Consider the following 57,671-nt stretch of genomic DNA (forward strand, 5'->3'; position numbering starts at 1 on the left):
AGGGCTACACAGACTATCCTTCGCTGCAGGGATAACGAAAGAACCATGCGGGTCGCAGACCTCTGCGACCCGCACTCACGAGGCACTCTGCCCGACCGCACACCATCCCTTCAGGAACAGTTCGGCCCGATCGACATCTACCTCTTCGATCAACTCCTCCGCGCCCGCATCACACCCGGCATGACGATCTTCGACGCTGGCTGCGGCTCCGGTCGCAACATCGTCTATCTCCTCCGCGAAGGCTACCCAGTCTTCGGAGTGGACTCTGACCCATCCGCCATCGACCACGTCCGCTGGATCGCCGCCTCCCTCGCACCCACTCTTCCTGCAAACAACTTCCGCGTCGAGTCAATCGAGAACACATCGTTTCCCGATGCCTTCGCCGATGTGGTCCTCTGCAACACGGTCCTCCACTTCGCGCGAGACGACGAGCACTTCGAAGCCATCCTCCACGGAGCCTGGCGCGCCCTCCGCCCTGGCGGCCTGTTCTTCTGCCGCCTCGCCTCCACCATCGGCATGGAGCACCAGCACCTCGGCGGCCGCCGCTTCCTCTCTCCCGATGGAGCCGAACGCTACCTCGTCGACGAAGCCCTGCTCCTCAAGTGGACCCACGACCTCGACGCCGAGCTGCTCGACCCCATCAAGACCACCGTCGTGCAGGATCAGCGCTGCATGACCACATGGGTCATCCGCAAGAACGCCTGACCTACTGCATCGTCCCGGTCGAGAAGATCTGCTCCGCCTGCAGCCCTAAGATCCGATACACCCCAAACTGCCGACTCGTCTGCCCGCGCATCTCGAACAGGAGGCTAGCCCGGTTCGAGGCCTCGACATCCACCGCATCGACCAGCCGCAACCGCGCCGTCCGATCCAGATGCGCCGCATCCGTCACCGTGTGCAGCACCATCTTCGGCTCATGCTGCGCGTCCAGTTGCGCCACAACCGTCACATAGCGCAGATTCGCTCCCTCACCATCCGTATGGGCCTGATACACGAACGTAGGAACATCCCCATAGCTCAACAGATAGCCCTTCAACTGCTCATCCAGCACGGGGATCTTCGCCCGTTGCAGCGACTTCACCGGTCGTCGCAACTTGCTGTTAGCGGGCCTTGTCGTGCTGGAGGCAGCAGACTTAGACGGAGCCGCAGCAGGCGCAGCCGGAATCCCGTACGCCGCAAGCTGTGCCTGCGCGATCGCCTGCATCTTCGTCAGGATCGCCACCCGCTCCGCATCATCCTCCCACGGTCGCGCAAAGTCATGCACAGGGCGATTCGCTGCATCGGACACCGCAATCATCTGCCGCAAGTCCACCGGCAGCCCGGATAGCTTCGGCAACTCTTTCTCAGTCATCGCCGCCACAGGCTTTCCACGGTGCAGAGCTGGCCGATCAGGATCATCGTTCAGCGACCCCACCCCCGCAACACTCGATCCCGACTCCTTCGCCTTCTTCGCATCCTCTGGCGTATGCCGCTTCAGCGTGGGCCGATCCGGATCATCCGCAGGCGTGCTCCCTGAACTCGCAGGCGTCGTGTCCGCCGTATCGTTCCCGCTCCGGCGCTTCATCGTCGGTCGGTCCGGATCATCAGCCGGAGTCGTCGTTCCGGAAGCCGTCCCTGAGCTTGCCGTAGCCGTTGGGTCCGCGTCCGTATGCCGCTTCATCGTAGGCCGGTCAGGATCATCTGCTGGCGTACTTCCAGCATCGCCGCTCCCATCCTTCTTGGAGAACTTCGGACGGTCTGGATCAGCAGCCGCGTCGGTCGTCTTGCTATCAGTCTTAGCTGTATCCGTTCCAGCAGCCGACGTAGAAGCAGGCGTAACCGGCTGTCCCGCCTTGTTCGTAAAGTGAGGCTTATCGGGATCGACGCTCGCATTCGTCTCGATCCCTGCCGTCCGTGCCGGTTGCAACTTCCGCGTCGGCAGCTTCCTGGGAGCGACCAGCCCCTTGAAGCTTCCATAGCCAAACCAGCCATCGTCATACGCCTCGGCGATATTCACCGCCTGCAGATGCCGCGCGTAGACAAGCTCAAGATTCCCCTTGGCAACTCCCGCCTCATCCAACTCGTAGATATTGCCCGAGCCCAGCGCAAACGGCACCGGCCGTGCCAGGTAGAGGCCACCGTCCTCGAGCTTCTTATCGATATAGAGCGTCACCGGGATCAACCTGCTGGCCGTAGGCTTGGCCAGCTCACCCGTCCATTCGTACACGCCAACCGATCGCACCACCGTCTCCGGCTTCGCCACCTTGTGCATCTGCGCAGGTGCAACTCCAGCACTCACCAGCAGAATCCCGATACTCCACAGCTTCTTCATAGACTTGAGCCCACACCCATCCTGCGTACACTTTAGACGCTCCAACCCGCCTTCCGGTCGATTTCGCCCTGTCACCCTCCCAACTTCGCTACCATCAACCTCGTGGCCACCCCTCCGCTCCTCGAAGTGACGGACCTCTCCATCGCCTTTGGAGAGCATCAGGCCGTTCACAGCCTCTCGCTCAGCATCGCTCCCGGCGAAACGCTCGGCCTCGTCGGCGAGTCCGGCTCAGGCAAATCCGCTACCTCGCTGGCCCTCCTGCGGCTTCTTCCCCCGACCGCACGCCTCACCGGCAGCATCCGCTTCGACGGCATCGACCTCTTTAACCTCCCCGAATCAGCGATGCGCCGCCACCGTGGCCGCAACATCGCCATGATCTTTCAGGAGCCAATGACCGCACTCAACCCCGTCATGCGCGTCGGCGCACAGGTAGGCGAAGCCCTGCAGGCACATCATCCCGAACTCTCCCGCAAAGCCGTTCGCAGCCGCGTCATCGACGCCATGAACGAAGTTGCCCTGCCGAACGCCGAGCAGCGGCTCACCGACTATCCGCACCAGTTCTCCGGCGGCCAGCGGCAGCGGCTCCTCATCGCCATGGCAATCATCAACCGCCCACGCCTGCTCATCGCTGACGAACCGACCACCGCCCTCGACGTCACCGTGCAGGCACAGGTCCTCGCGCTCCTCAAAGACCTCCGCAAGACTCACAACCTCGCCATGCTCTTCATCTCGCACGACCTCGCCGTCGTTGCCCAGGCCTGCGACCAGCCGACCGACAAGGTCGCCGTCATGCAGCACGGGCGCATCGTCGAACAGGCGCTGACGCAGGACCTCTTTCTGCAGCCGCAGCATCCCTACACCCGCCGCCTGCTCGCCTCGGTTCCCACCATGCAGACCGACCGCACAGTACCATTGGCCACGCTTCGATAGCCCTCAGCTTCCCTCAAGGCCGCAATCAGACTAGACTTTAGTTTCGTGCCTCCGCGCCGAATACCGATTATGCGCGCCCTGATCCTCTCCGACATCCACGGCAATCTCGAAGCTCTCCAGGCAGTTGTGGCCGCCGCTGCGGGCACCTACGAGCAACTGTGGAACCTTGGCGACATGGTCGGCTACGGTGCCAGCCCGAACGAGGTTCTCGACCTTCTCCGGCCCATCTCCAGCCTGAACGTACGCGGCAATCACGACCGCGTCTGCTGCGGCCTCACCTCGTCGATTGGCTTCAACCCGGTCGCTCGCGCGGCTGCCCAGTGGACCCAGGCCGAACTCACACCGGAACACCTCGACTGGCTCCGCGCCTGTCCGCAGGGTCCGCTGCACCCGCTCCAACCGGGCATTACCTGCGCGCATGGCTCGCCCTTGAACGAAGACCACTACATCCTCAACATGCGCGACGCCTGGGCTCCCCTCCAGCAGATGACGACCCCGCTCACCTTCTTCGGGCACACCCACGTTCAGGGCGGCTTCGCTCAAAAGGAGCACGAGTGGCAGGAGTTCCATCCTCACTACACGACGCGGAACGACGCCAACGCCTGGGCCATCCAACTCCAGCCCGGTGTCCGGCACCTCATCAATCCCGGCTCAGTAGGCCAGCCCCGCGACTCCGACTGGCGCGCCGCCTTCGCCATCTACGACTCCGACACCCAGGAGATCATCTTCCACCGCGTCCCCTACGACCTCACCGCCGCCCAGGGCCGCATCCTCATGGCCGGCCTCCCCGAGCGCCTAGCAGCCCGCCTCCGCGAAGGCCGCTAACCCTCCTGCTCCAGGAAAACCACGGTCACTTATTTGACAAACGCTGGCCGCAGAACAGGGTCTATTTCCCTCAAAGACGCAAAAAAGGCTCTAGACCCCGCCGACAGGTCCAGACTTAACCCACCTGTTTTGAATATTTTGGACTCTAGAGGAAATGATAAAAGCGCCTGACGCCGGGCAGGCGCCACTTCGTGGGGTGTTGGACGCTTCGCGTTAGAGGGTACCTCTGATTAGGTTCTGTTTCGTTTAGGGCACGGGTTTAGGCGCTGAGGTACGTTTTTCGTTCAGAACTTCCTTACGGCTAGACGGCCGTCTCCTGCTCCTCAAGCGCCACCGCCAACTCCTCCCATTCGGTAAGCAGCTTCGCCCGCCCGCTCCGCAACTGATCTAACTCTCCGGCAATGCGCTGCGAATCTTCAGCAGACACGAAGACCCCAAAGGTCTCTTCGGCAGCAGCAATCGTCGACTCAACGCGAGGGATCTCGGCCTCGACAAACTGCAGCCGCTCCTCCAACTGCTTCAGCTTGATCGGGTTCAGCCGCTTCACCTGCGACTTCGGCACAACGACCGGCGCAGGCGCAGGCGTCGCCACCGGCACGGAAACCGAGTTTGTAAGCGCGGCGGTCACCTTCTCCGGACCACCCTGCTTGCGCCAGAGGTAGTCCTCATAGTTGCCGGGATAGATGTGGACGCGCTTGTCCTCGACCTCGAAGACGCGGGTCGCAAGCCCGTCAATGAAGTAGCGATCGTGCGAGACGAAGAGGACCGTGCCGGTAAAGTTGCGAATCGCATCCAGCAGCACGTCCTTCGCCCGAAGATCAAGGTGATTGGTAGGCTCGTCGAGCAGCAGCATGTTCGCCGGCGACACCAGCATCTTCGCCATCGCATACCGGTTGCGCTCCCCACCCGACAGCACGCCGAGCGGCTTGAAGACGTCGTCACCCGAAAACATGAAGCACCCAAGCAGGCTGCGCAGCTCCGTCTGCGGAACCTTCGGAGCGATGCCGCTGATGTCGTCTAGCATCTTCGCATTCCCGTCGAGCACCTTGTACTGGTCCTGCGCAAAATAGTCCGCAAGCACGTTGTGCCCGAGCTTGATGTTGCCCGAGGTAGGGTCTTCCAGCCCGGCAAGCATGCGAATGAGCGTCGACTTGCCCGCACCGTTCGCCCCAACCAACGCAATCCGATCCCCACGATCGATGGTGAAGCTCACATCCTCAAGGATGCGCTTGGGCTCATAGACCTTCGTAAGGTGCGAGACCTCAATGACCGTGCGCCCCGAGGCGGGCGGCTGAGGAATGCTGAAGTGGATGGTCGCCTCGTCCTCCGGCACCTCGATCCGCTCAATCTTGTCCAGCTCCTTGATGCGGCTCTGGACCTGCTTGGCCTTGGTCGCCTGCGCGCGAAAGCGGTTGATGAAGGACTCAAGGTGCTCGATCTGGTCGCGCTGGTTCTTGTACGCGGACATCAGTTGCAGGCGGCGCTCTTCCTTCTGCTTCAGGTACTTCTCATAGTTGCCGAAGTAGAAGTGCGCCCGCTTGTTCCACAGCTCAACGGTCTTGTTGACGGTCACGTCGAGGAAGTAGCGATCATGCGAGATCAGCACAAACGCATTGGGATAGTTGCGGAGATAGTCTTCAAGCCAGTTGCGGGTTTCAAGGTCAAGATGGTTCGTCGGCTCATCGAGCAGCAGCAGCGAGGGCTTCTGCAGCAGCAGCTTGGCGAGCGCAATCCGCATCTGCCAGCCGCCGGAGAACTCCTCCGTCTGGCGTGCCCAGTCATCCTTCGAGAAACCAAGTCCGCCGAGCACCGTGCCTACCTGGTAGTCCAGCGTGTAGATATCGTTCGCGTGGAGCAGGTCGGTAATGTGCGAGTAGCGGGCGGCGGCAGTCTCGTACTCCGGGCTGCCGGGGGCATGCTCGGATAGCTTTTCTGAAAGAACCTCCGCCTCCTTCTCCATATCGCGCAGCTCGTCGAAGGTTGAGAGGCACTCATCGAAGACCGACCGGCCCTTCAGCGCGAGGCCATCCTGCGGCAGATAGCCGAGCGTCATGCCCTTCTGGCGCGTCAGGGTGCCATAGTCCAGCGACTCGACGCCCGCGATGACCTTCAGAAGCGTCGACTTGCCCGTTCCATTGCCACCGACAAGGCCGGTGCGCTCATCCGGGTTGATGAGCCAGTTTGCATCTTCAAAGAGCAGTTTTTGGCCGAAGCGTTTCCCGGCGGCAGAGATCTGGAGCATAGAGTCTATTTTCGCATTACGAGGTCTGCCGACGGCCCGCTACGCGCGGAGCGGTCGTTTCGTGACTTCCATACTGGCTTCGCCGTGGGCCGCCCGTTGGTTGGCAAATAAATCTCATGGCAACCAACGGGCGCCCAACCCCAAGGAGGACATAAGTCACGAAGTGACCGCCACCCGCGCAGGGTGCCCGCGCGGCAGCGCCTATTTTCCAAAAAGCAGGTCATACCTGAGAAGATTGCAAGTACGGAGATCGAATGAACGCGTCGCACGAGAGTACGAGTTCAGCAGAGCCGATCACCAGGAGACGCTGGTGGCGATCCCCGTGGCTGGTTGGCGGCAGCGCGGCCATCCTCACGGTACTGCTCGCCGTTGGCCTGACGCTCGCCTGGTACGCGCATCGTGCGGAACCGATGCTGCGGGCGCGCGTCATCAAGACGTTATCCGAACGCTTCCACAGCCCGGTCGAACTGGATGAGCTTCACGTTACCTTCCTGAGCGGGCTCGGGGTTGAGGGCAGCGGCCTGCGCATTCTCTATATAGCCGGGCCGACCAAGCCGGACGCCCGCGCCGGTGCGCCGCCGATGCTGACGATCCGCTCCTTCCAGTTCCGGTCCGGCTTGCGCGAACTCTTCGAGCCGACGCTGCGCGTGCTGACCGTCGAGGTGCAGGGCGCGGAGCTGCACATTCCGCCAAAGGAGGACCGGGGCCCGATCTTGCGGGACGATCCAACCCGGCGCGGGCAGCCGCGCGAAGGCATTCTCGTCGACAAAATCGTCCTTTCGGACCTGAAGATCGTCATCGAGACTCGCAAGCCCGGCAAAGTCCCACTCGAGTTCGACATCGGCAACCTGACCCTGACAAACGTCGGCCTGAAGCAGCCCCTGACCTACGACGCGACGCTGCGGAACCCGAAGCCGGTCGGCGATGTCCGCGCCGTGGGACACTTCGGGCCGTGGCAGGACGACAATCCCCGCGACACGCCGCTCGATGGCAGCTACATCTTCTCGCATGCCGATCTGTCGACGATCAAAGGCATCGGCGGCATGCTCTCCTCAAACGGCAAGTTTGCAGGGACGCTGGGCGAGATCACGATCGATGGTGTCTCCGATACACCGGACTTTCGGCTGACGATCAGCAATCACGCAGTGCCGCTGCACACCAGCTTCCATGCAATCGTCGATGCGACAAGCGGCGACACCTACCTGCAGCCGGTAAACGCGCGACTCCTGCACTCGGACATCCTGGCGACCGGCTCAGTGACGCGGCAGAAGGGTGTACCCGGCCACGACGTAGAGCTCGATATTGTGATGAACCACGCACACGTCGAGGACCTGCTGACCCTCGCCGTGCGGACCTATCCTCCAGTGCTGCGCGGTTACGTGGCGGAACGCGCCCACCTCAGCATTCCGCCGGGCCCCGGGAGCGTGACGCGCCGGATGCACCTGCAGGGCTCCTACGACGTGGAGCAGGGGTCATTCAGCAATGCGAAGCTGCAGCAGCAGATTGACGAGTTGAGCCAACGGGCGCAGGGCTGGCCGGAGCGGGCGAACGCACAGCAGGCTGTCCCGGCCAGCTCGACCATGAAGGGCAGCTTTACGCTGGCCGACGAGCACGTCAGCGTCCCCGAAATGCACTACGAGATTCCCGGCGCGAAGGTGCAGGTGGAGGGCCAATATGGGCTGGACGGCGCGGCGATGGACTTCCACGGGACCGTCCGGACCCAGGCGACGGCCTCGCAGATGGTCGGTGGGTGGAAGAGCCTTCTGGTGATGCCGTTCGACGGTCTGCTGAAGCGGAATGGAGCGGGGGTCGAGGTGCCGTTCAAGCTGGGTGGGACCCAGAAGGACCCGAAGCTGGCGCTTGATTTTCCCCACAATGCGGGCGGCTTACACGTGGTGCGCTAACCGGCCTGGAAGACGAACCGGGGCCTCCCTGCTACTCTCAGAGCATGGAGGCTGATGTCCTTACAGCCACAACTCTTCCCTGAACCGCAACAGCCCGAGGTTCAATCCAGACAGGCTAACGCCGGAGCACCGCCTGTGCGGCTGGCTCCCCTGTGGCTGCAGCGCATCTCGCTGTTCGTGCTGGTGCTTTTCTGCGTCTACCTTGGCGTCCTGGTGACGATTCTGCCGTGGTGGGTGCGGGTCTGGGACCAGAATATGTTCATCCTTGCGCGACCTCATCTGGCCGCCTTCCTGCATCTCGGTGCGGTGCGCGGCTTCATCTCCGGCCTGGGCTTGCTGGATATCTGGATCGGCATCTCCGAGGCGGTCCACTATCGTGATCACCGTGCATAGCGTTCCGCTGGAAAGTAGACAGGCATGACGATCCCTGACCCTCTTGAACGGGCTCCGCTGGCCTATGAGAATGCCGAGTTTCTCGACTCGCCGGACGGCCGTCTGCTCCGCATCATGTCGGAGTACGCGGAGCCGATGGCGCGCTTTCAACGGCAGCGCATTCAGGATACGGTCGTCTTCTTCGGCTCGGCGCGCTTCCACTCGGAGGAAGCAACGAAGCAGGCATTGACCGGGCTTGAAGGTGACGCCCTGACGCGCGGGCAGACTGCCGTTGAGATGGCAAGGTTCTACGAGGACGCCCGCACGCTTTCGGGCATGCTGACCTCATGGGCGAAGACGCTGCCGGGCAAGCACCACCGCTTCGTCGTCACATCAGGCGGCGGGCCGGGCATTATGGAGGCGGCGAACCGTGGGGCATACGAGGCCGGCGGCAAGTCCATCGGCCTCAACATCAAGCTGCCGCGAGAGCAGTTTCCCAACCCGTACATCACGCCGGAGCTGAACTTCGAGTTCCACTACTTCTTCATGCGCAAGTTCTGGTTCGCCTACCTCGCCAAGGCGCTGGTGATCTTTCCCGGCGGCTTTGGGACGCTCGACGAGATGTTCGAGATCGTCACGCTGGCCCAGACCCACAAGCTGGCGAAGAACATTCCCATCCTCATCTATGGAACGGCTTACTGGAACAAGGTCCTCAACATCGAAGCCCTGATCGAGCATGGGGCCGTCTCGCCCGAGGACCGCGCGCTCTTCCACTACGCCGATACGCCCGAGGACGCCTTCGCAATCCTCAAGGCGACACTGGCTGGCGAAGTATCCTCGCGCGGCAAGATGCAGCGCGACGATCCCGCCGGAGACGGTGTACCCGCAGCTCCCGCACCGACTTCGCAGGAGCTGCTCGGGCCCGATATCGCCAAAACTCGCGGCTAAATCAGTGTCCCGCGAGGGGGAAGATAGATTGTTACCCCTCGCCTGATATTGAAGGCCCATTCTTGGTGCAGTCACAGCCCCGTCATCTTCCGCTGCCAAACTCTACCTAAGTAACCTTCGGTCCTGGGAGCGGCTATGAGTGAGTCGAGCGTATCGTACCTTTGGCGGGAACGGGATGCGGCAAAAGGCTTTGCCGCTGGCGTATCACTCCACAGTCACACCAACCAGTCCATGGAGACCCTGGACTTTATCGCAGAGATGTCGGCGGGCAAGAAGATCCTGCAGGCCATCATGCTGTGGGCTGAAGAGCGCAGCGCCCGCACGACCGGCATTCGCCCAAACTATGCCGCAAGCTACTGGACCCCGCCGCTCACGCCGCGTCTCGCCTTCGATCTGGAGCGTAACCAGATCGAGCAGCTCACGCAGCTTCCGGGCATGGTCTCCATCACCGACCACGACGACATCAAGGCCCCCATGCTGCTGCGCTCGATCGACTCAGCGCGGCACATCCCGGTCTCGGTCGAGTGGACGGTCCCCTTTGCGGAGACGGCGTTTCATCTCGGCATCCACAATCTCCCAAGCGCCACCGGCGCAGCGTGGATGGAGCGGCTACAGGCGTTCACGGCGATGCCCGTCGCGACACGCCCCGCGCAACTGATCACCGACATGCTCGCGGAGCTGCACGAGATGCCGGGCGTACTCCTGATCTTCAATCACCCCAACTGGGACCTCTACCAGGTCGGGCAGGATCTCCACAACGTTCGCGTGAATGACTTCCTTGCCATCAATGGGCAGTTCATCCATGCGCTGGAGTTGAACGGGCTTCGCAACTGGAAAGAGAATCAAGAGGTCTCGAAGCTGGCCGCCCAGTGGAACTACCTCGTCATCAGCGGTGGCGACCGGCACGGCGTGGAACCGAACGCGAACATCAACCTGACGCATGCCACTACTTTTACCGAGTTCGTCCACGAGGTGCGCTGCGAGCGCAAGAGCCATGTGCTCTTCATGCCGCAGTATGCGCAGCCGTGGAAGCACCGCATCCTCCAGTCGACGCTCGACGCGATCCGCAACTACCCGGACTTCCCCGAGGGTTCGCGGCGCTGGGACGAGCGCGTCTACCATCCGGATAGCGATGGCGTCGTTCGGCCGCTCTCGACCCTTTGGAAGGATGGCCACTGCCCACCGTACCTTGAGGTCCTGCTGAGCGCGGTCCGCATGATGGGCGCTGCGCCAGTCTCGGGCGGCCTGCGACTGGCTTGGAACGAAGGCAGCTCGATGCGGGCTGCGATGCGCGCGGCCCTGATCGACTAAATTCCGCTGGCCTCGGCCTTCAAGACAGACGACCGCAGCCTCGATGAGGGGTACTCTAGAGCGATGCCTGCCCCGCGAGTTGCCTACTTTCCCGACTCGTTCCACGAGGTCAACGGCGTCGCACACACGAGCCGTAACTTCGTCGCCTACGCGGAGCGGCGTGGCCTGCCGTTCCTCTGCATTCGTGCGGGCGGGCGCAGGCAGGCCGCCGAGACGCAAGGCGAGCTACGGACGCTGGAACTGGTGCGCAGCAAGGCCTCAATCCGCGTCGAGAAGGACCTCGAATTCGACGCGCTCTTCTGGCGCCACGCGGCCATCATCGAGCGCGAGTTGAACCTCTTCCAGCCGGACATCATCCACATCACCGGACCGAGCGAGCTGGGCATGTTCGGCGCATACTTCGCCTGGAAGATGGGCGTTCCGCTGGCCGCATCGTGGCACACCAACGTGCACGAATACCTCGCCCGGCGCATGATGCCGATGACGATGATGCGCGGGGTTCCAGATTCCTATGCAGCGAAGACAGAAGGCGTCATTGAAGCCTCGACCCTGAAGGCCGCAACTCTGTTCTATCGACTGGCTGGCGTGCTGTTCGCCCCGAATGTGGAGTTGTGCGCGATGCTCGAAGCCGCCACCCACAGGCCCTGCCACCTGATGCAGCGCGGTGTCGATACACGGCTCTTCTCTCCCGCGCACCGCACACGACCGGTGGACGATGACATTATTCGGCTCGGGTACGTCGGCAGGCTCTCGGTGGAGAAGAACATCGCGCTGCTGCCGCTGCTTCAAGCCAGGCTCGCAGCGATGGGGATCAGCGACGTGGAGTTCTTCATCATTGGCCAGGGTGGCGACGAGGAGATGCTCCGGCGCGACCTGCACGGTGCTCACTTCGCCGGTGTGCTCCGCGGTCAGGAACTCGCGACGGCCTGCGCTGACATGGACATCCTCGTCTTCCCGTCGCACACCGATACCTTCGGCAATGTCGTCCTCGAAGCGCTGGCAAGCGGCGTGCCCGCCGTGGTGACGCCCGACGGGGGCCCAAAGTTCATTGTCCGCAATGGCGAGACCGGCTTCGTGGTGCCAGACGAAGAGTTTGTTGCGGCCGTAGCCAGCCTTATCGCCGACCGGCAGCGCCTCAAAACGATGCGCACCGCCGCTCGTGCCTACGCGCTGACATGCAGTTGGGACGCGGTCTTCGACAAGGTGTATGCAGCCTACGACTTGGTGCTCACAGGCGAGTCGTCTCTGCCTCTGCCGTTTTAGTTGTGATTCCCGCAGAGAACTGGCGTCTGCCCTGCCGTTGCTTGCGCGGGGCTATTACGAAAGCGACTTCACGCCCGGCAGGCACCACGGTGCCTTCGTGGAGTATTGGACTTCGCGTTACTTATCAGACACGCCCTAGAAACGAATCTCGCCGATATACACGCCAAACGGCGGCAGCGTGATGGCGTTGAGACTCATGCCACCCATGCCATTATCCGAGCGAATCACCGTGCGCAGGAAGTTGCCGCGAAGATGTAGCTTCGCGATATCGCCCGTGAGCGAGAGCGTGACCGGCTTAGAAGAGAGATTGCACGCGACAACAATAGCCGGTGTGAGCGGCGTGATGGTTGCCTTGCGGCTTATCCAGACGATGCTGTTCTGGTCGTCATGGTTGAGCAGATCGCTTGCCCCCGAGCGCAGAATCGCATTGCCGTGGTGAAGATCGATCAGGCGGCGATACCAGTTCAGCAAGGAGTCGGGATCTGCCTCTTCAGCGATCACCTCAGGCCCTTGTGAAGCCGTCTTTGCGGAAGGTTTCGCGTTCGGATCGGCAGGCACACCCCACGGGATGAGCGCCGAATCGCCTGCTTTCGCAGCAAAGCCGATCTCCTGGCCAAAGTAGAGCTGCGCGTTAGCCCGCGTACTGAGCAGCAACGTAGCAAGCACCTTGGCGATAGCCTGATTGTTGGTGCCGTCGCCGATGCGCCCGGCGCTGCGATCGCTCTCCGGACCATCCGTTGCAGCGATGAGAGCCAAATTGGCAGAGGCCGCCTGCAAACTCTCCATCGCGGTGCGAAGCTTGCCGGCATCGGCCCCGCCAACCTGTGCCAGAGCAGGATCAAGCACCATGTCGATATCCGCATGCGGTATGGCCGCGCTACCCGTGGAGGAGCTTTCGGCGATCAGGATCCGCTGCCCTGCAAAGCTCCTCGTCACCTCGTGAAGCCGATGTAACTGCGCTGCACGCGATGGGTCACCCGGCGTACCCGAGCGCACGCTGATGCCCGCGGCTCCGCGACTCAACCAGAATTTAGCGATCGTCGCCAACGCTGCAGGATCGGTCCCTTGAGGCACGTCCAACTGCACGATGAGCCGAAGGCTGTCCCGGCTCGCCTCGCGAATAAGGTCATCGAAGTCGTCAAGCGATCCGACGGCAGGGTCAATCGACTGAAGACGCGCCGGAATTTCGCCCTGCGCGGGAGCGACGTGGGTAACGGTGATGGCATCGACGCCAAGCGAGTGGATGTAGTCCAACTGGCTCGTCAGGCCGCGCAGATCGCCGATCCCGTTGCCGTCGGCGTCGCGAAAGCCATGCGGATCGACCTCGTAAAAGATGGCATGGGTCCACCAGGCTTCAAGATTCATCCCAGACCCAGCCCAGCCCGGCCGCGCGAGCGTCTGGCCCACCCCCGGCCCAGCCAGCAGGCAGGCAAGCAAGAGAAACAGCAGAACAGAAAAGGCCCTTGATGAGGTCTTCAGGACGCGCAGCGCGGCTGTGTTCTCCGCCGTAGGGGTGCCGTTTTCAACAGAATTGATCACAGGTGTGATGGTAGCGGATTGCAGGGAAAGATCGATACGGATGGGATACAGCGAAAAATTTGGCACATCTGCCGAGAGAAAAGGTTACTTAATTCGCACTAAGGTAACCTTATTTCAGGTAACCATGCTAGATTTATTACATTAGTAACCAAATAACTTGTTACCTTCGAGTTCTGATTTATCCGCCCCCAGTACGACCCGGCAGCCGATAGATGCAATGAGGAACTCCGACGGCATAAGTTCCATGAGCTACATTCGGGGCCATTTATGACCAGCATGACTCGCCAGCCATCCTTCGATTTGAGCATCTCCTCCTCCCTCCCCGGGGCGAACCACCCCCGTTCCAACGCATCGGGACGAGCAATAGGCCGCCTTGCCGCCGGTCTTCGTCTCCAGACCGCCATGATACTCGGCTTCCTTCTGACACTCGTCCTCGCAACGGGTACGGGAGAGGTGCTGGCGCAGACGGTCTCTCAATTTCCCGGAATCGTTCCGGTCGCGGGCACTCCAGCGACCCAGACGGTGAAAGTAACCATGCTCAAGGCGGGCACGGTCGCCGCGGTCCGAACCCTCACCCAGGGTTCCGCCAGCCTCGATTTCACCCAGATCAGCGGTGGAACCTGCACGGCGAACAGCCCCTACGCCATTGCAGACCAGTGCACCGTAAACGTCAGCTTCTCGCCGAAGTTTCCGGGCTTGCGGCAGGGCGCGGTAGTGCTGACGCAGACGGATGGCACAGCTCTCGGCACATCGTTCCTCACCGGCTATGGATCGGGGCCACTCAGCGTCATCACGCCGGGCCACCTCGATACGGTTGCCGGTGACGCAGGTTGGCTCTACGACTTTGACAACGTTCCGGCGACGCAAAGCTCCCTTTTTCTGCCGCAGGGTGTCGTCACGGATGCGGCCGGGAACATGTACATCTCGGACACCAACAACAATCGCATCCGCCGTGTCGATGCCGCTACGCAGCTCATTACGACCCTTGCCGGGGGGGAGTTCCCCGGATATTCCGGAGACAACGGGCCTGGAACGGCGTCGACACTGAATGGCCCAACAGCACTGGCAATCGACGGAGCAGGCAATCTCTTTATCGCCGACAGCGGCAACTTTGTGGTCCGCATGTTGAACACGATCAGCGGGGTCATCACAACTGTCGCCGGAGGTGGCCAGGGCGCACTTGGAGATGGTGGTCCTGCACGAAGCGCAACGCTTGCGACAGTGAAGGGTCTCGCTATCGACGCGCAGCACAACCTTCTGATCGCGGATAGCGGCAACAACTGCATTCGCCGCGTAAATCTGGCTACAGGCATCATCTCCCGCTTCGCAGGTTCGGGCCAACAGGGGACCGACGGAGACCACGGCCCCGCGCTCGCTGCGCAGTTCGCCTATCCCTCCGGAATCAACTTCGGTCAGGATGGCAGCCTCTACATAGCTGATCTAGGCAACAACAGGATTCGCAAGGTCGCTCCGGACGGGACGGCCACAACAGTCGCCGGCGGCGGCGGCACCTACATTGGCGATGGCGGCCTTGCAACTGATGCGGGACTCAATCTGCCAGCGGGCGTGGTCGTGGATCAGGCCAACAACCTCTTCATCGCGGATGCGGGCTGGAACAGCATTCGCAAGGTCACGGCATCTACGGGAATCATCACCACCATTGCCGGAAACATGGCAGAGCAGCTCCAGGGCGATGGTGGTAACGCCGACAAGAGTGAGTGGTATGGTCCGTACGCGATCTACTACGACGGACAGGGCAACCTCTTTATCGCCGATATGTTCCACAACCGAATCCGCAAGATCGACGGCAATCTGGCCAGCTATATCTACGACCCGATCCGCGTCAATCGCACCTCGCCGCCGAACCCCGAGCTGGTTGAGAACGACGGCAACGCCGATCTAAGCCTGGTAACTCCGGCGCTGGTCAACGCGTCGCTCGATCCGGCGACAACCACCTGCACATGGCCGCAGACTCTCAACACCGGTAAGTCATGCGTGATGGGTATCGCCTTCTCGCCAACGACAGTCGCCACGAACGTTCTCGGGTCCGTCTCCCTTACCTCGGCCTCCGGCAACTCACCCGCGGTGATCAACCTGTCGGGTCAGGTCTTGTCGGTCGATCCAACCGCGATCACGGTCACCTCCAGCCTCAATCCTTCCGGGCTTGGGACCAGCGTCACATTCACCGCACACGTCACCACGCAGGGTTCGAGCTTCAGCGGAACGGTTCAGTTCCTCGATGGCACCACGCCGCTCGGAGCACCAGCCCTGAAGGCCACCGGCGCTTCAGGAACCGCAGCCGTCACCGTTTCGACGCTGACGCTCGGTCAGCACAACATCACCGCCGTCTACTCCGGTGATGCAACGAACAACACCAGCACCTCGCCCATCCTGGTCCAGAGTGTGAAGCAGGATACAACTACGGTCCTCGCCTCAAGCGCGAATCCCTCGCTTGAATCTGCTCCAGTCACGCTCACCGCGACCGTCGCAGCAAGCGGCTCGACCCCCACCGGAACCTTCACCTTCATCGATGGTGGCGTGACGCTTGGCACCGGCACGATCAACGCCAGCGGTTCGGCCTCACTCACCGTCTCGACGCTCACCATCGGAACGCATCTACTGACGGCGAGCTACTCGGGTGATACAAACAACGGCCCAAGCATCTCGAACACGGTCCCCCAGGTCGTACAGGGCCAGGGCAGCACGACCACTCTCGGCACGAGCAACGCGACCATCCCGGTCGGTAGCTCCGTCACCTTCTCGGTCCAGGTCCACGGCAGCAGCACAGCCGTAGCATCCGGCTCCGTGACCTTCAAGGATGGTGGAAACGCAATCGGTACGGCGCTGCTCAACAGTGCCTCAGCAGTCACCTTCTCAACCACAGGCCTGACGCCCGGGCTACACACCATCACCGCTGTCTACGCCGGAGACGCCAGCTACGCGGGCAGCACCTCCGCACCACTGGTCGAAACGGTGCAGCAGATCGCCACCGCCACGGCTGTCTCGGCAAGTGTCAACCCAGCCCCTGCAGGCGCACCAGTCGTCCTCACGGCGGCAATCACCGCAACCACCAGCAATCCGACGGGCGGAACGATCAGCGGTACGGTCACCTTCATGAACGGAGGCGTCGTCCTGGGAACGGGATCGGTCTCTGCGAGTGGGCTTGCCACACTCAGCATCGCGAGCATTCCGCTTGGCGGCAACAATATCAGCGCAGTCTACGCCGGTAATCCGAACTACTCAGGCAGCACCTCAGCACCCATCGTGGTGACGGTGAAGCAGGCCACGAGTGCGACGACACTGGCAAGTAACCAGAACCCCTCAACCGTCGAAGACAACATCTCCCTCACTGCAACCGTGACGACTAACGGCGGCAAGGCAACGGGCGTGGTCACCTTCAATGATGGAGGCACCTCGATCGGTCAGGCAACGCTGAACGCCAACGGCGTAGCCTCGATCACCGTGTCGAGTCTCCTCGTTGGTCAGCATGGCTTGATCGCAAGCTATGCAGGTGACACGCAAAACCTCGGCAGCAGCTCACCCGCCTTCAACCAGACGGTCATCCTGCGGCCCTCAACCGACGTGCTCACCAGCTCAGCGACCTCGTTGAACGGTGGACAGCAGATCACCATGATCTCGGTCGTAGGCTGGACCGGCTCAATCGTCCCGACGGGAACGGTCACCTTCCAATCCGCAGGAACCACCCTCGGCGCAGCAGCGATCGACGCCTCCGGTGTTGCCACGCTAACCATCAACCCGCAGACCGGCCTGACCAGCGTCAGTTCGACCTACAGCGGCGACTCCGTCTTCGCTACCTCCTCCTCGGCGGTCATCTCCCTCACCGTCGGTCAACCACCACAATTCACACTTGCTGCAAGCAGCACCGCCCTCACGATGCAGAGCCTGCAACACGGCACGGTTGTCCTCACGGCAGCCTCGGTCAAAGGCTTCTCGGATAAGCTGGCGCTCGGCTGCCTGGGCCTTCCCGTCGCGGCAACCTGCACCTTCACCTCGGACTGGATGATGCTGGCAGCCGATGGATCGAACAGTGTCAACGTGGTCGTCGATACCGGCTCCCCGCTCACTGCTGGCAGCGTGGCGAATACAGCAAAGAATGACACGCATAGCTCCACCATGATCGCCCTCTGCGGATTGCCTGCAGGAGCCTTCCTCTGCCTGCTCTTCTGGAAGGGACGTCGACTGCGGAACTTTGGCGGTCTCCTGCTGATGCTCTGCGCTCTCGGTGCTGCAGTCGGCCTCTCTGGCTGCGGTTCCATCACGACCAACGGAACTCCGGCTGGAACCTACCACTTCCAGATCACGGCCTCCGCAACCGGCTCCGGTGTCATCCAGGCGGTCAACATGACCCTGACGGTGAGCAAGTAGATGAACCGGGACTTTGGTGGCATTCTCAAATGGCTCCTCTCCGCGGTCTGCTTCTGGTTAGTGGTCGCGGCATGTCACGGGCAGGCACGGTACGCAGGTACCGGGCCTGGCTCCCTCATGACGGTAGGCGGAACCGTTAGCGGCTACAACATCGACTATGGCAAGCGAGACCTGGGCGGCGCCAGTGTCTACGCGGACTTCAACGTAACCTGGCGCTTCGGCATCGAAGGCGAAGCGCGACTTCTGCGCTACAACCAGGAGGCCGACACCCACCTGTCGACCTACCTGGTTGGACCGCGAGTCTCCTTCGGCAAACATCGCTTCAACCCCTACGGCAAGCTGCTCGTCGGCCTCGGCCACTTCAACTTCCCGTACGACTACGCAACCGGCAGCTACTTCGTCATCGCACCCGGAGCCGGGGTGGACTACCGGCTGAATCAACGCATCAAGATCCGCCTCATCGACGCCGAGTACCAGGAGTGGCCGCAATTCACCTACGGCGCAATCCATCCCTACGGCATCAGTGCAGGCATCAGCTTCAACATCCTGCGTTCCAGCACCAAGCGCGGCTACTAAGCACCTCAAGCTGCCGACCAATGCCGGGTGCCCCATGTCCAGTTTCTGGGACGTGGAAATGTAAAACCTCAACACAGAAGGGTACGGCTCAGCCGTGCCCTTCGTGTTGCTGAAGCCGCCACAAACCTACTTCACATTCTGCAACTTCGGGTCACTCTTCGCCTGAAGCCTCTGCGCCGTCTGTGTCTCACGCGAAGCATCCTCCGCACGCCCAAGCGAACGATACGCCTGCCCCAGAAGACTATGCGTCATATAGTTGCCGGGGTCCATCGCTACGGCGTGTTCCAGGTACATCACCGCATTCGCAGGAGCCTCCTGCTTCAATAAAACCTTCCCCAGCAGGATGAACGGCGCAGTCACATTCGGCTCCAGAATGACGGCGCGTTGAAGCGACTGCAGCGCCTGCTGATAATTCCCAGCCCGCGAGTACGCATCGCCCAGCCGATCGTAAATAGCCCCATCAAGCGGATTGCGCGTCCGCTCCCTCTCAAACTCAGCCACCGCAACATCAAGGTGATTCCCCGCCAGCGCGATCTCGCCAAGCAGCGCGTGAGCAAGCGGTAACTGTGGATCAATGGCGAGCGCCTTTTGCGCGAAATCCTGCGCGACCGGCAGATAGTCGCGGCGCAGAAGCATTCGGGCCGCAAGAAGATACGCAGCAGCCGAATCGGGAGGAAAGCCGTACTGCGCCCCAAAAGCGTGGCGGGCATCATCGTAGCGGTGCGCATCCAGATAGCAGAGCGCGAGCACATAGCTTGGATCGACGCGGGTCTCCGGCGTCCAGTCATGTGCAGCAAGCAGCAGCGGGATCGCCTCTCCCGGCTTGCCGAGCCGGAAGAGCGTAAGACCGCGCATCTGCGTCGACTCAAGATCCTTCGGGTTCTGGGCGAGTGCAGCGGTAAACGCCGTGTCAGCCTCGGCAAATCGATCGGCGGCATAAAACGCCTTTCCTTGAAGTCGATGAACGCCCTCCGGCACCGGCGTCGTGGCCGCAAGGGCATCAAGCCGCCTGAGAGCCTCAGCGGTTTGACCTCGGTCGATCTGCTGCTGGATCTGTTGTAGATTCTGTGGCGCAGGCGTGGAGACATAGCCCGCACCCGAAAGAGCCGCGCTCAGGATTGCAATGGCCCACAGACGCGCCACAGGACCTGCTAAGCAAAGAAATCTTGAAGAAACGGGGGCTACTGAAGGAGTCATGGGTTGGGCTCAGTCTACCGTCTCAATCCGATCATCATCGGATCATGACCGTCGACATCCCAGAAGCTACGCGTGCCCTCAAAGAGCTGTCAATCACCGGGCCATCCAGCCGACGCGAAGTTGATATGCCACCCTGCACACATTGCAATGTGCAGAAGCAGTGAACATCGATGCGAAAGAACCGCACTGAGCTTGAACGAAACTGCCGAACGGATCGGGGAGACAAAGAGGTAACACGCAGCCGTTCCTTTACGGAGGTTGACTTTGTCTATACATTGGTTCTCTGCACTCTTGCTTTGGAGATTGTATGAAGTCGAAACGACATACCCAGGCAAGCGTGACGGACAGGCAGCGCAAACCAAAGGCCGATCCCACCTCAGGTGGCTCCCCGCTCGAGATTCCGAAGTATCGCCAGGTCTACGACGACCTCCTGTCTTCCATCAAGGCCGGCACCTTCCGTCCCGGCGACCGGCTGCCCAGCGAGGCTGAACTGGGCAAGCGCTACGAGACCTCCCGCATCACCGTCGCCAAGGCAGTCAACGAGCTGCAGCTCCGCGGCCTCGTCTCGCGGCGAGCAGGCTCCGGCACCCACGTTCTCGCCCCAGCACGATCCAGTGGCCACCTCTTCGGGCTCCTCATCCCGGACCTCGGCAAGACCGAGATCTTCGAGCCGGTCTGCCACGGCATGATGCAGTCGCCACTCGCCAAGGCCCACTCGTTACTCTGGGGCCACGCCATGGGAGACGCCGCCCTGCAGGAGCGCGAGGCCGAACAGCTCGCCCATCGCTACGTCGAGCAGAAGGTCTCCGGCGTCTTCTTCGCTCCCCTCGAGTTCACGCCCGCCAGGGACGCCGTCAACCAGCGCATCGTCGCCGTACTCGATCGAGCGAACATCGCCATCGTCCTGCTCGACCGCTGCTACGCCCCCTACCCCACCCGCTCCAAATACGACCTCGTCGGCATCGACAATCGCCGCACCGGCTTCCTCATCACCCAGCATCTCCTGCGCCTCGGCCTGCGGCGGATCGCCTTCCTCGCCAAGCCGCTCTCAGCCACCACCGTTGCCGCCCGCATCTCCGGCTACCGCGAGGCGCTCCTCGCGTACGGCATCGACAACCGCGAGGACCTCGTTCGCCGCGGCGATCCCGACGATCCGAAGTTCATCGACGACATGCTGCAGTCCTGCAAGCCCGAGGGCATCGTCTGCGCCAACGACTGGACCGCCGCACACCTCATGACCCATCTCGCCGCCAAGGGCATCCGCGTCCCCGAAGACATGCGCGTCGTCGGCATCGACGACGTCAAGTATGCCGCCATGCTCCCCACCCCGCTCACCACCGAGCACCAGAACTGCGGCAACATCGGTGCCGCCGCCCTCAGCGCCATGCTCGACCGCGTCGAAAATCCCCTCCTCCCCACCCGCGACATCCTGCTCCAGACCCAGACCGTCGTGCGCCGATCCTGCGGAGCCCACCTGCTCTCAGGCCGAGGGACCGCTTCCAGCCTGTCGGCATAACTCCCTCTGGCTGATATGCTTCTGAGGATTGCCCGTTCCCCCGAACGAAGACCGGAGCCCCGCACCACATGAAGATGACCCCGTACCTTTTTAAGAGCACCATCGTCGGAGCCCTCGGCGGCCTCCTCTTCGGCTTCGACACCGCCGTCATCGCCGGCACCACGCAGCAGCTCACCACCGTCTTCTCGCTCACCCCCTCCACCCTCGGTCTCACCGTCGCCATCGGCCTCATCGGGACAGTCATCGGCGCCATGTTCGCCGGCGTCCTCGGCCAGAAGATCGGCGGCCGCGAGGCCCTGCGCATCATGGCCATCCTCTACACCGTCTCCGCCATCGGCACGGCCATCGCCTGGAACTGGCCATCCCTCATGGTCTTCCGCCTCATCGGCGGCCTCGGCATCGGCGGGTCATCCGTCCTCGGACCGGTGTACATCGCCGAACTCGCCCCGGCCCAGTGGCGCGGCCGCATGGTCGGCCTCTTCCAGTTCAACGTCGTCTTCGGCATCCTCGTCGCCTACCTGTCGAACTACCTCATCGCCCAGTACTTCGTCCACCACGTCAGCCAGCTCGCCATGCAGTGGCGCTGGCAGCTTGGCGTAGCCGCGATCCCGTCCGTCCTCTTCCTCATCATGCTCTACGGCATCCCGCGCAGCTCCCGCTGGCTCGTCACCCAGAACAAGACCGACGAAGCCCTCGAAGTCCTCAAGATGATGGGCTCCCCCAACTCCGAGGCCGAGCTGCAGGAGATCAAGGACTCCATCCACATGGAGCGCGGCATGGGCGACGAGCCGCTCTTCCAATCGAAATACCGCCTGCCCATCTTCCTCGCCGTCTCCATCGGCCTCTTCAACCAGCTCGCCGGCATCAACGCCATCCTCTACTACACGCCCTTCATCTTTGAGAAGGCCGGCTTCAGCCAGCTCTCCGGCTCCCTCCAGACCGTCATCATCGGCCTCATCAACCTCATCGCTACCATGCTCGGCATGTCCCTCATCGACAAGATCGGCCGCAAGACCCTCCTGCTCATCGGCAGCGTCGGCACCGCCCTCTCCCTCGCCGGAGTCGCCGGCATCTTCTTCACCAACTCCCACCAGGACCTGCTCGTCTGGCTCCTCTGCAGCTACATCACCTTCTTCGCCCTCTCGCAGGGAGCCGTTATCTGGGTCTATATCTCGGAGGTCTTCCCCACCCGCGTCCGCGCCAAGGGCCAAAGCCTCGGTTCATCCTCCCACTGGATCATGAACGCCATCATCTCCTTCAGCTTCCCCATCATGGCCAAGGCCTCCGGCGGAACCCCCTTCGCCTTCTTCGCCGCAATGATGGTCACCCAATTCTTCGTAGTCCTCTTCGTCTACCCCGAAACCAAAGGCATCACCCTCGAACGCCTACAAGCAAAGCTAGGCATCCAGTAAGGAACGCAGTCGCTGTCAGCAAAGGCACGGTTGCTTCTCTAGTCGTGAAATCCTGACAGCGCCTTTTCACCCGGTTTCAAACTACGAATAGGTATTCGCCAAGTTAACCACTCGCCTGCTGACTTTAGGCATTTTTTTCGGCTGCGAGGCTGCTGAGAATCCAGTCAACTTCGTTCCGCGCGTGCGAACAAACGGCCGCATATGACAGATACTGAATGTCCTTGCCCGAATTCAGCCGGAGTGGTGTTTCTACATCCTTCCCCATCATGATGATCCTGATTGGGCTAACTGTTGGTGTCAGGTCGTCACGATACTTCTGAGCTTGAGACTCTTCGTCACGACCTATGCTCTTCACGGGTCGTTTAAATTCGATCAAGGTGTAATCCCTTTTCAAGTCGCTGAGCAAAAGAAGGTCAGGTCGCTTCGACTCTCTCTCTCCGGAATACTTGTTCATCGTGTAATTCTGGATAATGGTCTTCAATGACTTATTCGAGAAGAGGAGTGCGTGCTCCACGCCAAGAATCCAAGTGTTTTGTTCAAAAACTTTATGAACTTGACTTTCGAGCGTTGATGCATCGTTGATCATCTTTTCGAAAGCGTCGAGAATGGAAATTCTACGTTTAGCCTGCTTCCCAATCATCACGATTTCGAGCAAACCAAAATTAGTCAGCGCATCCGCAAGAGCTTGAATATCGCCATGCTCCGCTTCATGAACCGCGCGTAAGACTTCCCAATACTCATCCCTCTCTAGCGAGTCAAGTACTACAGCGACGACAGATAGGATACGGTCTTCGCTCTCGCCATAAAATTTCTTGATTACTCGCGATATAGCGGCAGTCGCGTACTCTCTCTTGTACTCAGGCAACTCTCGCAAGCGAGCATCATTCTGCCGTCGTATCAGCGCTTCAAGAGCCTTGAACTCACGCTCAAAGAAACTTTCAAGAGCCTTCCGTATTTCTGTCCGTACATAAACCTGGACCGCTTGTAGACCAATGCTGTTTTCAATCACAGCACCCCAGTCTGCCGTCACGTCACCTTTCAAACCTGCAACCTCAATCTCCCCGCAAACCCGCTTAAGAAGTTCTTTGGGTAGATCCTCTTGATCTTCGAGGCCAAAGTAGGAAGGGTCACCGATGGACTTACCGTCGATCTTGATGACGATTCCGCTCTCACGAAGCTTCTGCTTCCCTTCACAGATGGCAAAGGATAGGGCAACTTCTCCAACCTCAGGCAACGAGTGGGAAAGGTCGAAATACTCCCCAGGAATATCTTTTAGGGTTGTCTCTTGACCATTGACCAAAATCTTGAAATCAGCAGTTCGGCCGTAATCCAGTAGTAATATGCTCCGTAACTTGTCGGCGCTGGGGTGAGTCAATTTACGATTCAGATCACTCAGAATGATTGTCGTACCGTGCGCATCCGGGGAGCACTTCAACTCGGTCAATGGTATCTGGACATGCTCGAAGTCGAACTTCGACTGCGCCATGCTTTCACGCTGAAATAGCAACTCTGCCTGAATACCGCGAGCTTTCGTGATCAACTGCATTCGTTCCGCAATCATCAGTCCCGCGAATTTTCCTATTCCCTTCCGGCCCCGGACCTTTCGGCCTTTTCCCTTAGTCCGGTCACCTTTGATCGTTGTGCGGTCGCGAGCGACTTTAAGGTAGTCACTGCGAAGCTCCGGTACCGTCATCCCATCACCATCATCGATAACCACTATCGGGTCTGAACTCATTTGATCTGGGAGGGTGATAAGAACTTCGTTAGCATCTGCGTCCCACGCATTGTCTACGAGTTCTTTGATTGCCTTCTCAGTAGAGTTATAGGAACTGCCAAGGAGTGTTGCCAACTTCGGGTCAACCCCGAAGTTCAAGGGTTCGGACATTCTTTTGAACCTCAACGGAGAATGTGGGAATTGTACGTTAGGGCGGCGGTCCGCATATCAACTGCACAAGGGTGCCCACTCATCGAGACTCTACCCTCTAAGGAGGTCCTCGCGCTCCTCGAATCGGTAAAGCGTCCGCACGAAAAGTGCGCAAAGCGACTTTATTCACGAGTGTGCCGCATTCTCGGCGAGCGACTTAGCAAAATACAAGCTCGCCTACCTAAAGGGCTTTGCCTTCAAACTGGTCTCACAAAACCTGCTTCAAGAACAACCGTCCATAAGCAACAAACACATAACGAGACCCAACACAGCGGTCATGATGATCGGGGTCGCCTCCGTGTAATTCATGTGCACCCAGACAAACACGCTGCTCTCGATCGTGAGCAGCACCGCCGCCACAACCGTAAGCATCGGGCGCCAGTGGAGAGCGCCGGGAACAATCAGCCCCACGCCGCAGACAAGTTCGAGGACGCCGAGACAGGTCCACACGTCACGCGGCAAACACCAAAGGACGGGACGTCCTGACTCGCACCGCCAAAGCGATCTTCCTACCCTCTTGCTGGTCACCGCCGAACACTGAGACATCTCACCATCCATTATTTTTAACTTGTAGAAAGCACAAACCTCGCCGACACTTCCCTTGCTCACCCTCCGAGGCGTACACCGATGACACCCACACCGCAGCTTTCGCTTCCCAGCCAGATGGCCTCGCAGGCAGAGTTCATCGTCAATAACCTGACCCAGACCGACTACCAGCACGTCTCCAGCATCGATGTCGATCGCGGCATCTACGACTGCGACTGCAACGGCTTCGTCAGCTTCGTCATGCAGCGCGCCGCGCCCGATCACTACGCCATGATCCCGCACGAGCCCGATCAACTTCGCCCGCGCGCCTTCGAGTACTACGTCTTCCTCAGTGCGCACACCCCGCAATCCACCGATGGCTGGCATCGAATCGACTTCCTCCGCGACGCACAGCGGGGAGACATCATCGCATGGCGCTTCCCCACCGTCGAAAAAGGCCACGACACCGGCCACGTGCTCTTCGTAGCGGAGCCGCCAACCGTCGACCACGCCGGCATCTTCACCGTCGTCCTCTATGACTCTGCTGCGCAGCCACACTTCAACGACACGCGCGGCAACGGTCCCGGGCAGTCACCCACGGGAGTCGGCTCAGGCGCAATCAAGTTCAAAGTCGATGCCGCCGGACGACCAACTGCGTTTCAGTTCGCTCCGTCCGACGGCTTCACCCAACTGCCCATCGCGATCGGTCGCCTTGAACCGTTGCCATGATGACCCACCCACGAACACCCATCAACTCGACCGAAGCAAACCTGAGCCCATACCCCAATCCGTGTCATCCGCACTGATCCGTGTTAATCCTCTCCTTGCATTTGCCGTTGTTTTCGCACATTGGCCTACGAGTTAGCCATTTGTGATACACTTAGGTTAGTAGGAAATATCACAAGCTCGGCTACCCAGCCGGGCTTGTTGCGTTTAACCAGCACCCCAACCTGAGCAACAAGGGAGATCACCATGTCCGAATCGACGTCTGAAGCCAAAAAGCCGTACCAGTGCCGCCACATCTTTACCGACGGCCACCAGTGCGGCAGCCCTGCCCTCCGTACCCAGAAGCTCTGCTTCTACCACCACACCAGCCGTCAGCCAGCAGCCCACAAGACCGTCCACGGCATCACCTTCATCGCCCTGCCCGCACCCGACGACTTCCACGCCATCCAGCGCGGCCTCTCCGAAGTCCTCCGCCTGCTCGCCTCGAACGGCATCGACGACCGCCACGCCACCGCCCTCATCAAGGGACTCTCGGTTTGCAGCACCAACCTCGCCCGCGCCGCCCGTCACGCCAAGTCCATGCCCGCCGCCACCGAACTCGTCCAGGACTTCGTCCAGGACCCCCTCCTCGGTGTCCTCGCCCCCGGGCCAGAACCTGAAGCCGACGCCGTACCCATCCCCGACTACACCCCCGTCGTCACCCCACGCCCCACCGTCGAATACCGCCGCGACCCCGAAGCCATCGCCCGCGCCAACGCCCAATGGGACGCAGCCCAAAAGCAGCTCGCCGACCATGCCGCAGCCCGGGCTGCAGGCAAGTCCGAACAAGTCCAGACCTATCCCACCCCGAATCAAGACTTTGGACTCGAAATGAAAAAAACTTGCTCAGTCCCGCCCTTCAAAACCACAAGAGAACTGGTAGTCGCGTAGATAGAAGAAGCCCTGATCAAAGAAGCGCGATACTCTAAGGCGAAAGACTGCGGCTAACGGCGTCGAAATATCGTCTTATGGTCAGACCGCTCTATTGATAAAGGGGAAACACATGCAGCAATGGGGAACGATGAAGCACTTGGCGATCGCGGGGCTGATGGTAGCCGCGGCTGCGAACAGCGCACTGGCGCAGGTCAATGCGGGCGAACAGAAGCCGGAGGCGAGCCTGCCCTTCGCCATTACCCAGGTGACGACGCTGAGCCTGCCGTGGAAGATCGCGTTCCTGCCGGACGGGCGGATGCTGATCACCGAAAAGACCGGCACGCTGCAACTGGTGACGCAGCAGGGAGCGAAGACGGAAGTGGCGAACGTTCCGGCGGTGCTGTGGAAGGGCCAGGGCGGGATGCTGGGCGTCTACCTGTCGCCGCACTATGCGAAGGACCACAACGTGTACCTGACCTACTCCGAGCCGGGCGATGGCGGGTCGAGCCTGGCGCTGGCGCGGGCCCAGTTGAAGATTGGCACGGGTACGGCGAGCCTGGAAGGGCTGCAGGTGATCTGGCATGACGGCGAGCGGGGCCAGGGCGGACAGTTTGGCGCGGAGGTCGCGTTTTCGCCGGACAGCAAGTACCTCTTCCTGACGGTGGGCGAGCGGCAACGGTTTACTCCGGCACAGGACCCGAACCAGCCGCTGGGCAAGGTGCTGCGGCTGACGCTGGACGGCAAGCCTGCTCCGGGCAACCCGATGGCGGGCAAGACGGGAACGCCCACGGTGGGGGTGATCGACCCACCTGCGGATACGGAGAAGGCGAAGACGGCTCCGATCGTGCGGACGTACACCTATCCGGGGCCGAACCTGACGCCTGCGGAGACGTGGGCATCCGGCATCCGCACACCGTACGGGCTGGCCTTTGCGCCCAACGGACAGCTGTGGGAGCTGGAGCATGGACCGCGCGGCGGCGATGAGCTGAACCTGATTCTGCCGGGCAAGAACTACGGCTGGCCGCTGGTCTCGTATGGCCACAACTACAACGGCGTGCCGATCGACAGCCCGGACACGCGGCCCGACCTGACGAAGCCGGTGATCTACTGGGTCCCGGTGATTGCACCGGGCAACCTGACGTTCTACAAGGGGGCGATGTTCTCGCAGTGGAACGGGTCGGGTATCGTCAGCGGACTGGCGTCGGAGGCACTCATCCGCATCGTGTTCGACGGGAACGGCGGAGCGAAGACGGCGGAGCGCTGGCCCATGGGGCACCGGGTTCGCGACGTGGAGGTTGCACCGGATGGAGCGCTGTGGATGATCGAGGACGCGAAGCCGGGTGGGCTGTTCCGCCTGACGCCGGGGAACACGCCGGTTGCTGCTCCGGTGGCCAAGGCTGATGCACCCGCTGCGGCACCTGCGACGGCCGCGGCGCCTGTTGCGGCGACCGGTACGGATGCCAAGACCATCATTGCGAACAACAACTGCCTGCTGTGCCATCGCGTTGGAGGGGACGGCGGCGACATTGGGCCGTCCCTGAACGGCGTGGGGACGCGACGTACGGAGGACCAGATACGGGCGGTGATCGTGAGCCCTCCGGCAAAGACGGCCGCCGGGACGCCGAACCCGATGCCTCCCTATGGAGCAAAGATTACGGGAGACGATCTGACGAGCCTGGTGCATTACCTGAGCACGCTTCCCGCTACACCGTAGGGTTTTGTGGGCAGTAAACGGAGCGCCGAGTCCGATGACCCGGCGCTCCGTTTTGCGTTCGGGAACTAATTTGTGGGTTGGATCCCTTTGCCTTCGAGGACGGTGTAGAAGCGGTCTACGGCGGGGAGGGTGATGTCTTCGCGGAGGCCGTCGGGCCAGCGGATCTCTACCTTATCGACCCTGGTGGCGGGGCCGATGCCGAAGTGGGGGCGGGGGTCGGAGGAGGAGGAGAAGCTGCCACCGGCGTAGACGTCCTCGCGCTGTTTGACGCCGTTGGCGGTGAGGGCCACGGAGGCGCCGATGGCGTCGCGGGGACTCTTCGGGCCGCCGATGAGATGGAAGCCTACCCAGTGATTCTTATCTGCGGCTACGTTGCGCATGAGAGCGGGAGGGCTGTCCATGTTGTTAATGACGGCGTCGATCTTGCCGTTGTTGAAGAGGTCGCCGAAGGCCATGCCGCGGGAGGTGAGGACGGCGGCGAGGCCGGTGCCTTCGACGGGAGGGACGACCTCGAACTTTGTGCCCTTGATGTTGTGGAAGAGCTGCGGGCGCTGGGCGTAGGTGGTTCCCCAGGGGAAGCGGTCGGCGCCGCGATAGACGTGGCCGTTGACGGTGAAGAGGTCTTTCCAGCCATCATTGTCGTAGTCGAAGAAGGCGGTGCCCCAGCCGAGGAAGGGGATGGAGACTTCGGCAAGGTTGGACTCGTAGGCGATGTCGGTGAAGTTGGCGTCGCCGTCGTTGCGGTAGAGAGGTTTGTAGTCGTCGGAGAAGGTGGTGTGGTAGATGTCGAGGAGACCGTTGTTGCGGTAGTCGCCGATGGCGATGCCCATGGAGGCGGTCTCACGGCCATCCTTGTTGAGGGCGTAGCCGGAGGCGTAGGAGATGTCCTCGAAGGTGCCGTCGCCCTTGTTGAGGTAGAGGTAGTTGGGGGTGGAGTCGTTGGCGACGAGGAGGTCGGGCTTGCCGTCGTTGTTGATGTCGATGAAGGCGGCGGCGAGGCCGTAGTAGCCGTTCTTATCGGAGACGCCAGCCTTGAGGCTGACGTCGGTAAAGGTGCCGTCGCCGTTGTTATGAAAGAGATGGTCACCTTCGCCCTTGAGGCCCCGTGGGCCGCACATGACCTTTTCGCCGCGGAACTGGCAGTAGCTGAAGGCCTTGCTGCCGGACTCGGGCTGGTCGGCGATGCTGTAGTGGACGTATCCGGCGACGAAGAGGTCGAGCTTGCCGTCGCCGTCGTAGTCGCCCCAGGTGACGCCGGTGGACCAGTTGCCGAGAGTGACACCGGCCTTCTCGGCGACGTCGGTGAAGGTGCCATCGTGATTGTTGTGGAAGAGGCGATTGCTGCCGAAGTTGGAGACGTAGAGGTCGGGCCAGCCGTCGTTGTCGTAGTCGCCTACGGCTACGCCGAAGCCCCAGCGGTCATTCTGGACGCCCGCTTTGGCGGCGACGTCGGTAAAGGTGCCGTCGTGATTGTTGTGGAAGAGGGCGGCGTGGGGCGCCGGGGCCTTGCCCATGTAGGCCTCGTCGGTGGAGCCGTTGACGAGGTAGATGTCGAGCCAGCCGTCGTTGTCGTAGTCGATGAGGCCGACGCCGGAGCCTACGGTCTCGATGATGAAGTTTTTGTCGGGGGCACCCATCTTGTGGGTCCAGGTGGCGAGGCCGGCCTTCGCGGCGACCTCCTGAAAGACGATGGGGCCTGTCTTGACGAAGCCACCAGCGGTGATGGGGCGCTTCTCGGCGTCCAGGACGGCGGCGTGTGCGGCACCGGTACTGGAACCACCCATGGCGCCGGGTTGCTGGCCGGTCTGGGCGTGTGCGGCGAGACAGGAGAGAGTAAGGATCGACCAGCAGGCTGCAGCGTGAAGAAGGTGGTGCGGGTCGGTGTTACGAAACATGCGGTTCCCTGCTGCTTTCATTTGGTGACGTGCTGATGGGCTCAATTCCGGGATTTGTTCAGCGAGAAACATGATATCCGGTTTGGACGGAAGTCCGGCTTTGACGTTGGGGCTTCATACTGCATCTATTTGCTATGACAATGTGGCCTGAAATGTCTTGAAAATGGTATTGTTGACGGCGAATGACGGGAAACCGGGGAGAATTCTTATGGGAAATTTGATGGACTTGAACGAGCGGGGCGTGGGCGGGACAGGCTTCGCTCGATGGACGATGATGACGCGGGCAGCGGTCGTGCTGGCGCTGGCGGCGATGTGCGGGTCGGCGGCACAGGGGCAGATGACGGCAGCGACTCATGCCGGGGCGGCTGACGGTCCGTGGTGGAAGCATGCGGTGATCTATGAGATCTATCCGCGCAGCTTTCAGGACTCGAACGGCGACGGTGTTGGGGACCTGAACGGGATTACGCAGCGGATGGGTTACCTGCAATCGCTGGGTGTGGATGCGATCTGGATCTCGCCAATGTATCCCTCGCCGCAGGTGGATTTCGGGTATGACATCTCGAACTATGTCGGTGTCGATCCGCAGTATGGAACGCTGGCAGACTTCGACAAGCTGGTGGCTGCGGGCAAGGAGCATCATGTTCGCGTGATCCTGGACATGGTGCTGAACCATACTTCGGACAAGCATGCGTGGTTTGTCGAGTCGGCCAGTTCGCGGACGAACCCGAGGGCGGACTGGTATGTATGGAAGGACCCGAAGGGGTTCGATGCGCAGGGAAAACCGATTCCGCCGAACAACTGGATCAGCGGCTTTGGCGGGTCGGCGTGGGAGTGGGTTCCGGCGCGAAAGCAGTTTTATTATCACGAGTTCTACAAGCAGCAGCCGGACCTGAATTGGCGCAACCCGGTGGTTGAGAAGGCAGCGTTCGATGCGATGCGGTTCTGGCTGGATCGCGGCGTGGCGGGCTTCCGGCTGGATGCGATTCCGACGCTGTTCGAAGATCCGCAGATGCGCGATAACCCAGTCGAGAAGCCGGGCTTGAATGCGCAGGGCGATCCGAACCTGAGTGATATGTATACGAGCAATCTGCCTGAGGTGCATGACGTGATTCGGCGGATGCGCGCGATGGCGGACAGCTATCCGGGGAACCGCGTGCTGATCGGCGAGACGTATCTGCCGAACATCGCTGAACTGAATAAGTGGTACGGCGGTGAGAAGCAGGACGAACTGCAATTACCGATGGATATGCAGGTCGGCTTTACAAACAAATTGGATGTACCGCTGCTGCGGCAGCGCATCAAGGATGTGGAGACCCAGATCGGGAAGAACCATCCACTGCTTGTGTTTGATAACCATGACAATGGGCGGAGCTGGGAGCGGTATGGCGACGGCGTCCATAACGAAGCGATTGCACGGTTGATTGCGACACTGCTGTTTACGTCGCGGTCTACGGCGCTGATGTACTACGGCGAAGAGCTGGGCATGGTGACGTCCACACCGACACGGAAGGAAGACGTGCAGGACCCGATCGGCATTACGGGATGGCCAAAGGAGAAGGGCCGTGATGGCGAGCGGACGCCGATGCAGTGGGACGCCTCGGTCGATGCGGGCTTCAGCACGGCGGCGAAGACGTGGCTTCCCGTGGCTGCCGACTACAAGACGGTGAACGTGAAGGTGGAGGAGGGTGAGCCGAACTCCCTGCTGAACTGGCACAAGAAGCTGATCGCTCTGCGGCGGGATAATAGTGCGCTGCGGGATGGATCGATGACCATGCTGGATGAGAGCAATAATTCTGTGCTTTCCTTTGTGCGGAAGGGTCCTGCTGGTTCGGTAGTGACGGTGTTGAATCTAACCGGGACTGAGCAGACTGTTTCGTTGGATGTTTCAGGTAGTGTAACTACTTTGGTTACAGATGTCCCGGGGCTGATGACGGGGGTCTCGTTGAAGAAGATGGTGGTGCCTGCGTTTGGAAGCTGGGTTGGTGCTGTGAAGTAGTTGGATTATGAACCACCCTTTGCGGGTAAGGCTGCGAAGGGTGGGATGCCCGGCAGCGTAGGCCTGGCGGGCAGACGCAGATTCCCTTCGGGAATGACAACCAGAGAAGCAAGGGCAACGGCGAGCGCAGGAGATCTACGGCGTGGGTTCTTTGGGTGAGCGGACTACAATCATCTCGTTTGTTATTTGCTCTTTAAGGATGTTCGGATGAATGCTTTGCGTAGCAAGTGTGTCCTGCTGGTCTTGCTGGCGGCGGGAATTTCGGCGGACGGTTCGGCGCAGGTTGCGGCGGCTGATGCTGCCGACAATGCGAAGATCCTGACGTACATCAAGGGTGGTTGGGATACGCTGTCGCGGTCGATGTCGGAGTGTAAGTCGGTTGTGGATTTGAAGGTGACGACTGCGCCGATCCTGTACCTGCCTGCGGGTATGGCTACGCCTGCGTCGGTGGTGGCGATGCAGCAGCAGTGCAAGGTGCAGGTGGAGCATCTGCCGCGCAAGATCGACCACATGGGCGACGTGAAGGTGAGCGAGATCCCCAAGGAAGGTCTGCTGTACCTGCCGAACAAGTACGTGGTGCCGGGTGGGCGCTTCAACGAGATGTATGGGTGGGATAGCTACTTCATCCTGCTGGGGCTGGTGCAGGACGGTCGGACTGCGCTGGCGCAGGGGATGGTTGAGAACTTCTTCTTTGAGATTGAGAACTACGGGGCGATTCTGAATGCGAATCGGACTTACTTCTTTACGCGATCGCAACCGCCGCTGCTGACGTCGATGATTCGCGATGTGTATGAGCATCCTTCGGCGGATACGCCTGTCTCGAAGGAGTGGCTGGCGAAGGCTTATGGCTATGCTGAGCGGGATTATGCGTTGTGGACTCATAATCCGCATCTGGCTGGCAGCACAGGGCTGGCGCGGTATGAGGATCTGGGTGCTGGGCCGGTGCCGGAGATGGCGGATGATAGTGGATATTATCCGGATGTGATTCGGTGGCTGGTGGTGCATCCTGAGGCTCATACGAACTACCTTGTCGATGCACCGGAGAATCCCAATGCGGCGCAGGCGGCGGAGTTGGCAACGACTAGCTGCGATATTTCTACTTCGAAGGTGTGCGCGCGGGCCCATGTGGACGGGCATCGGCTGAGTGCTGATTTCTATCGCGGAGATCGGGCGATGCGGGAGTCGGGATTCGATTCGAGCTTCCGGTTTGGACCGTTCAGCGGATCGACGGATCACTATGCGCCAGTCTGTCTGAATAGCCTGCTTTATAAGTACGAGACGGACATGGCACTCTTCGCTACGGAGCTTGGGCGAAAGGCGGATGCGACGATGTGGACGAGTCGCGCGGCGGCGCGTAAGAAGGCGGTAGACAAGTACCTATGGGTCGCGGCGAAGGGCTTGTATGAGGACTATGACTTCTCTGCCGGGCAGTCCTCTTCGTATAACTACATCAGCACGTTCTACCCGCTGTGGGCGGGGATGGCGAGCCCGGCGCAGGCCAAGGCTGTGGCGGAACATCTTTCCCTCTTCGAGCATGATGGCGGGATCGCGATGAGCGAGACGACCTCGGGCGTGCAGTGGGATCTGCCGTTCGGATGGGCTCCGACGAACTGGCTGGCGGTGAGTGGACTGGCACGATACGGGTATGGCGCGGATGCGGCGCGGGTGGCTACGAAGTTTATGAGTACGGTGCGGCAGAACTATCTTTTGGATGGGACGATCCGTGAGAAATACAACGTGGTGAGCGGGTCGGCGAATGTGAAGGTTGCTGCGGGGTACAAGAGCAATGTGGTTGGGTTCGGGTGGACGAATGGGGTTTATCTGATGATGGAGGCTTTGGTGGGGCGGGGACAGTAGGGCAGCGGTAGATGCTGCGGCTACCAGTGGAGCGTTACGGTCTTGGGTTGGTAGCTGGTGCCGGGTGGGAAGGTGATCTTGAGGGTGTCGGCTTGGATGGTGGCGCCCTCGGCGGTGAGGCGGAGGTTGGGTTGGTTGCGGCGGAGCTTCAGGGTTTGGGTGGACGCCGCTTGAGCTTCGAGTTCGAGGGTCAGGGTGTGGGGAGTCTGGATCTGGTTGAGGACCTTCATCTGGGCGGTGCGGGCTCCCGGCAGAGGTAGGGATTGGGAGACGGCTACCTCGACGGGCGGGAGAGGGATGGTCAGGGTGGTGCCGTCTGTGGAGGCGTGGGCAGCTTTGTTGTTCGTGATGAGCCTGAAGGGCTTGCCGGTAACGGCGGTGCTACGGATGGTGAGGTTGGGGCCGGTGCGCTGATAGCTGAGATCGAGGATGCTGGTACCGGCATGGAGGTGGTGGACGGTGGCGGTCTCCCAGTCGGCAGGGAGGCTGGGGTTGAGGGTGAGGGTGTTGGCGGGGGCGTCGATGTCGATCCCGAAGAGGCCGCGGAGTGCGGGGATGATGACCATGGCGGAGGACCAGAGCTGGTGCGAGGTGCTGCGGCCGAACGGGTCGAAGTAGGCACCGGAGAGAAGTTCGGTGACGGCTCCGAGGTCCTGGGCGGTGGTGAGGTTGGCGGTCTGCATGAGGTGGGTGTAGCCCGCGAGGGGATGGTCAGTGCGGTACTCCGCGAGTGAGGCCCAGCCGGTAAAGAGCGGCCAGACGGAGCCCTGATGGTAGGAGATGGGATCGTAGACAGGATCGCTCTCGGCTACGTCGCGGAGGCCCCAGTCGGTGGAGAGGTCGTGCGAGGCCCAGAGGCGAAGGCTGGCTTCGGGGTGGGCCAGGCCGGGGGTGTTGGCGTTCCAGTAGGCCACGGCGGGGTAGATGGTGCGGGTGGGATCGACGGTGTTATCGGGGTTGTGGCTGAAGGCGTACTCGTGGGTGGCGGAGTTGTAATACTCGGCTTCTATTTTTGTTGTGAGGGTGAGAGCGCGGGCTTTGGCGGTGGCTGCGGTTGCGGTGTCGCCTAGAAGCGTTGATAGATCGGCCATGGCAGCAGAGGCTTGCTGGTCGAAGAGTGCCAGGTAGATCTCCTGGTGGGGCATGCCGTGGGGCCATGATTCGACCCAGCCAGTGCCCTGGGCGTTGTCGTAGATGCCGTCGCCGTCCGTATCGTGCGTAGTCTCGAAGGCCCAGGCTTTCTGGATGGCCTCGCGGTTCTGGCGAAGGTAGTCGAGGTCGCCGGAGGAGCGAACGTAGTCGAGCATCTGGGTGAGGAAAAGGGGCGTGGCATCGGCTGCGGCGTACATGTAAGGGAGCGATTTCCAATCGACGGCGGCAGCGGTTTGGGAGTACTCATGCATCATCTTGCCGTCGGCGCGTTGGCGCTTGATGAGGAAGTCAAGTTCGGCGCGGGTGAGGGCGAAGTCGCCGAAGCTGTTGACGGCGTAGAGGGTGTAGAGGGAGTCGCGACCAAAGAACCAACCGAAGCCGGGGCGGGCGGAGTCGCCAGAGGAGTAGTAGCCGGCGACGAGGCCGATTTCGCCTGAGGGTGCGCGGGCTTTGAGCTGCTCGATGGAGAGCTCGGCCCAGCGGAGATCGTCATTGAGTGCGGGGTCGGGCGTGGTGATGGTGGTAAGGTCCTGCTCGAGTCGGACGTACTTTGCAGCGTGGGCTTCGTAGATCTGGGGGAGGGTGCTGGCGAGGCTATCCAACTTTGCCTGGAGGGCGGCGTTGGTGGCTGTCTCGGGGGTGCGGCCCATGGCGAGGAGGAGCGGGACGTAGCGGTCGGCATCCCGCTTGGGGTCGTAGTGGAGCTTGAGTTCGAGGGGGTGGACCTGCGGCTTCTCCTGGTAGGGAGCCATGATGCCGGATTGGGCCCCAGGCATGGATACTGCGCCGGTGAGGTTAGGAAGGTCGGTATGGAGGATGTAGTGGCCGGTGGTGCCTTGGGCGACCCACTCGGCGGAGGGCACACCCTGGTTGGGCTGGGGCCACATCTGGAGCATGTCAGGAGTGAAGCTGAAGGTGAGGTCCATGGGACGGGTGGAGTCGATCTGGAAGAGAACTACGGCGCCGGTACCGTCGGGTGCGGTGTCGGGGGCGAACATGATCTGACGGATGGTGAAGGCGATGTGGGAGTAGGTGATGGTGGTGTGATCGGGGAAGACTTCGATCTCGCTGGCGGCGGCGTTGAGATCGATAGGGACGGAGTAGCCTTCGACGTTGGCGGTAATGGCGAAGTGGCTGAGGAGCTTGACGGGGAGAACCCAGGCCTCGAAGGTTCCCTCCTGCTGCCCGAGGAGCACGCCTCGCTCACCAGCGACGGTGAAGGGCTTTCCTGCCTCGACGTGGCTGTTGATGGTGAGGCCCGACTCGGAGATGGGAAACGGGGACTGGGCGGCGAGCACGGTCGCTGTGACGAGCAGGGTCAGGATCGGGACGATGTGTCGCATGGGCGGCCTCCAACATCAAAGACCTCTCAGTCTAACGCGGCATGAGCGGGTATGATGTTGCCTTGAATGGAGAACTTTGAATGAGCGTACGTTTGTTGCCATTGCTGCTGCTTGCCTGCATGTTGACCCCAGTGCTGAGTGTTGCCCAGCAGCCTGCTGCTACGGCGTCTTCTGCGCAACCCGGGGTGATTTCGGCTGCTGATGCGGCTCAGATTTTACCGGCTACGGTGTTTTTCCGGGGCTTAAGTGCGCCGATCCAGGGACGGAATTCGGGCGGGGTTCGCTTCGCGGATAAGAAGCTGATGCTGACGGCGTTGGTAGATACGTCCGGCTATTCAACGCAGGTGAAGGAAAAGTACCAAGCCTACCTGATCACGGAATCGGCGATCGAGATTGGTGGCCAGAAGCTTGCTCCGGGGGCGTATGGCTGCGGGTTTGTCGGGGATGACAACTTTGTGGTGCAGGATATCGGGGCGCATGACCTGTTCACCGTGAAGTCGGTGCGGGATGCCGGTCTGCGTCGTCCTACACCGCTGCAGGTGGTCGTTGCGACGGATGGCGGCTATCGGCTGTATGCGGGCCGGAGCTATGTGTCGTTCAAGTTGGCTGGGCAGTAAGTGGTGGCTCGAGCGGCTACCGCGGATCTACGCGGATGATGCGGATTTGAGAAGAGGCAAAGGCGAGATATGGGGTCTTCGCTTTGCTCAGGATGCAGAGTGATTGTGCCATGAATTTTCTTGCTTATTGTGTGCTGTTTCTGCAGACCTCGCAGCAGGTGCAGTCGGCGGATGCTGCGTTTCATGCGGGGTACGCGGCTATGTCCAAGGGAGATCTTGCGGCTGCGGATGCGGCGTTTGCGCAGGCGGTGCGGCTGACGCCGAAGGTGGCCGCGGGGCACAGTGCGTATGGTGCGGTGCTGCTGGCCGAGGGGCGAGTTGCGGCAGCTGTTCCTGAGTTGGAGACAGCGCATCGACTTGACCCGAAGGATGATACGGCTGCGTTGAACCTTGCGATCGCCTACAGCGGGCAGCGGCGGTATGCGGACTCGGCGGGGCTGTTTCGTGGTTTGAGTTCAAAGACGAGCCTGACGGCTGAGGCTTCGCTGGCCTACGCGACGGCTTTGGTGGCGACGGGTGACGGGGCTGGTGCGGTCGAGCAGGTACGGCGTGCGTTGGTGGAGGCTCCGGAGAATGCGGGGCTGCATGATGCGCTGGGTGCGGTGTTGGCTCAGCAGGAGCACTATGTCGAGGCCGAGCCCGAGTTAAAGCGGGCGGTGACGCTCGATGGTGGGCTGGCTGCGGCACATCTTCATCTTGGATCGTTGTACCTAGTCCAGCATAAGACCGAGTTGGCGATTGCGGAGCTAACGAAGGCGGCGAGCCTTGCTCCGGACGATCTGGCTACGCTGCTGCAGCTTGGGCGGGCGCAGATGACGACTCGGCAGGATGGTGCGGCCTTGACTACGTTGCGTCATGCAGTGGCGGTTGCCCCGGCCTCGAGCGATGCTACATACGCGCTGGCGCTGGCGCTTCAGAACGCCGGGCAGAGCAAGGAGGCGCTGCCGCTGTTCCAGAGGGCTGCGGCTGCGAAGCCGGGAGTTGGAGCGGTGCTGACGAACTATGCGCTGGCGCTGGTGCAGACGGGGAACGCGAAGGAGGCGGTGCCGCTGTATGAGCGGGCGCTGAAGCTGGATGCGACAAGTCCGGTGCTGCGTGAGGATCTTGGCGTGGCGTTTCTACAGCAGAACGATCTGGACCATGCGATCGAGGAGTTCCAGGATGGGCTGGCGCTGCCGAATCAGGGTGCTCCGATTACGGCTGAGCTGCACTATGACCTTGGGCTGGCGATGAAGCTGAAGGACAAGCTGCCCGCGGCGATTGCCGAGTTTGAGCTGGCGGAGAAGTTCGATCCGGAGCTACCCGATCCGCCGTATACGCTGGGCGTGCTCTACATGCAGACGGGCAAGTTTGCGGAGGCCGCGGCAGCGATGGAGCGGGCGGCCAGCATGCAGCCGGAGAACGGCGAAGGGTGGGCGATCCTCGGGAATATCTACAAGGAGTTGGGCCAGCCGGACAAGGCGGTCGTGGCGCTGCGGCGCGGGATTGCGCTGGTGCCGGCACAGCCTAGTCCGCACATTACGCTGGCGGCGATTCTGGCTCAGCAGGGGGATCGCGAGGGCGCGGCGGCGGAGCGGAAGAAGGGTGCGGAGCTGAGCCGAATCGCCGTGAGTCGGCAACGAGCTAACTTTGCGCTGAACAGTGGGACGGCCCTGTTGAAGGAAGGCAAGGTTGTGGAGGCGATTGCCCAATTACAGGGTGCGGTGGAGGCCGATCCGGGGTATGCCGCGCCGCATCGTGCGCTTGCGGAGGCTCTGGAGCGCAAGGGGAATGTAGGAGATGCAGCGGTGGAGCGGCAGAAGGCTGAGTCGCTTGAAAAGCGGCTGGAGTAAGTGGCTGCTGAGGGAAAAGCTTTCCACCTATTTATTTTTCCGGGGCGGTGACTACACCTACGGCTGAATCGGCGCAGCCGTAGTAGAGGAACCACTTGTGGTGGAAGTGGACTAAGCCTTCGGCGAAGGTGGTTCCGGCTACGTACTGGCCCGTCTTCTCGTAAGGCATCTCTGGTTTGAGGGCGGTTTGCGCCTGATGCTCGATGAAGGCTGCGGGATTGTCTGCTTTAAAGAGGGCTTCGCCAGCGGCGTAGGCGTTGGCACCGAGAGTGGGATCGCCGGTGGCGGGATCGTTTTTGCCGTTGTAGAGGACGACGATGCCAACGCTCGTGAGGACGGGCGGTGGGCCTACCTCGGGGAAGCCGCTGTCGAAGTGGCCGGGGCGGCGGGTAAGAACCTCGAGCGGCGCACCTGCGGGAGTTTCGACGGGGGTCCAGTGAATGAGGTCGGGTGAGGTGGCGAGATGGAGTGCGCCTTCGCCCCAGTACATCCAGTATTGCCCGTTGATCTTTGCAGCGAGGAGGCGGTCTCCTGCGAGGTGGGTGACGATGCCGCCGGATTTGTATTGGAGATGGTCATACTTGCCGCCTGCGGCTCCGAGGAAGGCCGGGCCGTACTTGGTCCAGTGAAGGAGGTCTTTGGAGGTGGCGATGCCGATGGAGTAGGTGATGCGGTTCCACTGGGTGTAGGTGAGAACGTAGGTGCCGTCGTCGGACTCGACGATGCGAGGATCTTCGACGCCACCGGGCCACTCGCGGGACTTCTGAGCATCTTCGGCGGGGTAGAAGACAGGTTCGGGGAGACGGGTGAAGTGGAGGCCATCGTCGCTCTGGGCCAAGCCAAGGCGAGAGGTGTGGAGGCCGATCTGCATGCGGCCGGTGTCGTCTTCGGCGCGATAGAGGACGAAGACCTTGCCGTTGCGGACGACGGCTGCGGGGTTGAAGGTGTGGAGCGCCTCCCAGTGGACGGGGCCGTCGTGGATGGCCGGATCTTGGATGGGATCGCTGAAGAGCGTTGCCTTGTCGGGAATGATGACGGGAGCGTTCACCGGACGGGTGAAGAGGCCGATGGTCCACTGCTGGGCAAGACCGGACGCGGCACACAAGAGGAGGAAGGGCACGAGATGGAGGAGTCTGTTCATGAGGTGTGACTTAAAAAGATCGAGAGGAGCCGAAGCTCCCCTCGATCGAGTCTAGTCTGCCTAGAACTGCAGGCGGCCTGAGAATTGCAGTTGACGTGGGTTGGAGGTGTTGTTGGGGTAAGCGCCGCTTGAGATGGAGCCGCCCTGATCGATATTGCCGTTTGGAGTGCCCCAGTTGATGTGGTTGAAGGCGTTGTAGCCGTCAGCACGGAGTTGGAAGCTGATCTTCTCGCGAATCTCGAAGTCCTTCTGGACCGAGATATCGGTGTTGAAGAAGTTCGGTCCGAAGGCCGAGTTACGGCCAGCGCTGCCGATCGTATCAAGAGCAGGGAGTGAGAACGCTCCAGAACCATCAACCGGGGTGATGTCGTAGTACGAAAGACCGCTCGGTCCTCCAGGAAAGCCCGTGACATGCGTGTGAAGCTGTTTCGGATTTCCATTGATGTAGCGTGGTGCTGAGCCTGGAACCCAATTGCCAGCCTGTGCACTCAACGTATACGGAAGACCGCTTGAGTAGTTGACGACCGGACTGATCTGGTAGCCGCTGACGATCTGGTCGATGATGCGGTTGGTGTGCGCGAGGAAATGCTTATTATGGCCGAACGGGAGTTCGAGCATACCGTAGACGATGACCTGCTGCTGGCGGAGGCTCGAATCACGGCCCCTTGCTGCTGCATGGCTCCACGTAGCGAAGCCGGTTTGCTCGCTAAGCGACTTCTGCCAGGCGTAGTTTGCGTTGAGGGAGTAGCCATGCGCGATGATCTTGGTGAACGTCACCTGAAGAGCGTTGTAGGAGGTGTTCAGATCGTCGCCAAAGTAGGTGATGCTCTGATTCCAACCACAGCCGCCGTTGGGTGCGTTGTGGTTCGTGCCGTCCGCGTTGTAGGTTGCGTCGGAGCAGGCTGCAAGCTTGCCGCCGTAGTAGCGCTGCAGGAAGACCTGGTTGCTGACCGCTCCACTCGCGGGGATAAGGACTGAGTTTGCGATCGGCTGGCCATTTGTACCCAAGATGCCGCCGGCCGCGCAATTCGCTCCGGCAGGATAGCAATTACCTGCCGTTGCCGAAGGATCATAGTGAAGCGGCTGCCCGTTCACGCTGTATTGAGCGGGCAGAAAGATTGCTGCTTCATTGGGGTTGGTCGTGTTGCCGGAGTTGTCGCCGAAGGTGTGTGTTCCCTTGTTGCCGACGTACGCAATCGTCATCGATAGGGTCGGGGTGAAGGACTGCTGAAGAGCGAGGTTCCATGCGTCAAGGGTAGGAAGCCGGAGGGTGGTGGGGCGCGACCGCCCGCTGGAGTTGTAGCCCTGGTTGGGTAGGAGACCGCTGGCCGGTACTGCGGGGAATACAAAAGCCTGCGGTCCCGTCGCCAGCGAGAAGGCCGCCGTTGTGTCGGTTGCGTTGTCTCCGCCGGGAGCGGTAAGCGCCTGGTTAGCGAGGACCGGCAGATTCTGCGTGGCCGAGTGACCGAAGACGGAGCCAAAGACGCCGATATCGAAGCTGCGTCCATAGCCTGCGCGGATGACCGTGTTGGGCATCGCCTGGTAGGCAAGACCAAGGCGGGGAGCGTAGGTGCCGGTCGCGGGACTCTGATTCATGTTGGTTTGGATCGGACCTACACCTGCTACCTGGAGGTAGCCGGTATCAAGATTCAGCAAAGCACCTTGAGCAGCACCGTTGACGGCTTCGGGCATGTAGGCCTCGTAGCGGAGGCCGTAGTTGACGGTCAGCTTCTGTGTGGCGCGCCAGGTATCCTGCGCGTAACCGAAGGCACGCTTCTGGAACTCCTTCGCATTGGTCGAGGTGCTGACGTAGCGCTGGAGCTGGGTGACCTGACCAGTAAGGAAGGAGGCCATGCCAAGTCCGTTGTTGTTGGTACCGTCGCTGGTGGGACCGGTACCAAAGGTCAGGATGCCGGTGCGGTTGTTATCGCTGGGAACGCGGAGGTTGCGGGCGTAGCGGAGATCGACACCAAACTTGATGGAGTGATTTCCGATGGTCTTGGTCCAGTTGTTAGCGACCTGGTACTGATCCTCACGCTCGGTGAGCGGGCAGTTGCAACGGTTGATGTTGAGACCGGAGCCGTACTGTGGTCCGCGTGACTGATTGTTGTTTGCAGAACCGTAGCTGCCAGCCTCGGTGATGTTGAAGGCAGGTGCGCCGTTGGTGATGGCAGCACCGGTGTTCAAGCCGGGGATGCCAAGCTGCGTGGCAAAGGGCACGGTCTGGTCATACTTGGAGGTAGCGATGTCGTAGCGGAAGTAGCCGAGGCGGACGTCCGTGACGAGCCTGCTGTTGAGAGCGTAGTCAACACCGGCGGCGACGCTATCGTTCGCACCCTTGGAGGTGCCGCCGAAGTCGCCGATGCCGAAGCCTGCTCCGCCGGCCGCGCCGAAGATGGTGGTGCCGGTGAGCGTATCGGTGAAGCGGCTGAAACGACCGAAGACGTGGGTGCGGGCGTTCAGGGTGTAATCACCACGCACATCCCACTGGTCGGCGTTGAAGCCGCCGGTGCCGCTGGCGGAGTAGTTCTGGACAAGGCCGCTGGTGGTGCTGCCGTTGACGGTATTCGGAGCGAAGGGCTGGAGGAGCTTGAGGACGCCGAGCGCCTGCGGAGAGAGGTCCGACTGGGGAACGATGCTATTAGCGTATGCGACGCGCTGGCCACCTACGGTGTGGAAGATGGGGCCGGTAACCTTGGTGTATTCACTGAAGTTGCAACCTGCGCCAGAGAGGCAGGAGGTGGTGAGGAGGGACGTGGGAACCGTCTGCTGAATGGCGATGCCGCTCTTCTGGCGGGTGCCCTGATAATCGCCGAAAAAGAAGAGCTTGTCCTTGAGGATGGGACCGCCGATAGAGCCACCGAACTGGTTCTTGAGGCCTACCGGGAAGGGGTTGGATGCGCTGAGGGTGCCCTGCGGGCCGGTGCTCTGCGTGAAGGGGTCGCGAGCAAGCTGGGCGTTGCTCTGGCGATAGTCGAAGGCGGAGCCGTGGAAGCTGTTGGTTCCGGACTTGGTCTGGGCGGTGACAACAGACGAGACGGCCTTGCCGAACTCAGCGTCGTAGTTCTGCGTGGTGATCTTGCTCTCGGAGAGGGCGTCAGCGTTGGGGTTGACGACGATGATGCCGAGGATGGGGTCCTGGTTGTCGGTGCCGTCGAGTTGGAAGGCGGTACCGGCGAAGGACTGGCCGTCTACTTCAATCTGCAGGCTGCCTTGTGGGTTTTCACTGGCGGCGTGGGTAAAGCCCAGCTGCTGGGCGCCGGGGAGGAGAAGCTGGAGGCCCGTGAAGTTGCGGCCGGGGATTGGGAGGTCTACAAACTCTTTGCCGCTGAAGATCGTGGAGACGTCGGCGCGATCCGTCTTGAGCTGGGGTACGGAATCGGCATTGACGGTGATGGTCTCACCGGCGGCGTCACCAACCTCGAGGGCTGCGGTGATCTTGGTCGAGGTATCGGCGAAGATCTGGAGACCCTTCTGCTGATAGCCCTTGAAGCCGGCGATGGAGATCTTGACCTCGTAGGGGTCGGGGATAAGGTGGTCGACGGTGAACTCACCGCTGGCGTTCGACTGTACCGAGTCGCTGGAGCCTTTGGCGGTATCGGTGACCGTGATGGTGGCGTTCGGAACGACAGCACCGGAGTTGTCGGTAACTGTTCCGTAGATCGATCCATAGACTGCCTGGCCGAAGCCTGACGATGATAGAAGGAGGGCACACACTCCCAGACACATCATGCCGCGAATCATTTTGGTTTGCATCCTGTTCTCCCCTTGACGTCCCGAAGTGCGGACAAGTGTTGCCGTTTGAAGCTTTAATGTCTTGCGTGTCGCCTGCCACCCAAGGTGCAGCGGATCAGGGAGCACATCATTGTGGAACGTTCTGCATTGTGAACGGCTAGATAGTTGGTTCTAAAGCAATTCGGAAAATACGCGGGCGAATACGAGTGTGTCAATGCTCTTTCTGAGGGAGAGCAGGCGAAGTAACGAGTGAATCCGTGTTGACAGCTTGCGGCGTTCTTGAGAAGACGTTTACACGATTACAGAAAATTGACATAGAAGAATTAATTGTAGCGTCAAGTTATTGATTGCGTTTGACTTATCCACCTAAAACGCTTCACTTCGAGCTCGAGCGGAATTCAAAAAACCATAGTGACAGGTCCCCGATTTACATAGAATATTTTTTTGAGTCATGCTCATTGTGTATACAGATTAGAGGTGTTTTGAGAAGCAGCCTTTGCGTGCTCACCTTCTCTGATCGTGATCCGGATGGAGCATGAAGGCTTGTTTGTCGTCTCATCCCGTTGTTCTCTATACTCAGCATTCTGTCTGTTTATCTGGACACGCCGACCTCGACCGGCCGCGTGTGACTGACTCGACTGCCCAGAGGACCTCTGGAGATTGGCAACTTTGAGCCCGGACCGCCGTAGCTTTCTTCGTTCCCTTTCAGCCAGCGCTCTTGTCCTGTCGCTGGATGATGTTCTGGCCCTGGCCTCGCCTGTATCGGCGCAGATGGGCGAACAGACAGGCGGACAGATTGGCTCGCGACCGACCTATGAGACGAAGCCGCAGGCGGCTCCGAAGGGTGCACCTTCGCCCGTGACGGGGACACCGCTCGGGGTGAGTTTTATCGATGTGGCACGGGCTTCAGGGCTGAACGCAAAGACGATCTATGGGGGCGAGCACAAGAACAAGTACCTGCTCGAGACGACAGGGTGTGGTGTGGCCTTCTATGACTACGACCATGATGACTGGCTGGATATCTTTATGGTGAATGGATCGCGGCTGGAGGGCTTCGCGAAGGGGCAGGAGCCGATCTCGCGGCTATTCAAGAACAATCGCGATGGGACGTTTACGGACGTTACGCTGAAGGCGGGGCTTGGCCATAGCGGATGGGGGCAGGGCTGCTGCGTTGGGGACTATGACAACGATGGGTGGGATGACTTGTTCGTCAGCTACTACGGGCAGAACGTGCTGTATCGGAATAATGGGAACGGGACGTTTACGGATGTAACGGTCAAGGCCGGGTTGACGCAGGCGAATGCTGCAACGAAACCTCGTTGGAACTCCGGATGTGCGTTTCTTGACTACGATCGCGATGGTCATCTCGACCTGTTTGTGGCGAACTATATCGACTTCGATATCAAGACCGCTCCCCTGCCGGAGGCGGCGGGCTGCTCCTATAAAGGCATCCAGGTGGCGTGCGGACCGCCGGGGCTGCAGGGCGGGAAGAACATTCTGTATCACAACAACGGCGATGGAACCTTTAGCGATGTTTCGCAGAAGGCGGGCATGTGGGAGACGGTGGGGACGTATGCGCTGAGCGTGTCGGTATCGGATATCGACAACGATGGATGGCCGGACATCTATGTTGCGAATGATTCGACGGCTGCGACGCTTTACCAGAACCAGAAGAATGGGACGTTCAAGGATATTGCGATCGAGACGGGCGTCGCCTACTCGCCGGACGGTAAGCCACAGGCGGGGATGGGCGTGTCCATTGGGGATTTTAATCGGGACGGCCTGTTCGACATTGTGAAGACGAACTTTGCGGGAGATACGGATTCGCTGTATCTGAATCTTGGGGATGGGTCGTTTGAGGACCGTACGTACCTGTCGGGGCTTGGGGTCAATACGCGGTACCTGGGGTGGGGTGTTGGGTTCTTCGACATGGACAACGATGGATGGCTGGACATCCTGATCTCGAATGGCCATGTCTACCCGGAGGTGGATGGGACGAAGATCGACTCTTCGTACGCGCAGCATAAGTACCTTTACCGGAATCTGCGGAACGGGCAGTTTGAAGATGCCACGGCGCAGGGTGGTGCGGGCATCAACGATGCGGTTGCGGCGCGGGGGTGCGCGTTTGGCGACTTCGATAACGATGGCGACATCGATGTGGTGGTGAACTGCGTGAACAGCTTGCCACAGCTTTTGCGCTGCGACTCAACGACGGGGCGCAACTGGATCAAAATCCGGACGGTGGGGGTGAAGGCGAATCGGTCTGGGATTGGAGCGCGGATCAGTGTGACGACACAAACAAGTGGCAAGCCGTTTGTACAGGTGGAAGAGGTGCGGAGCGGCGGCAGCTATTACTCTCAGAATGACCTGCGGATTCACTTTGGTCTGGATCGTGCGATGAAGGCGGATGCGGTGGAGATTTGGTGGCCTTCGGGCACGGTGGATACGCTGAAGAATCTTGATGCGAACCATCTGTATGTAATCCAGGAAGGTGGCAAAGTCCTCAGGACAATGGCCATGGGAGCGGGAAAGTCTTAGTTATGTGCAAGCAAGCTCTACGTGGATTGGCGGCAGGATTGTTGATTGCCGTTACGGCATCCGTTGCGACTTTGGCGCAGCAGCCCTATGCGCCATCGGGGGAGCATCCGGCTCCGGCGTGGTTTGTCGATGAGGCGGGCAAGGCCGGGATTACGGTTCGTAATGTGAATGGAAGCGTGGATACGAAGCGCTACATCATCGAGACGACGGGGTCGGGTGTGGCAATTCTGGATTACGACCGGGACGGGTGGCCGGATATCTTTCTCGTGAACGGCACGACGATGCAGGGTGCGCAGAGCAGTGAGCAAGCCACGAGTCACCTCTTTCACAACAACCATGACGGAACGTTTACCGATGTGACCGTGAAGGCGGGGCTAGTCTCGACAGCGTGGGGACAGGGCGCGTGCGTTGGGGACTATGACAATGACGGTAACGAGGATGTGTTCGTTACGGGCTATGGAAAGAATCGGCTGTTCCACAACGAGGGGAATGGGACCTTCAAGCAGGTAGCGGAGCAGGCAGGCGTTGCGGGGACGGGCAAGGAGTGGGGGACAGGGTGCGCCTTCGTTGACTACGATCGCGATGGAAAGCTTGATGTGGCGGTGGCGAACTATGTCCATCTCGACCTGGCGCATACACCCGCACCGGGTGAGGGTGCGGGGTGCCAGTGGAAGGGTGTCCCGGTGATGTGCGGGCCGCGCGGGTTGCCAAGTGCGCCGAATGTGCTGTTCCACAATGTCGGTGGTGGCAAGTTTGAGGATGTGAGTAAGGCGAGTGGGATCGAGCAGACTACGGGGCACTACTGCTTCTCGATCACGACGCTCGACTATAACGATGATGGCTGGCCGGACCTGTATGTGGCCTGTGACTCGACCCCGGCGATTCTCTATAAGAACAATCACGACGGAACGTTTACGGATGTGGGGCCTGATGCTGGTGTGGCGTTCAATGAGGATGGGCGGGAGCAGGCTGGGATGGGTTCGACCGCTGCGGACTATGACGGCGACGGGCGGATCGACCTGTTCAAGACGAACTTCTCGGATGACACTTCGACCCTGTATCACAACAACGGCGACGGGACGTACAACGATGTGACCTTCCCTGCCGGGCTTGGGATCAACACCGATGCGCTGGGCTGGGGCGCGATGTTTGTCGATATCGATAATGATGGGTGGCCTGACCTGCTGATTGCGAACGGCCATGTCTATCCCGAGGTCGATTCGGCGAAGCTTGGAGCGATGTATCGGGAGCCGCGACTGCTCTATGGCAATCTTGGAAATGGGAAGTTTCGGGATCTCAGCAAAACGGCGGGGCCGGGTTTGACTGAGGCGAAGGCGAGTCGCGGGCTGGCGATCGCCGATCTCTTCAACGATGGGCGGCTTGAGGCGGTGGTCAATAACCTGAACGACAAGCCGATGCTGCTGGTGAATATGGTGAAGAACCAGAACCACTGGATCACGCTGCGGTTGATTGGCACGACGTCCAATCGCGACGCGATCGGGGCGCGGGTGACGCTGACTGGATTGAAGCGGAAGTGGGTGGATGAGGTGCGGAGCGGGTCGAGCTACAACTCTTCAAGCGATCTGCGGATGCACTTCGGGCTGGGCGCAGAGACGCATGTGGATAGCGTCAGTGTGCGATGGCCTGATGGCAGGAGAGAGATGTTTCCGGCGCTGGCGGCAGTGGATCGGATCGTTGAGATTACCGAGGGCAAGGGGCGTTATGAACAACCCCCTGCTGGAGGAAAGCGCTAGCTACTGGGCTTCCGCTGTCGCGGCGTTTTGAATGGAGTCGGAGACTCTGGCTTCAGCCACCTCTGCTGCTGCCTGCTTCCTGGTGAGGACTTCGAGCCGGACGGGAGCGGTGCCGAGCGAACGGATGCCTAGCTTCTCAGCAGCACCGCGGGAGAGGTCGATGACGCGGTCGGCGAAGAGGACGCCGCGATCATTGATGCGAACGATGACGGACTTGCCGCTGTGCGTATCGACGACGCGCACCATGGTGCCGAAGGGCAGGGTACGGTGGCAGGCGGTCATCTGATTCATGTCGAAGGTTTCGCCGCTGGCAGTCTTATGACCATTGAGGACGGCTCCGTACCAAGAGGCAATGCCGCTCATCGAAGGACGGCGGAGGAACGAGAATCGCTTTCTAGGAGTGGCAGCAGGGGCGAGAGTCGCTGCGGCGGGAATGAATGTGGGGGTCTCGGTCTGGGACGGAGGAGTCACGTCGAAGGGGTGATTGGTGATGCCCGGGATAGACATCATCAACAGGGCGACCATGGAACAACCGGCTACGCGAATTTCGTTTGTAAGAAGCAAATAGTCTCCTGCGCCGAAATTGCTTTCCGACTCCAACCAGTTTACGCCTCTCACGGAAGATCGCCAAGTTAAGCAGCGACTGTTATCTACTTTGCAATCATCGTTTTGCGAGTTCGCGCAAGTTGTTTAGAGGGGGTATCGACTCTCTCACTTGTGTTAGGGGGAGGACGGGATAGTCTGGAAACTCAGGATCTTAGCTGATCTTTGACAGGTCTCCATGCAGCTCAGTACGCCCTCCTTTTTTGTTTTCTTCCTTACCGTTTGGCTGCTCTACTGGGCGGCGGCGCAGTTCCGTGCGGCGCGACTGCTGGTGCTGCTGGCCGCGAACGGCTTCTTTCTTGCGAAGTTTGGACTGCTTTACCTGGCGCTGCCTGCGGCGGCTTCCATTGACTTTCTGATCGGGCTTGGGCTTTCGCGAAGTGCTTCGAATGCTGCGCGACGATTGCTGGTGGGACTTTCGCTGCTGATGAACCTTGGGCTGCTGGTGACGCCTAAAATTCTTGCGTTGCGCACGGGAGATCGATACTCGTGGCTGCTGACGCTGAGTTTGTCGTTCTATTGCTTCCAGGCTTTGACGTACACGATCGACCTGTACCGGCGGGATGACGACGCGCGGGCGACGCGAAACCTGTTTGCTTATCTTGGTGCGGCATTGTTCTTCCCGGTGCTGGTGGCGGGACCGATTTTGCGGCTGCATGGCTTTTTGAAGCAGCTTCTGGAGCCGCCGTCGCTGACCAATTCACAGGCTGGGCGCGCGCTGCTGCTGATCGGCATTGGGCTGGTAAAGAAGCTGCTGATTGCGGATTTTCTTGGGCAGAATCTGGTAGGACGGATCTTCGATACACCTACCTTATATAGCGGGGCGGAGGTGCTGGCGGGCGTGTACGGGTATGCGCTGCAGCTCTTCTTCGACTTCTCGGGCTATACGGATATCGCGATGGGTGTAGGGCTGCTACTGGGTTTGAAGCTGCCGGAGAACTTTCGCCAGCCGTATCTTTCGATCAACATGATGGAGTTCTGGCGGCGATGGCACATTACGTTTTCGGAATGGCTGCGGGACTACCTGATGGAGTCCCTGCCGCAGCGGAGGCGGCAGTTTCCGCTAAGCTCCTACTGCTATAGCGTGATACTGACGATGATGCTGGGTGGATTGTGGCATGGGCTGGGCTGGACGTTTCTGATCTGGGGCGCGCTGCATGGCGTGGCGCTGGCAACTGTGCGGCTTTGGAAGCAGGCACGTAAGGGGTCGAAGCCCACGGTGTGGGGTAAGTGGGTGTCGGTGCTGCTGACGTTCAATTTTGTGTGCTTTACGTGGATCTTTTTCAATGCGTCTTCGCTGGGAAATGCACTGGCGATTCTGCAGCGTATTGGATCGAACACGTGGTCAGTCGATAATCTGACGCTGCCGATTGTGCTGGTGATGGTGTTTGCGGCAGTGGCCCATTGCCTGCCATTAAAGTGGCTGGATGGTTCGGCTGAGCTTATAGGGCGCGCTCCATTCTGGGTGCAGGGTGCGGCTTTAGCGGCGCTTGTGCTGATCATTCAGACCATCTCCGGGCGTGGCGCTGCGCCATTTGTGTACGGGAACTTCTGACGCCATGCGATTCCCTCTCAAAACTGCGCTCACGTTTACGACTTTTATTCTTGCCCTGGTTGCGTGGCGACACTGGAAGGATCATGACAAGGGGATTGCTCCGGCGATCTTTGCGGAGGCGTGGCAGCTTCGGCTGCATCGCTCCCCTGCTGCGCCGGTAGTGCCGCTTCCCCAGCAGGAGCAGCCGCTTGAGGCTACCGAGACGACGCACACGAATCAAACTGTTCCTCGACCAGCTTTATCGACCTATCTGTTCGATGATTCGGGGGCGCTGGATTCTTTCTTCGGGGCGCTTGGACAGCTCAATGCGCCTGCAAGTGACAAGGCCCGGCATGTGGCGATATTGCATTATGGCGACTCGCCGACTACGGCTGATTTGATTACGGGCGATGTGCGGGCGCTGCTGCAGCAACGGTTCGGCGATGCTGGACATGGCTACTTGCTGATCGCAAAGCCCTGGGCCTGGTATGGGCACCGCGATACGGATATTACGGGGCATGGCTGGACGATCTCCACGGCTGTGGGCAAGATGCGGGCGGATACGTATGGGACCGGCGGAGCCAGTTTTCAGGGAGCAGCGGGCGGGGCGAGCAGCCACATCACGCTGAAGGATGCGGCGCAATCGAGCATGGAGCTTTCGTATCTTGCGCAGCCGGAGGGCGGCAGCGTGCTGGTGACGGCGGATGACGCTGCGGGTGCGGGGCAGCCGGTGGCTACGATCTCGACTGCTTCGGAGACTCGGGAGCCGGCGTGGAAGTCGGTTGAACTGCCTGAGGGAACGAAGGCGGTCGACATCAAGGCAGGAACCGGGCATGTGGAGCTGTTTGGAGAGACGTTCGAGAAGGCCCAGCGCGGCGTGCTGTACGACAGCCTGGGACTGAATGGAGCCTCGACGACGGTGCTTTCGCGGGGGTTCAATCCTGAGATATGGGCGGCGGAGTTGCGGCATGATGCTCCGGCTCTGGTGATCATCAACTACGGCACAAATGAGAGCAGCTTTGGGTCGTTTGTGGACAAGCAGTATGAGGGCGAGCTGCGGACGGCGATCGGGCGCATACGGAATGCGCTGCCGAACGTCTCAATCCTTGTGATGAGCCCTATGGACCGCGGAGAGCGAAGCGGGATCGACGAGATCGTCACGATGGGGACGATTCCGCGGATTGTGGCGATCCAGAAGCGGGTGGCGGCCGATACACGCTGCGCATTTTTCGATACCTTTAATGCAATGGGTGGCGATGGAACGATGTCGCGCTGGTATACGGGCAAGCCGCGACTGGTGGCGGCAGACCTGATCCATCCAACCCCGCAGGGAGCGTCTATCATCGCACAGATCTTCGTGAAGAACCTTATGGTGGGTTTTGACGCCTACAAACCGCACCCGGCTACAGCGCCCGTTACGGATGACGGGACGAGGCAGGCTGTCCAGCCATGACCGTTCGATTGGGCCCCTTGCAGAAAACTTTCGCTGCGTTGCTGCTGACGATGCTTCCGGTGTCCGGTGTCGCTGCGACGAGTAAGAAGGCGCATGCTCCGGTGGTTGCGGCGCATAGCCACAAAGCTACGATCACGCACAAAGCCGTTGCAGCCCGTGCGGGTACGCATGTTGTGGCGGCGAAAGGCAGGAAGGGACGCATTCCGCGAACGCTGCGGACCATTCCGGTGAGTCCAGCGGTTCGTGAGAGGGCGGTCGACCGGGTTGAGGCGGAGCTGACCTCGACGGCCAGCTCGCCCTTCCTGTATCCAAGTGCGCTGAATCGCTTCTTCAAGGCGCTGGGGGCTGAGCAGGCGGAGCACGCGGCTGGTGGAACGGAGCCGGCTTCGCAGACGGTCCGGATTCTTCAGTTTGGCGATTCCCATACGGCTGCCGATATCTTTACAGGAGCGATGCGGGCGCACATGCAGCAGCAGTTTGGCGATGGCGGTCTTGGTTTCCAGTTTCCAGGCCATCCGTTTGCCGGATACCACCTTGCGGGTTCGCTGCGGTCGCAGTCGGCGGGATGGTTTACCGAGGGCAACCGGTTTACGGCGCTTGGTGATGGCGATCTTGGGATGGGCGGGATCAGCATCGAGACGTCCCAGCCGGAGCAATCGATTACGCTTGAGACGACGTGCACGACGCTGCAGCTTCATTTTCTGCAACAGCCGGGTGGCGGCAGACTGCAGTTCTCAGACAACGGCGCGGTGATCTCGACTGTAGCGACGGGAACGGATGCCGATGCAGTGAGTGGTGCGAGCGCGGGGACCTTCAGCTACTCGTGCACGGCGGGGACACACGACTTCGAGTTCACAACGCTGGATCATGCGCCGGTCAAGCTTATGGGGCTGGTCTCGGAGCAGCCGGGCGTGACCTACGAGTGCCTTGGGATCAACGGAGCGGTTGCGCCGCTGATGCTGCGCTGGAACCAGGCGCTGTTTGCGAACTATCTGCGCCAGCGTGATCCGCAGTTGATTGTTCTTGCATACGGGACGAACGAGGCAGGCGGCTCGGCGGAGCACCTTGAGGGATATCCGGCGGATTTTGACCGGCTGCTCGACAACTTGCATCGCATTGCGCCGGATGCATCGGTGCTGGTGCTTGGCCCGGCAGACCGGTCGATGTCGGGGTCGGCGGGTAGAGGACGGCGGGCATGGCATCCGTTTGCGGGGACGGAGCGTATTATCGCCATGCAGAAGGAGGCATGCCGGACGCATGGCTGCACCTTCTGGGACACGCGTCGACGGATGGGCGGCTTCGGGTCGATGCAGCAATGGGTCGCTGCAGGATGGGGTCAGCCAGACCGGACGCATCTTACGGGGACGGGATATCGCGCACTTGCGGATGCGCTTTATGCGGACCTGATTCACGCGTATAACCTCTATCAGCAGCACCCGGAGATCCCGGTACAGGAGAGCAGCAATGGACAAACGCGCCGGAATCCTTAAAGTTTTACACGCTGTAGCAGAGAACGACTTTGAGCCGAAGGACGATGAATCGCTTTTCACCTCGGGCATGCTTGACTCCTTTGCGCTCACTGATTTTGTGGTGGGACTGGAGAAGGAGTTCTCCGTCAAGATTCCAGATGGGGATATGACGGCGCGGAAGTTCGACACCGTACTGAAGGTGGAAGAGTACCTGGCGGCGAAGGGAGTTTAATGGCTTTCCTCCGCGGATTCGGCGCGTATCTGCCGGCGAGGGTTGTTACGAACGCAGAGCTTGCGCCGCAGTTGGGCACGGAGCCTGAGTGGATCCTCAGTGTGTCGGGCATCGCCGAACGACGCTATGCCGAAGAGGGCGAGACCGTCGCCAGCCTTGGAACGCGCGCGGCTGTCGATTGTTTGGAGCGATCGGGTCTGCAGGCCTTGGACCTTGGGATGATCCTGGTATCGAGCGGTTCGAGTGAGCGATTCTGCCCGGGTCCGGCGAGTCTGATTGCTGCGAATCTTGGACTGACAATGACGCCTTCGATTGATCTGCCGATGGCGAGTGCGGGGTCGCTGGTGGCCCTGGCAATGGCGGCGCGGCTTGCTCCATCTATGGGCCATATTCTTGTGATCGGCTCGGAGATTATGTCGCGGCGTGTGGCACATACGCCTGAGGGAAAAGACACGGCCATACTTTTCGGCGACGGTGCGGGAGCATGTATTGTCAGTCCGGATGAAGGCTTTGCGATGATTGCGGACTCCTGCATCTTTACCGATGGGAACATCGCTGAAGCGCTTGCGATTGAGGACAATTTGATCCACATGGACGGCGCGGCGATCATCCGGCATGTATCGCGGAAGTTGCCGCAGGCGATTGCTACCGTGCTTGAGCGGAACAACATTACGGCGCAGAGTGTGGGAACCTTTTTGCTGCACCAGGCGAATCTCAATTTGATTGTGAGGATTGCGAAGTCACTAGGTGCTCCTGCGGAGCGATTCTTTGCGAACATTCAGCGCTATGGCAATACGTCGTCTGCGTCGATGTTGATTGCGGCGGCCGAGTGGTGGCAGGAGGCGAGTGGCGCTGTTCGAGAGCCGTTGGTGCTGGCCGCCTTTGGAGTTGGGCTGAACTGGGGGGCGGTGCTTGCGCTTCCGCCGGAGACGCTGGGTTCACAGTAGTTCTGTGCTATCAACACCGCAACTGTACGGTTCCGTTCTGCTGCGTTACCCTCTTCGATGTGACAGTATCTGACGGCTCTTCTGCTCGACCCCTCTTCCAAAGCTTCTTTATGGGTGGCTTCGAATGTGCGACGCATCAACGGCGCGATCGTACACGGCTCGACGTGCTTGCGACGACGGGGCACGACCAGCGCTGCGCCGAAGATTATGCGCTGCTCGCCGAAGCCGGTGTAACGACAGTGCGCGATGGTCTGCGCTGGCACCTGATTGAGAGGGTGCCATATGTGTACGACTGGGCAAGCTTTCTGCCGATGCTGCACGCGGCGCAGCAGACGGGCACACAGGTGATCTGGGATTTGTGCCACTGGGGCGTGCCGGAGGGGCTTGATCCATTTTCGGATGAGTTTCCGGAGCGCTTTGCGCTCTATGCGGCGGCAGCGGCCACGCTGGTGCGTGAAGAGAACATGCGTGCGGAGATTACCTCTCCGCCGATCTATTGCGCGATCAATGAGATCTCATTCTGGTCGTGGGTGGGGGGCGACGTGGAACACTTTCATCCTTATGGTGAGGGACGCGGGCCTGAGTTGAAGCGACAGCTTGTGCGTGCGTCCGTTGCGGCGATACAGGCGGTGCGGGCGGTCGATTCGCGCGCTCGCTTTGTGCAGGCGGAACCAATCATCCAGGTCTCCGAGGATGTAGAGGAGCCGGAGGCCATCGCGAATGCGGAGAAGCATACGGCGTCCCAGTTTGAAGGCTGGGACATGCTCGCCGGACTTCGCGATCCTGAGCTTGGGGGCGGCGACGATACGCTCGATATGATCGGGGTGAATTATTACTGGAATAACCAGTGGGTTCACGAAGGAGATCGAACGCCTCCCGGACACCCGCTGCATCGTCCACTGCACAGGATGCTTGCGGAGCTTTGGGAGCGATACCGGCGGCCTATTCTGATCACTGAGACCGGCGCGGAGACTGGGCCTGACGTGGGCTGGCTAGGCTATGTGAGCGCAGAGGTTCGACAGGCGCAACGGATGGGCGTTCCGATCCTTGGCATCTGCCTGTATCCGGTAATGGATTACCCGGGATGGGATGACGAGCGACACTGCGAGTGTGGCTTGATTGAAGTGGACGAAGACTGGTCGACACGCAGTTTGCGGACGGAACTTTGCGAAGAGTTGCGCGCTCAGCAGCAGATTACTCCGGCGACGATGCACGGAAAAGCTGGATAGACCTCAGGCGTGTAAGTCTCATCCAAGCGTTTTTCTGCATCCAAGCAGAAAAGCACCTTCTGGAACGACGTGCCGCGTCAGCGATGGCCTGATCCCGTTGCCCTGTATGTCAGGAGTTCGCATGTCCGATTTGCAGCAGAATGGATCATCGACGGTGGCGACCACGTTTCCACTGCGGGAGGCGCAGACAATCCAGGTGCGGCCGCGGGTCAATGACGCGAATGGACATGCCTCCAAGAGCACCGGAAAGCTACAACAGAAGGCGACGGATCTGCTTGCGGCGGCACAGCAGTTTGCCGATGAAGTAGCGGCTCGCCCGAACGGCGGCGAGGTTGCCGCTCCGCTTGCCGACCTGCAGAGCATGGCAGAGTTGGGTCTGCTTGTAGCTCCGCTACCATTGGCTTATGGCGGACTTGGACTGGGCACAGAGGCGGGCGGGCACCTGATCCTGTTGAGGATACTGGCGGCGATCGGCGGGGCCGACCTTGTGCTCGGACGATTGTACGAGGGTCATGCCAACGGTCTGATTCTTGTCGCGACGTTTGGAACTCCGCAACAGATCGCTACGGCTGCGCAGGACGCGCGCAATGGTTTGCTGTTTGGGGTATGGAATACAGGCGCGAAGGAGTTGCTTCGGCTTGAGGGTGGACCAAGCGATTACATCTTTCGCGGCGTGAAAAACTTTGCGTCCGGGGCAATGTTCGTCAAGAGGCCAATTGTTACGGCAGAGCGCGAAGGTCTTGGCTGGCAGATGACGATTCCACGGATGGAGTCAACGAAGGTTGCAGGCAGTGTTCAGTTTGATCCGGGCTTCTGGCATCCGCTTGGCATGGAGGGGTCGGAGAGCTACGGCGTCACCTTTACGGGAGCTACAGTTACAACAAACGATCTGATCGGTAAGCCTGGGGACTTCTACCGCGAGCCTTTGTTTCGGGGTGGCGCGATACGGTTTGCCGCCGTTCATGCGGGTGCCGTGCTGCGGCTGCACCGCATGTTTGCGGAATGGCTGGAGGCAGGTGGGCGCGGGGGCGATCCGTACCAGGTAGCGCGGCTGGGCGAGGTTGCACTCGGCGCGCAAGAGGCTGTGTTGTGGATTGAGCGGGCTGCGGCCATCGCGGAAGATGGATTGTCGCTCGATGCCGATAAGCTTAACTGTGAGCGGATGCTTGAATGCGCCAACATGACCCGGCTGGCCATCGAACGCGTTGCTACAGCCATGATGCAGCGGGTTGTTGCCGGAGTTGGAGCGCATGGACTTTTGCGGCCCAGCCGCTTTGAGCGGATTGTGCGCGACCTGACGATGTATCTGCGGCAGCCTGCCCCTGACCAGGCACTGGCCGATGTTGGTCGTGCGTCGCTACGTAAGACGAACCTTCGCTCGGACGGTGCTGGTAACGGGATGTGGCGCGGGCATCGCACGGAAGGCTCGCTGCCACCAGCGTATTTTCGCCAGATTTATGAACGTTCGCGTGATCCGTGGGGCTTTGAAACGAGTGAATATGAAGCGGGTAAATATGCGGTGACGCTGGAGAGTCTACCGCGCGAACGGTATGAAACAGCCCTTGAGATCGGGTGTTCTATTGGCGTTTTGACGAAGCGGCTTGCACCTCGCTGTAATTCTCTGCTGAGCCTCGACGTGTCGGAACGAGCGCTGGCTGCAGCTCGTGAGCGATGCAAGGGGTTGTCGCAGGTGCGCTTCGCACGTATGCAGGTGCCGCATGAGATGCCGGAGGGTTTATTCGATCTGATTGTGGTTTCAGAGGTCGCATACTACTGGCAGCGCGAGGACTTAGAGAGAGCGGCGAGCCTGC

At 60.6% G+C, this 57,671-nt stretch carries 40 protein-coding genes (2 of these 40 running past the window's edge); 29 read left to right on the top strand and 11 right to left on the bottom strand.

Annotated elements, in window-relative coordinates:
• Positions 1 to 35: the 3' portion of an alkene reductase gene (locus OHL20_RS07275; RefSeq protein WP_263382536.1), read on the top strand. Its footprint begins 1,021 nt before the window's first position; the window shows 35 of its 1,056 coding nt (coding positions 1,022-1,056); its start codon lies beyond the left edge, outside the window; it ends in the stop codon at positions 33 to 35.
• A 10-nt stretch (positions 36 to 45) separates the two neighbouring features.
• On the top strand, positions 46 to 705 hold the full coding sequence (locus OHL20_RS07280) for a class I SAM-dependent methyltransferase (RefSeq protein ID WP_263382537.1): 660 nt from the start codon (positions 46 to 48) through the stop codon (positions 703 to 705).
• Between the two features lies 1 nt (position 706).
• Here OHL20_RS07280 and OHL20_RS07285 read toward each other — a convergent pair whose 3' ends face one another.
• Positions 707 to 2,311: a hypothetical protein gene (locus OHL20_RS07285; RefSeq protein WP_263382538.1), complete on the bottom strand. Its 1,605-nt coding sequence runs from the start codon at positions 2,309 to 2,311 to the stop codon at positions 707 to 709.
• A 102-nt stretch (positions 2,312 to 2,413) separates the two neighbouring features.
• Between OHL20_RS07285 and OHL20_RS07290 the strand changes: the two genes are divergently transcribed.
• Entirely contained in the window at positions 2,414 to 3,241 is an 828-nt protein-coding gene (locus OHL20_RS07290) for an ATP-binding cassette domain-containing protein (protein ID WP_263382539.1), read from the top strand.
• A 69-nt stretch (positions 3,242 to 3,310) separates the two neighbouring features.
• Positions 3,311 to 4,066, top strand: coding sequence for a metallophosphoesterase family protein (locus OHL20_RS07295; protein ID WP_263382540.1), 756 nt, complete (start codon positions 3,311 to 3,313; stop codon positions 4,064 to 4,066).
• 301 nt (positions 4,067 to 4,367) lie between these two features.
• On the opposite strand, the gene OHL20_RS07300 is transcribed toward OHL20_RS07295, so the two are convergent.
• Complete coding sequence (locus tag OHL20_RS07300; RefSeq protein ID WP_263382541.1) at positions 4,368 to 6,308, bottom strand: ABC-F family ATP-binding cassette domain-containing protein; 1,941 nt, start codon at positions 6,306 to 6,308, stop codon at positions 4,368 to 4,370.
• Positions 6,309 to 6,562: 254 nt separating this feature from the next.
• On the opposite strand from OHL20_RS07300, the gene OHL20_RS07305 reads away from it, so the two are divergent.
• From OHL20_RS07305 to OHL20_RS07325, 5 genes are all read left to right on the top strand, one after another.
• Positions 6,563 to 8,212 carry an AsmA-like C-terminal region-containing protein gene (locus tag OHL20_RS07305; RefSeq protein ID WP_263382542.1) on the top strand — a complete coding sequence of 550 codons (1,650 nt, stop codon included), beginning with the start codon at positions 6,563 to 6,565 and terminating at the stop codon, positions 8,210 to 8,212.
• A 54-nt stretch (positions 8,213 to 8,266) separates the two neighbouring features.
• Positions 8,267 to 8,605 carry a hypothetical protein gene (locus OHL20_RS07310; RefSeq protein ID WP_263382543.1) on the top strand — a complete coding sequence of 113 codons (339 nt, stop codon included), beginning with the start codon at positions 8,267 to 8,269 and terminating at the stop codon, positions 8,603 to 8,605.
• Between the two features lie 24 nt (positions 8,606 to 8,629).
• Positions 8,630 to 9,532, top strand: a complete 903-nt coding sequence (locus OHL20_RS07315) for an LOG family protein (protein WP_263382544.1) — start codon at positions 8,630 to 8,632, stop codon at positions 9,530 to 9,532.
• Between the two features lie 135 nt (positions 9,533 to 9,667).
• Positions 9,668 to 10,843 (top strand): hypothetical protein, encoded by a 1,176-nt coding sequence (locus OHL20_RS07320; protein WP_263382545.1) that lies wholly within the window; start codon positions 9,668 to 9,670, stop codon positions 10,841 to 10,843.
• Positions 10,844 to 10,906: 63 nt separating this feature from the next.
• Positions 10,907 to 12,106 carry a glycosyltransferase gene (locus tag OHL20_RS07325; protein ID WP_263382546.1) on the top strand — a complete coding sequence of 400 codons (1,200 nt, stop codon included), beginning with the start codon at positions 10,907 to 10,909 and terminating at the stop codon, positions 12,104 to 12,106.
• 135 nt (positions 12,107 to 12,241) lie between these two features.
• On the opposite strand, the gene OHL20_RS07330 is transcribed toward OHL20_RS07325, so the two are convergent.
• On the bottom strand, positions 12,242 to 13,711 hold the full coding sequence (locus OHL20_RS07330) for an alpha-amylase family glycosyl hydrolase (RefSeq protein WP_263382547.1): 1,470 nt from the start codon (positions 13,709 to 13,711) through the stop codon (positions 12,242 to 12,244).
• A 201-nt stretch (positions 13,712 to 13,912) separates the two neighbouring features.
• On the opposite strand from OHL20_RS07330, the gene OHL20_RS07335 reads away from it, so the two are divergent.
• Positions 13,913 to 18,031 carry an Ig-like domain repeat protein gene (locus OHL20_RS07335; RefSeq protein WP_263382548.1) on the top strand — a complete coding sequence of 1,373 codons (4,119 nt, stop codon included), beginning with the start codon at positions 13,913 to 13,915 and terminating at the stop codon, positions 18,029 to 18,031.
• Positions 18,032 to 18,607: an outer membrane beta-barrel protein gene (locus OHL20_RS07340; protein WP_263382549.1), complete on the top strand. Its 576-nt coding sequence runs from the start codon at positions 18,032 to 18,034 to the stop codon at positions 18,605 to 18,607.
• 126 nt (positions 18,608 to 18,733) lie between these two features.
• On the opposite strand, the gene OHL20_RS07345 is transcribed toward OHL20_RS07340, so the two are convergent.
• Positions 18,734 to 19,750, bottom strand: coding sequence for a tetratricopeptide repeat protein (locus tag OHL20_RS07345; protein ID WP_263382550.1), 1,017 nt, complete (start codon positions 19,748 to 19,750; stop codon positions 18,734 to 18,736).
• A gap of 361 nt (positions 19,751 to 20,111) precedes the next feature.
• Between OHL20_RS07345 and OHL20_RS07350 the strand changes: the two genes are divergently transcribed.
• Both OHL20_RS07350 and OHL20_RS07355 read left to right on the top strand, forming a co-directional pair.
• Positions 20,112 to 21,320: a GntR family transcriptional regulator gene (locus tag OHL20_RS07350; RefSeq protein WP_263382551.1), complete on the top strand. Its 1,209-nt coding sequence runs from the start codon at positions 20,112 to 20,114 to the stop codon at positions 21,318 to 21,320.
• Positions 21,321 to 21,388: 68 nt separating this feature from the next.
• Positions 21,389 to 22,732 carry a sugar porter family MFS transporter gene (locus tag OHL20_RS07355; protein ID WP_263382552.1) on the top strand — a complete coding sequence of 448 codons (1,344 nt, stop codon included), beginning with the start codon at positions 21,389 to 21,391 and terminating at the stop codon, positions 22,730 to 22,732.
• Positions 22,733 to 22,856: 124 nt separating this feature from the next.
• Here the strand turns inward: OHL20_RS07355 and OHL20_RS07360 are convergent, their stop codons facing one another.
• Complete coding sequence (locus OHL20_RS07360) at positions 22,857 to 24,617, bottom strand: ATP-binding protein (RefSeq protein WP_263382553.1); 1,761 nt, start codon at positions 24,615 to 24,617, stop codon at positions 22,857 to 22,859.
• Between the two features lie 261 nt (positions 24,618 to 24,878).
• Positions 24,879 to 25,202 (bottom strand): DoxX family protein, encoded by a 324-nt coding sequence (locus OHL20_RS07365; RefSeq protein WP_263382554.1) that lies wholly within the window; start codon positions 25,200 to 25,202, stop codon positions 24,879 to 24,881.
• Positions 25,203 to 25,283: 81 nt separating this feature from the next.
• Between OHL20_RS07365 and OHL20_RS07370 the strand changes: the two genes are divergently transcribed.
• The 3 genes from OHL20_RS07370 (at position 25,284) to OHL20_RS07380 (ending at position 28,533) form a co-directional block, all read left to right on the top strand.
• Positions 25,284 to 25,910 (top strand): hypothetical protein, encoded by a 627-nt coding sequence (locus OHL20_RS07370; RefSeq protein ID WP_263382555.1) that lies wholly within the window; start codon positions 25,284 to 25,286, stop codon positions 25,908 to 25,910.
• Between the two features lie 243 nt (positions 25,911 to 26,153).
• Positions 26,154 to 26,837, top strand: coding sequence for a hypothetical protein (locus tag OHL20_RS07375; RefSeq protein WP_263382556.1), 684 nt, complete (start codon positions 26,154 to 26,156; stop codon positions 26,835 to 26,837).
• Between the two features lie 112 nt (positions 26,838 to 26,949).
• Complete coding sequence (locus OHL20_RS07380) at positions 26,950 to 28,533, top strand: PQQ-dependent sugar dehydrogenase (protein ID WP_263382557.1); 1,584 nt, start codon at positions 26,950 to 26,952, stop codon at positions 28,531 to 28,533.
• 65 nt (positions 28,534 to 28,598) lie between these two features.
• On the opposite strand, the gene OHL20_RS07385 is transcribed toward OHL20_RS07380, so the two are convergent.
• The gene (locus OHL20_RS07385; RefSeq protein ID WP_396271768.1) at positions 28,599 to 30,428 is read right to left on the bottom strand and encodes a CRTAC1 family protein; all 1,830 of its coding nucleotides are present in this window, start codon (positions 30,426 to 30,428) and stop codon (positions 28,599 to 28,601) included.
• Positions 30,429 to 30,636: 208 nt separating this feature from the next.
• Between OHL20_RS07385 and OHL20_RS07390 the strand changes: the two genes are divergently transcribed.
• Together OHL20_RS07390 and OHL20_RS07395 are read left to right on the top strand one after the other, a co-directional pair.
• A complete protein-coding gene (locus tag OHL20_RS07390; protein WP_317890938.1) occupies positions 30,637 to 32,424 on the top strand; it encodes a glycoside hydrolase family 13 protein in 1,788 nt (595 codons plus the stop codon).
• A gap of 207 nt (positions 32,425 to 32,631) precedes the next feature.
• Positions 32,632 to 34,281, top strand: a complete 1,650-nt coding sequence (locus OHL20_RS07395; protein WP_263382558.1) for an alpha,alpha-trehalase — start codon at positions 32,632 to 32,634, stop codon at positions 34,279 to 34,281.
• Positions 34,282 to 34,301: 20 nt separating this feature from the next.
• On the opposite strand, the gene OHL20_RS07400 is transcribed toward OHL20_RS07395, so the two are convergent.
• Positions 34,302 to 36,776, bottom strand: coding sequence for an amylo-alpha-1,6-glucosidase (locus tag OHL20_RS07400; RefSeq protein ID WP_263382559.1), 2,475 nt, complete (start codon positions 36,774 to 36,776; stop codon positions 34,302 to 34,304).
• A gap of 80 nt (positions 36,777 to 36,856) precedes the next feature.
• Between OHL20_RS07400 and OHL20_RS07405 the strand changes: the two genes are divergently transcribed.
• Together OHL20_RS07405 and OHL20_RS07410 are read left to right on the top strand one after the other, a co-directional pair.
• Positions 36,857 to 37,393, top strand: a complete 537-nt coding sequence (locus tag OHL20_RS07405) for a hypothetical protein (RefSeq protein ID WP_263382560.1) — start codon at positions 36,857 to 36,859, stop codon at positions 37,391 to 37,393.
• A 110-nt stretch (positions 37,394 to 37,503) separates the two neighbouring features.
• Positions 37,504 to 39,225: a tetratricopeptide repeat protein gene (locus OHL20_RS07410; protein ID WP_263382561.1), complete on the top strand. Its 1,722-nt coding sequence runs from the start codon at positions 37,504 to 37,506 to the stop codon at positions 39,223 to 39,225.
• A 31-nt stretch (positions 39,226 to 39,256) separates the two neighbouring features.
• On the opposite strand, the gene OHL20_RS07415 is transcribed toward OHL20_RS07410, so the two are convergent.
• Together OHL20_RS07415 and OHL20_RS07420 are read right to left on the bottom strand one after the other, a co-directional pair.
• Positions 39,257 to 40,366 (bottom strand): glycoside hydrolase family 130 protein, encoded by a 1,110-nt coding sequence (locus OHL20_RS07415; protein WP_263382562.1) that lies wholly within the window; start codon positions 40,364 to 40,366, stop codon positions 39,257 to 39,259.
• A gap of 60 nt (positions 40,367 to 40,426) precedes the next feature.
• Complete coding sequence (locus OHL20_RS07420) at positions 40,427 to 44,122, bottom strand: TonB-dependent receptor (RefSeq protein ID WP_263382563.1); 3,696 nt, start codon at positions 44,120 to 44,122, stop codon at positions 40,427 to 40,429.
• A gap of 648 nt (positions 44,123 to 44,770) precedes the next feature.
• Here OHL20_RS07420 and OHL20_RS07425 point away from each other — a divergent pair.
• On the top strand, positions 44,771 to 46,639 hold the full coding sequence (locus OHL20_RS07425; protein WP_263382564.1) for a CRTAC1 family protein: 1,869 nt from the start codon (positions 44,771 to 44,773) through the stop codon (positions 46,637 to 46,639).
• Positions 46,640 to 46,641: 2 nt separating this feature from the next.
• Complete coding sequence (locus OHL20_RS07430; protein WP_263382565.1) at positions 46,642 to 48,393, top strand: CRTAC1 family protein; 1,752 nt, start codon at positions 46,642 to 46,644, stop codon at positions 48,391 to 48,393.
• Here the strand turns inward: OHL20_RS07430 and OHL20_RS07435 are convergent, their stop codons facing one another.
• Positions 48,394 to 48,957 carry a septal ring lytic transglycosylase RlpA family protein gene (locus OHL20_RS07435; RefSeq protein ID WP_263382566.1) on the bottom strand — a complete coding sequence of 188 codons (564 nt, stop codon included), beginning with the start codon at positions 48,955 to 48,957 and terminating at the stop codon, positions 48,394 to 48,396.
• 217 nt (positions 48,958 to 49,174) lie between these two features.
• Here OHL20_RS07435 and OHL20_RS07440 point away from each other — a divergent pair, with 217 nt between their 5' ends.
• The 7 genes from OHL20_RS07440 to OHL20_RS07470 form a co-directional block, all read left to right on the top strand.
• Entirely contained in the window at positions 49,175 to 50,551 is a 1,377-nt protein-coding gene (locus OHL20_RS07440) for an MBOAT family O-acyltransferase (protein WP_263382567.1), read from the top strand.
• 4 nt (positions 50,552 to 50,555) lie between these two features.
• Positions 50,556 to 51,983: a GDSL-type esterase/lipase family protein gene (locus OHL20_RS07445; protein ID WP_263382568.1), complete on the top strand. Its 1,428-nt coding sequence runs from the start codon at positions 50,556 to 50,558 to the stop codon at positions 51,981 to 51,983.
• 17 nt (positions 51,984 to 52,000) lie between these two features.
• On the top strand, positions 52,001 to 53,473 hold the full coding sequence (locus tag OHL20_RS07450) for a GDSL-type esterase/lipase family protein (RefSeq protein ID WP_263382569.1): 1,473 nt from the start codon (positions 52,001 to 52,003) through the stop codon (positions 53,471 to 53,473).
• On the top strand, positions 53,448 to 53,684 hold the full coding sequence (locus OHL20_RS07455; protein ID WP_263382570.1) for a phosphopantetheine-binding protein: 237 nt from the start codon (positions 53,448 to 53,450) through the stop codon (positions 53,682 to 53,684). The genes OHL20_RS07450 and OHL20_RS07455 overlap by 26 nt, the downstream gene beginning before the upstream one ends.
• Entirely contained in the window at positions 53,684 to 54,631 is a 948-nt protein-coding gene (locus tag OHL20_RS07460; RefSeq protein WP_263382571.1) for a 3-oxoacyl-ACP synthase III family protein, read from the top strand. Before OHL20_RS07455 ends, OHL20_RS07460 begins: the two co-directional genes overlap by 1 nt.
• A gap of 110 nt (positions 54,632 to 54,741) precedes the next feature.
• Positions 54,742 to 55,860, top strand: a complete 1,119-nt coding sequence (locus tag OHL20_RS07465) for a glycoside hydrolase family 1 protein (RefSeq protein WP_263382572.1) — start codon at positions 54,742 to 54,744, stop codon at positions 55,858 to 55,860.
• 121 nt (positions 55,861 to 55,981) lie between these two features.
• Positions 55,982 to 57,671, top strand: the 5' portion of a protein-coding gene (locus tag OHL20_RS07470) for an SAM-dependent methyltransferase (protein ID WP_263382573.1). It continues 182 nt past the right edge of the window; only the first 1,690 of its 1,872 coding nucleotides appear in the window; its start codon is at positions 55,982 to 55,984; the stop codon falls past the right edge of the window.

Source organism: Granulicella arctica, assembly GCF_025685605.1.
GTDB lineage: Bacteria > Acidobacteriota > Terriglobia > Terriglobales > Acidobacteriaceae > Edaphobacter > Edaphobacter arcticus.

Coding starts and splice junctions, on each gene's coding strand:
- OHL20_RS07360 (WP_263382553.1), bottom strand. CDS start 24,617: ATGTCCGAACCCTTGAACTTCGGGGTTGACCCGAAGTTGGCAACACTC.
- OHL20_RS07320 (WP_263382545.1), top strand. CDS start 9,668: ATGAGTGAGTCGAGCGTATCGTACCTTTGGCGGGAACGGGATGCGGCA.
- OHL20_RS07295 (WP_263382540.1), top strand. CDS start 3,311: ATGCGCGCCCTGATCCTCTCCGACATCCACGGCAATCTCGAAGCTCTC.
- OHL20_RS07355 (WP_263382552.1), top strand. CDS start 21,389: ATGAAGATGACCCCGTACCTTTTTAAGAGCACCATCGTCGGAGCCCTC.
- OHL20_RS07415 (WP_263382562.1), bottom strand. CDS start 40,366: ATGAACAGACTCCTCCATCTCGTGCCCTTCCTCCTCTTGTGTGCCGCG.
- OHL20_RS07455 (WP_263382570.1), top strand. CDS start 53,448: ATGGACAAACGCGCCGGAATCCTTAAAGTTTTACACGCTGTAGCAGAG.
- OHL20_RS07380 (WP_263382557.1), top strand. CDS start 26,950: ATGCAGCAATGGGGAACGATGAAGCACTTGGCGATCGCGGGGCTGATG.
- OHL20_RS07440 (WP_263382567.1), top strand. CDS start 49,175: ATGCAGCTCAGTACGCCCTCCTTTTTTGTTTTCTTCCTTACCGTTTGG.
- OHL20_RS07310 (WP_263382543.1), top strand. CDS start 8,267: ATGTCCTTACAGCCACAACTCTTCCCTGAACCGCAACAGCCCGAGGTT.
- OHL20_RS07375 (WP_263382556.1), top strand. CDS start 26,154: ATGTCCGAATCGACGTCTGAAGCCAAAAAGCCGTACCAGTGCCGCCAC.
- OHL20_RS07430 (WP_263382565.1), top strand. CDS start 46,642: ATGTGCAAGCAAGCTCTACGTGGATTGGCGGCAGGATTGTTGATTGCC.
- OHL20_RS07285 (WP_263382538.1), bottom strand. CDS start 2,311: ATGAAGAAGCTGTGGAGTATCGGGATTCTGCTGGTGAGTGCTGGAGTT.
- OHL20_RS07280 (WP_263382537.1), top strand. CDS start 46: ATGCGGGTCGCAGACCTCTGCGACCCGCACTCACGAGGCACTCTGCCC.
- OHL20_RS07365 (WP_263382554.1), bottom strand. CDS start 25,202: ATGTCTCAGTGTTCGGCGGTGACCAGCAAGAGGGTAGGAAGATCGCTT.
- OHL20_RS07460 (WP_263382571.1), top strand. CDS start 53,684: ATGGCTTTCCTCCGCGGATTCGGCGCGTATCTGCCGGCGAGGGTTGTT.
- OHL20_RS07385 (WP_396271768.1), bottom strand. CDS start 30,428: ATGTTTCGTAACACCGACCCGCACCACCTTCTTCACGCTGCAGCCTGC.
- OHL20_RS07305 (WP_263382542.1), top strand. CDS start 6,563: ATGAACGCGTCGCACGAGAGTACGAGTTCAGCAGAGCCGATCACCAGG.
- OHL20_RS07340 (WP_263382549.1), top strand. CDS start 18,032: ATGAACCGGGACTTTGGTGGCATTCTCAAATGGCTCCTCTCCGCGGTC.
- OHL20_RS07465 (WP_263382572.1), top strand. CDS start 54,742: ATGGGTGGCTTCGAATGTGCGACGCATCAACGGCGCGATCGTACACGG.
- OHL20_RS07335 (WP_263382548.1), top strand. CDS start 13,913: ATGACCAGCATGACTCGCCAGCCATCCTTCGATTTGAGCATCTCCTCC.
- OHL20_RS07400 (WP_263382559.1), bottom strand. CDS start 36,776: ATGCGACACATCGTCCCGATCCTGACCCTGCTCGTCACAGCGACCGTG.
- OHL20_RS07445 (WP_263382568.1), top strand. CDS start 50,556: ATGCGATTCCCTCTCAAAACTGCGCTCACGTTTACGACTTTTATTCTT.
- OHL20_RS07370 (WP_263382555.1), top strand. CDS start 25,284: ATGACACCCACACCGCAGCTTTCGCTTCCCAGCCAGATGGCCTCGCAG.
- OHL20_RS07420 (WP_263382563.1), bottom strand. CDS start 44,122: ATGCAAACCAAAATGATTCGCGGCATGATGTGTCTGGGAGTGTGTGCC.
- OHL20_RS07315 (WP_263382544.1), top strand. CDS start 8,630: ATGACGATCCCTGACCCTCTTGAACGGGCTCCGCTGGCCTATGAGAAT.
- OHL20_RS07410 (WP_263382561.1), top strand. CDS start 37,504: ATGAATTTTCTTGCTTATTGTGTGCTGTTTCTGCAGACCTCGCAGCAG.
- OHL20_RS07300 (WP_263382541.1), bottom strand. CDS start 6,308: ATGCTCCAGATCTCTGCCGCCGGGAAACGCTTCGGCCAAAAACTGCTC.
- OHL20_RS07405 (WP_263382560.1), top strand. CDS start 36,857: ATGAGCGTACGTTTGTTGCCATTGCTGCTGCTTGCCTGCATGTTGACC.
- OHL20_RS07350 (WP_263382551.1), top strand. CDS start 20,112: ATGAAGTCGAAACGACATACCCAGGCAAGCGTGACGGACAGGCAGCGC.
- OHL20_RS07325 (WP_263382546.1), top strand. CDS start 10,907: ATGCCTGCCCCGCGAGTTGCCTACTTTCCCGACTCGTTCCACGAGGTC.
- OHL20_RS07395 (WP_263382558.1), top strand. CDS start 32,632: ATGAATGCTTTGCGTAGCAAGTGTGTCCTGCTGGTCTTGCTGGCGGCG.
- OHL20_RS07390 (WP_317890938.1), top strand. CDS start 30,637: ATGGGAAATTTGATGGACTTGAACGAGCGGGGCGTGGGCGGGACAGGC.